The sequence below is a fragment of the Streptomyces niger genome (genome assembly GCF_000718305.1).
Taxonomy (GTDB): domain Bacteria; phylum Actinomycetota; class Actinomycetes; order Streptomycetales; family Streptomycetaceae; genus Streptomyces; species Streptomyces niger.
Map to the genome: position 1 here is coordinate 57,672 of NZ_JOFQ01000009.1, position 55,761 is coordinate 113,432.

54 protein-coding genes, 2 pseudogenes and 1 riboswitch (2 of these 57 running past the window's edge) are annotated in these 55,761 nt (G+C 72.3%); of the genes and pseudogenes, 30 read left to right on the forward strand and 26 right to left on the reverse strand.

Going from position 1 to position 55,761, the window contains the following annotated elements:
• A protein-coding gene (locus IF20_RS19520) for a LacI family DNA-binding transcriptional regulator (protein ID WP_052866643.1) crosses the window boundary here: on the reverse strand, positions 1 to 57 show its 5' portion. 930 nt of this gene lie to the left of the window's left edge; only the first 57 of its 987 coding nucleotides appear in the window; it begins with the start codon at positions 55 to 57; its stop codon lies beyond the left edge, outside the window.
• A gap of 180 nt (positions 58 to 237) precedes the next feature.
• On the opposite strand from IF20_RS19520, the gene IF20_RS19525 reads away from it, so the two are divergent.
• From IF20_RS19525 to hglS, 3 genes are all read left to right on the forward strand, one after another.
• Positions 238 to 1,668 (forward strand): sugar porter family MFS transporter, encoded by a 1,431-nt coding sequence (locus IF20_RS19525; RefSeq protein ID WP_052866533.1) that lies wholly within the window; start codon positions 238 to 240, stop codon positions 1,666 to 1,668.
• A 360-nt stretch (positions 1,669 to 2,028) separates the two neighbouring features.
• The gene (locus tag IF20_RS19530; RefSeq protein ID WP_110944343.1) at positions 2,029 to 3,201 is read left to right on the forward strand and encodes an NAD(P)/FAD-dependent oxidoreductase; all 1,173 of its coding nucleotides are present in this window, start codon (positions 2,029 to 2,031) and stop codon (positions 3,199 to 3,201) included.
• Positions 3,202 to 3,239: 38 nt separating this feature from the next.
• Entirely contained in the window at positions 3,240 to 4,646 is a 1,407-nt protein-coding gene (hglS, locus tag IF20_RS19535) for a 2-oxoadipate dioxygenase/decarboxylase (protein ID WP_052866534.1), read from the forward strand.
• Positions 4,647 to 4,806: 160 nt separating this feature from the next.
• On the opposite strand, the gene IF20_RS19540 is transcribed toward hglS, so the two are convergent.
• Entirely contained in the window at positions 4,807 to 5,958 is a 1,152-nt protein-coding gene (locus IF20_RS19540) for an FAD-dependent oxidoreductase (RefSeq protein ID WP_052866535.1), read from the reverse strand.
• Between the two features lie 143 nt (positions 5,959 to 6,101).
• Here IF20_RS19540 and IF20_RS19545 point away from each other — a divergent pair, with 143 nt between their 5' ends.
• Positions 6,102 to 6,824: a TetR/AcrR family transcriptional regulator gene (locus tag IF20_RS19545; RefSeq protein ID WP_052866536.1), complete on the forward strand. Its 723-nt coding sequence runs from the start codon at positions 6,102 to 6,104 to the stop codon at positions 6,822 to 6,824.
• Between the two features lie 111 nt (positions 6,825 to 6,935).
• Here the strand turns inward: IF20_RS19545 and IF20_RS39255 are convergent, their stop codons facing one another.
• Both IF20_RS39255 and IF20_RS19555 read right to left on the reverse strand, forming a co-directional pair.
• A complete protein-coding gene (locus IF20_RS39255) occupies positions 6,936 to 9,314 on the reverse strand; it encodes a hypothetical protein (protein ID WP_199896665.1) in 2,379 nt (792 codons plus the stop codon).
• 163 nt (positions 9,315 to 9,477) lie between these two features.
• Positions 9,478 to 10,194 (reverse strand): DUF6333 family protein, encoded by a 717-nt coding sequence (locus IF20_RS19555; RefSeq protein WP_052866538.1) that lies wholly within the window; start codon positions 10,192 to 10,194, stop codon positions 9,478 to 9,480.
• A gap of 255 nt (positions 10,195 to 10,449) precedes the next feature.
• Between IF20_RS19555 and IF20_RS19560 the strand changes: the two genes are divergently transcribed.
• The 6 genes from IF20_RS19560 to IF20_RS19585 all read left to right on the forward strand — a co-directional run bounded on the left by IF20_RS19560 (position 10,450) and on the right by IF20_RS19585 (position 18,716).
• On the forward strand, positions 10,450 to 10,887 hold the full coding sequence (locus IF20_RS19560; RefSeq protein ID WP_234426735.1) for a hypothetical protein: 438 nt from the start codon (positions 10,450 to 10,452) through the stop codon (positions 10,885 to 10,887).
• Entirely contained in the window at positions 10,884 to 11,465 is a 582-nt protein-coding gene (locus tag IF20_RS19565) for a hypothetical protein (RefSeq protein WP_234426736.1), read from the forward strand. The genes IF20_RS19560 and IF20_RS19565 overlap by 4 nt, the downstream gene beginning before the upstream one ends.
• Before the next feature lie 12 nt (positions 11,466 to 11,477).
• Positions 11,478 to 12,695, forward strand: coding sequence for an MAB_1171c family putative transporter (locus IF20_RS19570; protein ID WP_052866539.1), 1,218 nt, complete (start codon positions 11,478 to 11,480; stop codon positions 12,693 to 12,695).
• Positions 12,692 to 14,257, forward strand: a complete 1,566-nt coding sequence (locus IF20_RS19575; protein WP_052866540.1) for an amidase — start codon at positions 12,692 to 12,694, stop codon at positions 14,255 to 14,257. Before IF20_RS19570 ends, IF20_RS19575 begins: the two co-directional genes overlap by 4 nt.
• Before the next feature lie 622 nt (positions 14,258 to 14,879).
• A complete protein-coding gene (locus IF20_RS19580; protein ID WP_052866541.1) occupies positions 14,880 to 16,097 on the forward strand; it encodes a threonine synthase in 1,218 nt (405 codons plus the stop codon).
• Between the two features lie 249 nt (positions 16,098 to 16,346).
• A complete protein-coding gene (locus IF20_RS19585; protein ID WP_052866542.1) occupies positions 16,347 to 18,716 on the forward strand; it encodes a molybdopterin-dependent oxidoreductase in 2,370 nt (789 codons plus the stop codon).
• Between the two features lie 18 nt (positions 18,717 to 18,734).
• Here IF20_RS19585 and IF20_RS19590 read toward each other — a convergent pair whose 3' ends face one another.
• Positions 18,735 to 19,310, reverse strand: a complete 576-nt coding sequence (locus IF20_RS19590) for a TerD family protein (RefSeq protein ID WP_052866543.1) — start codon at positions 19,308 to 19,310, stop codon at positions 18,735 to 18,737.
• Positions 19,311 to 19,455: 145 nt separating this feature from the next.
• Here IF20_RS19590 and IF20_RS40555 point away from each other — a divergent pair.
• Positions 19,456 to 19,677: pseudogene (locus IF20_RS40555) on the forward strand (ArsR/SmtB family transcription factor); the annotation flags it as partial.
• Between the two features lie 192 nt (positions 19,678 to 19,869).
• Positions 19,870 to 20,283 carry a tellurite resistance TerB family protein gene (locus IF20_RS39265; RefSeq protein WP_052866647.1) on the forward strand — a complete coding sequence of 138 codons (414 nt, stop codon included), beginning with the start codon at positions 19,870 to 19,872 and terminating at the stop codon, positions 20,281 to 20,283.
• Positions 20,284 to 20,312: 29 nt separating this feature from the next.
• Here IF20_RS39265 and IF20_RS19600 read toward each other — a convergent pair whose 3' ends face one another.
• Both IF20_RS19600 and IF20_RS19605 read right to left on the reverse strand, forming a co-directional pair.
• Positions 20,313 to 20,576, reverse strand: coding sequence for a GlsB/YeaQ/YmgE family stress response membrane protein (locus IF20_RS19600; protein ID WP_052866544.1), 264 nt, complete (start codon positions 20,574 to 20,576; stop codon positions 20,313 to 20,315).
• Positions 20,577 to 20,760: 184 nt separating this feature from the next.
• Positions 20,761 to 20,961, reverse strand: a complete 201-nt coding sequence (locus IF20_RS19605) for a hypothetical protein (RefSeq protein ID WP_052866545.1) — start codon at positions 20,959 to 20,961, stop codon at positions 20,761 to 20,763.
• A gap of 410 nt (positions 20,962 to 21,371) precedes the next feature.
• Here IF20_RS19605 and IF20_RS19610 point away from each other — a divergent pair, with 410 nt between their 5' ends.
• On the forward strand, positions 21,372 to 21,629 hold the full coding sequence (locus IF20_RS19610; protein WP_052866648.1) for a hypothetical protein: 258 nt from the start codon (positions 21,372 to 21,374) through the stop codon (positions 21,627 to 21,629).
• Positions 21,626 to 22,006 carry a PIN domain-containing protein gene (locus tag IF20_RS19615; RefSeq protein ID WP_199896667.1) on the forward strand — a complete coding sequence of 127 codons (381 nt, stop codon included), beginning with the start codon at positions 21,626 to 21,628 and terminating at the stop codon, positions 22,004 to 22,006. The genes IF20_RS19610 and IF20_RS19615 overlap by 4 nt, the downstream gene beginning before the upstream one ends.
• Before the next feature lie 351 nt (positions 22,007 to 22,357).
• Here IF20_RS19615 and IF20_RS37970 read toward each other — a convergent pair.
• From IF20_RS37970 to IF20_RS19625, 3 genes and pseudogenes are all read right to left on the reverse strand, one after another.
• Positions 22,358 to 22,813 (reverse strand): annotated as a pseudogene (locus IF20_RS37970) (methyltransferase domain-containing protein); the annotation flags it as partial.
• Between the two features lie 237 nt (positions 22,814 to 23,050).
• Positions 23,051 to 23,620 carry a hypothetical protein gene (locus IF20_RS19620; RefSeq protein WP_199896668.1) on the reverse strand — a complete coding sequence of 190 codons (570 nt, stop codon included), beginning with the start codon at positions 23,618 to 23,620 and terminating at the stop codon, positions 23,051 to 23,053.
• A gap of 192 nt (positions 23,621 to 23,812) precedes the next feature.
• A complete protein-coding gene (locus IF20_RS19625; RefSeq protein WP_052866650.1) occupies positions 23,813 to 25,270 on the reverse strand; it encodes a peptide MFS transporter in 1,458 nt (485 codons plus the stop codon).
• 168 nt (positions 25,271 to 25,438) lie between these two features.
• On the opposite strand from IF20_RS19625, the gene IF20_RS19630 reads away from it, so the two are divergent.
• Entirely contained in the window at positions 25,439 to 25,729 is a 291-nt protein-coding gene (locus IF20_RS19630) for a DUF2087 domain-containing protein (RefSeq protein WP_052866547.1), read from the forward strand.
• Here IF20_RS19630 and IF20_RS19635 read toward each other — a convergent pair.
• Positions 25,711 to 26,685, reverse strand: coding sequence for a DMT family transporter (locus IF20_RS19635; RefSeq protein ID WP_052866548.1), 975 nt, complete (start codon positions 26,683 to 26,685; stop codon positions 25,711 to 25,713). The genes IF20_RS19630 and IF20_RS19635 overlap by 19 nt on opposite strands.
• Positions 26,686 to 26,788: 103 nt before the next feature.
• Here IF20_RS19635 and IF20_RS19640 point away from each other — a divergent pair, with 103 nt between their 5' ends.
• The 3 genes from IF20_RS19640 to IF20_RS19650 all read left to right on the forward strand — a co-directional run bounded on the left by IF20_RS19640 (position 26,789) and on the right by IF20_RS19650 (position 30,975).
• On the forward strand, positions 26,789 to 27,625 hold the full coding sequence (locus IF20_RS19640; RefSeq protein ID WP_052866549.1) for an AraC family ligand binding domain-containing protein: 837 nt from the start codon (positions 26,789 to 26,791) through the stop codon (positions 27,623 to 27,625).
• Positions 27,626 to 27,990: 365 nt separating this feature from the next.
• Entirely contained in the window at positions 27,991 to 29,517 is a 1,527-nt protein-coding gene (gene proP / locus IF20_RS19645) for a glycine betaine/L-proline transporter ProP (RefSeq protein WP_052866550.1), read from the forward strand.
• A 255-nt stretch (positions 29,518 to 29,772) separates the two neighbouring features.
• The gene (locus IF20_RS19650; RefSeq protein ID WP_234426737.1) at positions 29,773 to 30,975 is read left to right on the forward strand and encodes a hypothetical protein; all 1,203 of its coding nucleotides are present in this window, start codon (positions 29,773 to 29,775) and stop codon (positions 30,973 to 30,975) included.
• A 25-nt stretch (positions 30,976 to 31,000) separates the two neighbouring features.
• Here the strand turns inward: IF20_RS19650 and IF20_RS19655 are convergent, their stop codons facing one another.
• The 3 genes from IF20_RS19655 to IF20_RS19665 all read right to left on the reverse strand — a co-directional run bounded on the left by IF20_RS19655 (position 31,001) and on the right by IF20_RS19665 (position 32,451).
• Positions 31,001 to 31,357 (reverse strand): DUF397 domain-containing protein, encoded by a 357-nt coding sequence (locus tag IF20_RS19655; protein ID WP_052866551.1) that lies wholly within the window; start codon positions 31,355 to 31,357, stop codon positions 31,001 to 31,003.
• Positions 31,358 to 31,432: 75 nt separating this feature from the next.
• Positions 31,433 to 31,642 carry a DUF397 domain-containing protein gene (locus tag IF20_RS19660; protein ID WP_030620476.1) on the reverse strand — a complete coding sequence of 70 codons (210 nt, stop codon included), beginning with the start codon at positions 31,640 to 31,642 and terminating at the stop codon, positions 31,433 to 31,435.
• Entirely contained in the window at positions 31,639 to 32,451 is an 813-nt protein-coding gene (locus IF20_RS19665; RefSeq protein WP_052866652.1) for a helix-turn-helix domain-containing protein, read from the reverse strand. The genes IF20_RS19660 and IF20_RS19665 overlap by 4 nt, the downstream gene beginning before the upstream one ends.
• Positions 32,452 to 32,579: 128 nt before the next feature.
• On the opposite strand from IF20_RS19665, the gene IF20_RS19670 reads away from it, so the two are divergent.
• The gene (locus tag IF20_RS19670; RefSeq protein WP_324605582.1) at positions 32,580 to 33,059 is read left to right on the forward strand and encodes an ATP-binding protein; all 480 of its coding nucleotides are present in this window, start codon (positions 32,580 to 32,582) and stop codon (positions 33,057 to 33,059) included.
• Between the two features lie 72 nt (positions 33,060 to 33,131).
• On the opposite strand, the gene IF20_RS19675 is transcribed toward IF20_RS19670, so the two are convergent.
• Both IF20_RS19675 and IF20_RS19680 read right to left on the reverse strand, forming a co-directional pair.
• On the reverse strand, positions 33,132 to 33,908 hold the full coding sequence (locus tag IF20_RS19675) for a class I SAM-dependent methyltransferase (RefSeq protein WP_052866553.1): 777 nt from the start codon (positions 33,906 to 33,908) through the stop codon (positions 33,132 to 33,134).
• Between the two features lie 176 nt (positions 33,909 to 34,084).
• Positions 34,085 to 34,663, reverse strand: a complete 579-nt coding sequence (locus tag IF20_RS19680) for a TetR/AcrR family transcriptional regulator (protein WP_052866554.1) — start codon at positions 34,661 to 34,663, stop codon at positions 34,085 to 34,087.
• 91 nt (positions 34,664 to 34,754) lie between these two features.
• Between IF20_RS19680 and IF20_RS19685 the strand changes: the two genes are divergently transcribed.
• Positions 34,755 to 35,201: a DUF1772 domain-containing protein gene (locus tag IF20_RS19685; RefSeq protein WP_052866555.1), complete on the forward strand. Its 447-nt coding sequence runs from the start codon at positions 34,755 to 34,757 to the stop codon at positions 35,199 to 35,201.
• Between the two features lie 95 nt (positions 35,202 to 35,296).
• On the forward strand, positions 35,297 to 35,722 hold the full coding sequence (locus tag IF20_RS19690) for a DUF4267 domain-containing protein (RefSeq protein WP_052866556.1): 426 nt from the start codon (positions 35,297 to 35,299) through the stop codon (positions 35,720 to 35,722).
• A 55-nt stretch (positions 35,723 to 35,777) separates the two neighbouring features.
• Here IF20_RS19690 and IF20_RS19695 read toward each other — a convergent pair whose 3' ends face one another.
• Complete coding sequence (locus tag IF20_RS19695) at positions 35,778 to 36,359, reverse strand: TerD family protein (RefSeq protein ID WP_052866557.1); 582 nt, start codon at positions 36,357 to 36,359, stop codon at positions 35,778 to 35,780.
• A gap of 170 nt (positions 36,360 to 36,529) precedes the next feature.
• Between IF20_RS19695 and IF20_RS19700 the strand changes: the two genes are divergently transcribed.
• Together IF20_RS19700 and IF20_RS19705 are read left to right on the forward strand one after the other, a co-directional pair.
• Entirely contained in the window at positions 36,530 to 37,240 is a 711-nt protein-coding gene (locus tag IF20_RS19700; protein ID WP_052866558.1) for a ribonuclease H family protein, read from the forward strand.
• Positions 37,241 to 37,328: 88 nt separating this feature from the next.
• Positions 37,329 to 38,588, forward strand: a complete 1,260-nt coding sequence (locus IF20_RS19705; protein ID WP_110944346.1) for an amidase family protein — start codon at positions 37,329 to 37,331, stop codon at positions 38,586 to 38,588.
• Here IF20_RS19705 and IF20_RS19710 read toward each other — a convergent pair.
• Entirely contained in the window at positions 38,572 to 39,414 is an 843-nt protein-coding gene (locus tag IF20_RS19710; protein ID WP_052866559.1) for an alpha/beta fold hydrolase, read from the reverse strand. The genes IF20_RS19705 and IF20_RS19710 overlap by 17 nt on opposite strands.
• 232 nt (positions 39,415 to 39,646) lie before the next feature.
• Between IF20_RS19710 and IF20_RS19715 the strand changes: the two genes are divergently transcribed.
• Positions 39,647 to 40,468: an alpha/beta fold hydrolase gene (locus IF20_RS19715; RefSeq protein ID WP_052866560.1), complete on the forward strand. Its 822-nt coding sequence runs from the start codon at positions 39,647 to 39,649 to the stop codon at positions 40,466 to 40,468.
• Between the two features lie 79 nt (positions 40,469 to 40,547).
• Here the strand turns inward: IF20_RS19715 and IF20_RS19720 are convergent, their stop codons facing one another.
• A complete protein-coding gene (locus IF20_RS19720; protein ID WP_110944347.1) occupies positions 40,548 to 41,021 on the reverse strand; it encodes an STAS domain-containing protein in 474 nt (157 codons plus the stop codon).
• A 210-nt stretch (positions 41,022 to 41,231) separates the two neighbouring features.
• Between IF20_RS19720 and IF20_RS19725 the strand changes: the two genes are divergently transcribed.
• Both IF20_RS19725 and IF20_RS19730 read left to right on the forward strand, forming a co-directional pair.
• Complete coding sequence (locus IF20_RS19725) at positions 41,232 to 41,651, forward strand: DUF3662 domain-containing protein (RefSeq protein WP_052866561.1); 420 nt, start codon at positions 41,232 to 41,234, stop codon at positions 41,649 to 41,651.
• A gap of 27 nt (positions 41,652 to 41,678) precedes the next feature.
• Positions 41,679 to 42,446 (forward strand): dienelactone hydrolase family protein, encoded by a 768-nt coding sequence (locus tag IF20_RS19730; protein WP_052866562.1) that lies wholly within the window; start codon positions 41,679 to 41,681, stop codon positions 42,444 to 42,446.
• A 21-nt stretch (positions 42,447 to 42,467) separates the two neighbouring features.
• On the opposite strand, the gene IF20_RS19735 is transcribed toward IF20_RS19730, so the two are convergent.
• Positions 42,468 to 44,108, reverse strand: coding sequence for a penicillin-binding transpeptidase domain-containing protein (locus tag IF20_RS19735; RefSeq protein ID WP_052866563.1), 1,641 nt, complete (start codon positions 44,106 to 44,108; stop codon positions 42,468 to 42,470).
• A gap of 872 nt (positions 44,109 to 44,980) precedes the next feature.
• On the opposite strand from IF20_RS19735, the gene IF20_RS19740 reads away from it, so the two are divergent.
• Positions 44,981 to 45,817, forward strand: coding sequence for a GNAT family N-acetyltransferase (locus IF20_RS19740; protein ID WP_324605584.1), 837 nt, complete (start codon positions 44,981 to 44,983; stop codon positions 45,815 to 45,817).
• Positions 45,818 to 45,972: 155 nt separating this feature from the next.
• Complete coding sequence (locus tag IF20_RS19745; protein WP_110944348.1) at positions 45,973 to 46,677, forward strand: DedA family protein; 705 nt, start codon at positions 45,973 to 45,975, stop codon at positions 46,675 to 46,677.
• A gap of 55 nt (positions 46,678 to 46,732) precedes the next feature.
• Here IF20_RS19745 and thiE read toward each other — a convergent pair whose 3' ends face one another.
• A complete protein-coding gene (gene thiE, locus IF20_RS19750; RefSeq protein WP_234426738.1) occupies positions 46,733 to 47,407 on the reverse strand; it encodes a thiamine phosphate synthase in 675 nt (224 codons plus the stop codon).
• A complete protein-coding gene (gene thiM / locus IF20_RS19755) occupies positions 47,404 to 48,240 on the reverse strand; it encodes a hydroxyethylthiazole kinase (RefSeq protein WP_052866565.1) in 837 nt (278 codons plus the stop codon). The genes thiE and thiM overlap by 4 nt, the downstream gene beginning before the upstream one ends.
• A 3-nt stretch (positions 48,241 to 48,243) precedes the next feature.
• Positions 48,244 to 48,340: riboswitch (TPP riboswitch) on the reverse strand.
• Between the two features lie 59 nt (positions 48,341 to 48,399).
• Between thiM and IF20_RS19760 the strand changes: the two genes are divergently transcribed.
• A complete protein-coding gene (locus IF20_RS19760; protein ID WP_052866566.1) occupies positions 48,400 to 49,770 on the forward strand; it encodes a purine-cytosine permease family protein in 1,371 nt (456 codons plus the stop codon).
• A 31-nt stretch (positions 49,771 to 49,801) separates the two neighbouring features.
• Here the strand turns inward: IF20_RS19760 and IF20_RS19765 are convergent, their stop codons facing one another.
• From IF20_RS19765 to IF20_RS19780, 4 genes are read right to left on the reverse strand one after another with little or no spacing between them, the layout of a single operon-like run.
• On the reverse strand, positions 49,802 to 51,880 hold the full coding sequence (locus IF20_RS19765) for a CHAT domain-containing WD40 repeat protein (RefSeq protein WP_052866567.1): 2,079 nt from the start codon (positions 51,878 to 51,880) through the stop codon (positions 49,802 to 49,804).
• Between the two features lie 8 nt (positions 51,881 to 51,888).
• Complete coding sequence (locus IF20_RS19770; RefSeq protein WP_052866568.1) at positions 51,889 to 52,239, reverse strand: CU044_2847 family protein; 351 nt, start codon at positions 52,237 to 52,239, stop codon at positions 51,889 to 51,891.
• Between the two features lie 29 nt (positions 52,240 to 52,268).
• Positions 52,269 to 53,006: a hypothetical protein gene (locus IF20_RS19775; protein ID WP_199896669.1), complete on the reverse strand. Its 738-nt coding sequence runs from the start codon at positions 53,004 to 53,006 to the stop codon at positions 52,269 to 52,271.
• Between the two features lie 28 nt (positions 53,007 to 53,034).
• On the reverse strand, positions 53,035 to 53,862 hold the full coding sequence (locus IF20_RS19780) for a hypothetical protein (protein WP_052866570.1): 828 nt from the start codon (positions 53,860 to 53,862) through the stop codon (positions 53,035 to 53,037).
• 233 nt (positions 53,863 to 54,095) lie between these two features.
• Here IF20_RS19780 and IF20_RS19785 point away from each other — a divergent pair, with 233 nt between their 5' ends.
• Positions 54,096 to 55,761, forward strand: partial view of a helix-turn-helix transcriptional regulator gene (locus IF20_RS19785; RefSeq protein WP_234426739.1) — the 5' portion only. Its footprint extends 1,133 nt past the window's final position; the window shows 1,666 of its 2,799 coding nt (coding positions 1-1,666); the start codon lies at positions 54,096 to 54,098; the stop codon falls past the right edge of the window.

Below are 55,761 nucleotides of genomic sequence, written 5' to 3' on the forward strand. Positions count from 1 at the left end.
GAAGACGATCGAGACCAGCGCCCGGGAGACCCCGGCGCGGGCGGCGACGTCGGCCATGGTGGGGCGCCGATTGCCGTACGTGTCCACCTGCTGCCACCCCACCCTGAGCGGCGCCACGGAGGCAACGTCTCCGTGACAACCTATTGACATGACATTTGAACAACGTCATCGTACTGGCCAACTAGAGCGCGCTAGTAGCGTGCAACAGCATCGTTCCTCCCACGCAAGGAGACGTCAATGAACGTCACGGACGACGCATCCACCCGCGGCGTGCCGCCCGCCCTCGGCGAGGACGCGCCGCGGCCCGTGCGACGCCGCCTGCGTGTCATCACCGTCATCGCCACCTTCGGCGGGCTCCTCTTCGGTTACGACACCGGCGTGATCAACGGCGCCCTGCCGTACATGAAGGACGACCTCGGCCTCACGCCCCTCACCGAAGGCCTGGTCACCAGCTCGCTGCTGCTCGGCGCCGCGCTCGGCGCGGTCACCGGAGGCAAGCTCTCCGACGCCCGCGGCCGGCGCCGCAACATCCTCGTCCTCGCGGTGTTCTTCTTCTTCGGCGCGCTGGGTGCGACGCTCGCGCCCGGCACCGAGGTCATGATCCTGGCGCGCTTCGTCCTCGGCCTCGCGGTCGGTGGTGCCTCGGTGACCGTGCCCGTCTACCTCGCCGAGATCTCCCCGGCCGAGTGGCGCGGCGGGCTGGTCACCCGCAACGAACTGATGATCGTGAGCGGCCAGTTGCTCGCCTTCACCTCCAACGCGGTCATCGCCCGCCTCGGCGGCGAGTCCGGCGGCGTCTGGCGCTGGATGCTGGTCCTCGCCACCGTCCCCGCGGTCGTGCTGTGGCTGGGCATGCTCGTGATGCCCGAGAGCCCCCGCTGGCTGGCCGCGCAGGGCCGCTTCAACGACGCGTTCGAGGTGCTGAAGCAGGTCAGATCGCAGCAGCGGGCCGAGGCAGAGCTGAGCGAGGTCTCCGCGCTCGCCGTCAAGGACGAGCAGGAGAAAGTCGGCGGCTGGCGGGACCTGCGGGCCACCCCGTGGATCCGCCGCCTGATGTGGGTGGGCTTCGGCATCGCCGTCGTGCAGCAGATCACCGGCGTCAACACGATCATGTACTACGGCACCCAGATCCTCACCGACGCCGGCTTCGCCGCCGACTCCGCCCTGACCGCGAACATCGCCAACGGCGTGATCTCCGTACTGGCCACCTTCGTCGGCATCTGGCTGCTCGGCCGCGTCGACCGCCGCCCCATGCTGCTGGCAGGCCAGCTCGGCACCACCGCCGCGTTGCTGCTCATCGGCGTGTTCTCCATGGCGCTGCCCGCGGGCGACGGCCGGGCCTTCGCCGTCCTCGCCATGACCGTCACCTTCCTCGGCTTCCAGCAGGGCGCGATCTCCCCGGTCACCTGGCTGATGCTCGCCGAGCTCTTCCCGATGCGGATGCGCGGCTTCGGCATGGGCATCGCGGCGGTGGTCCTGTGGCTGACGAACTTCGCGATCGGCCTGGTCTTCCCCTCCATGGTCGCCGGCCTCGGCGTCTCCGGCACGTTCTTCGTCTTCGTGGTGCTCGGCGTCCTCGCCATCGCCTTCGTCAAGCGCTACGTCCCCGAGACCAAGGGCCGCTCCCTGGAGACCCTGGAGACGGAGCTGCGGGCGCGGTACTCGTAGCGCTGTCCCCAGCCGGCCCTCGGCAGGTCGGGTACGCAAGCCGGCCCTTGCCGCGCATCGCGGCGCGTACGCGCCGCTCGGCGAGACCGCGGCCTCCCTCGGGGCCTGTCCCGGCAGCGGGGGAACTCCGGACCCGGTACTGCGATTGAAGGCCATCGCCCGCTCCGTGGCAGGGCGATGGCACGGCAGGTCCGCCGGCGAGACGCGCGCAGAACTCATCGATGGACGTCAACGGACGGGCTGCTGCACGATGACGGGCAGCTAGCTGATCGACATCGCCCTGCACCGTCAGTCCGCGCCGCAGCCCGGACATCGAGGTAACGTCACTCGCCGGGGCGGCCCCTGGGAAGGGATCGGCCGTTGACCTCCTCCACCTTCCGTACCGTGCCGCCCACCGCCGACGTCGTGATCATCGGCGGTGGGGTGATGGGTGCCAGTACGGCGTTCCACCTCGCCGAGGCCGGGGTGCGCAACATCGTCGTCGTCGAACGCGGAGAACTGGGCTGCGGCAGCTCGGGCAAGCCGATCGGCGGGGTACGCGCGCAGTTCTCCGACCCGCTCAACATCGAACTGGGCCACCGCAGTCTGCACGCCTACCGGGACTTCCCGCACCGCCCGGGCGTCGACATCCGGCTGGACACCGTCGGCTACCTCTTCCTCCTCGACACCGAGCAGCAGGCGCGGGAGTTCGAGGTCGGTGTGGGCATCCAGAACGGCCTCGGCGTACCGAGCCGCATGATCGGCCCCGACGAGGCCCAACGCCTGTGCCCCTACGTCAGCACCGACGGACTGGCCGCCGCCGCGTACTCGCCCACCGACGGGCACGCCCGCCCCGGACTGGTCGTCCAGGGCTATGCCCGGGCCGCGGCCCGGGCCGGCGTCACCCTCGCCACGCACACCGCGGTCACCGGCATCGACACGGCAGGCGACCGCGTGACCGGCGTGCACACGACCCGGGGCCGGATCGCCTGCGCCACGGTCGTCTGCACGGCCGGCGCCTGGTCGGCCCGGATCGGCGACATGATCGGCGCCCACCTCCCGGTACGCCCGGTGCGCCGGCAACTGGCCTTCACCGAACCGCTGTCGCCGCCCGCGCCGCGCATCCCCTTCACCATCGACTTCACCTCCACCGGCTACTTCCACAACAGCGACGACGGGCTGCTCTTCGGGCTCGCCGACCCCGACGAGACCGAAGGGTTCGACACCACCTGGACCCCGGAGTGGCTGGAGCTGTTCCGCACCGCGGCGCGCCGCCGCGCCCCCGCGCTGGCGGACCTGCGGACGGTGGCCGGCTGGGCCGGCCTGTACGAGGTCACACCGGACCACAACGCGCTCATCGGCCGATCCGGCGAGTACGCCAACTTCCTGTACGCCGCCGGATTCTCCGGCCACGGCTTCCTCCAGGCGCCCGCGGTCGGCGAGATCATGCGCGACCTGTACCTGGAGCGCGAACCGTGCACCGACGTCACCCCGCTCAGCGCCGACCGGTTCCGGCTCGGCGCCGGAACCCGCCCCGAAGCCCACGTGGTGTGACCCGCCCACGCCGTGTGCACCCGACCGAAAGGCAGGCCATGACAGCGACCGGTCCGACCAGTCAGTGGCAGCTGCGCGCCGCGTTCGCGGCGCGGCTGTCGGAGATGTACGGCCGGGAGGTCCCCGCCTACACCACGCTCGTGGACGTCTCGCGGGAGGTCAACGAGGACGTGCTGCGCGCCCGCGGGGCCGACGCCGAACGGCTCGGCTCCATCGGCCGGGTGACCGCCGAACGGCACGGCGCCATCCGCGTCGGCACCCCGCGGGAGATGCGGCAGGTCGCCCGCGTCTTCGCGGCGCTGGGCATGCACCCGGTCGGCTTCTACGACCTGCGGGAGGCCGCCGCCAGCGCCGTACCCGTCGTCTCCACCGCCTTCCGGCCGGTCGACGGCGAGGAGCTGGCGCGCAACCCCTTCCGGGTGTTCACCTCCATGCTCACCCCGGCCGACCCGCGCTTCTTCGACGCCGACCTGCGGACCCGCCTGGAGACCTTCCTCGCCGGCCGCGAACTCTTCCCCCCGGAGCTGCTCACGCTGGCCGACCGTGCGGCCCAGGAGCGGGAGCTGCCCCAGGAGGACGCCGAACGGTTCCTCCACCTCGCCGTGCGGTCCTTCGAACTGTCCGCCGAGCCGGTCGATGCGGCCTGGTACCGAACGCTGGAGCGGATCTCCGCCGTCGCCGCGGACATCGGCGGCGTACGCAGCACCCACCTCAACCACCTCACCCCGCGCGTCCTGGACATCGACGAGCTGTACCGGCGGATGACCGAGCGCGGCATCGAGATGATCGACGCCATCCAGGGCCCGCCCGCCTGGCACGGCCCCGACGTCCTGCTCCGGCAGACCTCCTTCCGGGCGCTCGCCGAACCCCGCGCCCTGCGCGCCCCCGACGGCACCGTCCACACCGGCGCCCTCCGCGTACGCTTCGGCGAGGTCGAGGCCCGCGGCATCGCCCTCACCCCCGCCGGCCGGGCCCGCTACGACGAACTGCTCGACCTCGTCGACCAGCAGGCCGCGCAGGGCACGGGCGAGCCCCGTGCCGACATCGCCCGCGCCGTGTGGGAACGCCACCTGCCCGACAGCGAAGCACAGCTCGCCGCCGAAGGGCTGGGCTACTTCACCTACCACCCCGTGCCCGACCGGCCGCGGGACGGCAGCCGCCCGCCCGCGGACCTCGGCGAGCTCCTGCGCCAGGGCTGGGTCCACGCACGACCCGTCGTCTACGAGGACTTCCTGCCCCGCTCCGCCGCCGGCATCTTCCAGTCCAACCTCACCGGCGAGGGCACCCGCCACGCCGCGCACGAAGGCACCGCCTACGACGCCGCCTGGCTCTCCGGCGCCATCGAACGCGAGGTGCTCGACCCCTTCACGCTCTACGCCCGGCAGCAGGACGCCTCCCTCGTACAGGTCGCCCGCGCCCTCGAACTCGACGCCGTCCGCCGCTGATTCCCCCCTGTAAGGAGCACCATGCCCCGCACCGCCCACCACCTCGCCCAGAACGTCAGCTTCCTGAGCGAGACGTCTTGAGGGAGGAGTCGTGAGCGAGGCGCCTCAGCGGAGGCCGGGGGACCCCTTCACCACGTGACGGGGAGTTCGTGGCAGGCACCTACTGGGCCGGCTCGCCGGAGAAGAGGTCGACGAGGTCGGTGGCCGCGAAGTCCGCAGCGAAGAGCAGTTCCAGATTGGCTGCGGACTCGGCGGCCTTCTCGGCGCTGCGCGGGAAGAGCGCCTTCTCGTACGAGGCGAGGGCCTGCTCGATGTCGCCGGGGTGGGCGACTAGGGCCTGCGCGAGCTCGGCGCCGTCGAGCATGGCGAGATTCGCGCCCTCACCCGCGAACGGCGACATGAGATGTGCGGCGTCGCCCAGCAGCGTGACGCCCGGGACGCGCTCCCAGCGCTGACCGGTCGGCAGGGCATGGATCTTCCGCGGTACCAGCGGCCCCTCCGCGTCGGCCACCAGCGACCGCAGGCTCGCGTCCCACCCTTCGAACCGCTCCAGCACCGCGGCCTTCGCGCCCTCGGCGTCGGAGAAGTCGATCGAGTCGAGCCACTCCTCGCCGGTCCGTACGGCGACGTAGATGTGCAGGCTGCCGTCGGACTCGCGGTGGCCGAGGAAGCCCCTGCCGCCGCCGAGTGCGAAGAGGGAGCCGCCGCCCACGACGGCGGCGCTCTCGGGGTGCCGGACGTCTGCGGCCGGCAGGTCCACCTCGACGAAGGAGACGCCGGTGTACGACGGCCACGCGTCGCAGAGCAGCGGCCGGATGCGCGACCAGGCGCCGTCCGCACCGATCAGCAGGTCGGTGGTGACGGTCGAACCGTCGGCGAACGTGATCTCGTGCGCACCGCCGCCCAGCGGCCGGGCGCCGGTGACCTTGTGCCCCCACCGGACGGTGCCCTCGGGCAGCGAGTCGAGCAGCAGGTCGCGCAGCTGCCCCCGGTCGACCTCCGGGCGTTCGCCGGTCCCGTCGTCGGCCTCGTCCCAGTGCACGGTGGCGTGCTTGTCGAGGACCCGGGTGGCCTCGCCGCCGGGGTGCACGAGGGTACGGAAGGCGTCGAGCAGGCCGGCCGCGCGCAGGGCCGCCTGGCCGCTCTCCTCGTGGATGTCGAGCATGCCGCCCTGGGCCCGGGCGTGCCGGGATTCCTGCAGCTCGTAGACGGTGGCGTCGATGCCGTTGAGGTGCAGGACGCGGGCCAGGACGAGCCCGCCGAGGCCGGCTCCGGCGATGGCGACGGGGGAGTGGGAGGGCGTGGTGGTCATGGCCGTGCTCCTTCGGTGCGTGCGGGCGGGTTCCCGTCCACGGTAGACGAACGCGTTCGTTACGAACAAGTTCGTAACGAACGCGTTCGTCTTTTTTCTTTGGTTCTTTGGTTCCGGCGAACGTGTTCGCTAGCTTGGCTCCCATGCCAGCCGCCGACGCCCGCGCCCACTCCCGCAGCCGCCGGGAGCGCCCCGCCAAGCCCGCCCTCACCCGCGAGGGCATCATCGACACGGCGGTCCGGCTGCTCCGGGCCGAGGGGCTGCAACGCGTGACCATGCGCCGCCTGGCGCAGGAGCTCGACACCGGCCCCGCCTCGCTGTACGTGTACGTGGCCAACACGGCCGAGCTGCACGCGGCGGTCCTCGACGAACTGCTGGGCGACGTGGACCTGGCCCCCGTCCGCGACCCGGGCGACTGGCAGGAGCGGATCGAGGCGGTCCTCGTCTCCTACCTCCAGGTGCTCTTCGCGCACCCCAGCCTGGCCCGTACCGCGCTGGTCACCCGCCCGTCGGGCCCGCACTACCTCGCGCTGCTGGACGCGCTGCTCGCCCTGCTCAAGGAGGGCGGCGTCCCCGACGACCGGGCCGCCTGGGGCGTGGACGTACTGCTCCAGGTCGCCACCGCCGACGCCGCGGAGCACGCCACCCTCGACGAGTCGCCGCACGCGGAGACCGAGTGGAACGCACTGGCCGACGCGTTGCGGAACGCCGCGCCGGACGACCACCCGAACCTCGCGGGGCGCGCCCCCCAACTCCTGTCCGGCGCCCCCGAACAGCGTCGGAACTGGGCCGTTCGCATGCTCCTCGCCGGCATCCTGCACACCCCGCTGCCCGACGACGTGCGGCCCGCGCCGTCCGCCGAGTAGCCGAACCGGCAAGGGAGGCCGGCTGAGCGGTGCCGACGCACGACCGCCCGGTCACCGCGGAGGGCGGTGACCGGGCGGCGCGTCGCCGTGAGGTGCTGCGGGTCGGTACGACTAGCCGGCGGTCTCCCGCTTCCGGCGCCGCATCCACCAGGTGAGCACTCCGCCGGCCACCACGAGCGCGGCGGCGATGCCGGCGATCAGGGCCACCGGGGCGTGCGTTCCGGTGTCGGCGAGGTCACCGCTCGGGTCCTTCGCGGGCGGCGTCGGCTTGTCGTGGCCCCCGCCCGGCGCGGTCTGCGTGGGTGCCGGGGTGGTGGGCGTACCGGTCGGCTCGTCCGTGGGCGTGCCGGTCGGCTCGTCCGTGGGGGTCGGCGTGGGCGTGGGGTCGTCCCCGCCGCCCGCACCCGTCATCGGCTCGCCGCCGCCGAGGAAGACCTGCTCCGTGTCCCGGTAGGTCGTCTCGGCCTTCGTCGACGTTTTGGTGGTCCTGTCCAGGCCCTTGTGCTCGGTGTTGAAGCGGGCTCGGGAGACGTTGCGGCGGGGGGCCTTGGAGAAGTCCACGCCGCCCATGGACAGGATCCACACCTTGCCGTCGTAGGTGCGCTCGAACTTGTAGTCGCCGTGCTTGAAGGAGTCGACGTACTTGTCGTAGACGGTCTTCTTGTCCCAGTCCTTGTTCTCCCCGCGCAGCGGCCACCGCTTGACGTCGTTGCTGTTGATGATCTTGTGGTAATCGGTGGCCCGTGCGGCGTCGGTACGGCGGATGTACTCGGCCGCGACCCGGGAGGTGTAGACGCGGCGCAGGTCGGCGTAGGAGGCGTCCTCGTTGACGCGGCGCTCCAGCTCCGGCTGGATCATCGTCTTGATGAGCTGTTCGGCCTGCTTGGTCTGCGCCTCGCTGATCTTGCAGCTGCTCGCCGGGACGTCGGGTCCGGTGGGCACCTCCATGTTGACCTTCAGCGGGGCGTCGAGGATGTAGATCCCGCCGTCCTGCTCGCGCACCTGGGCGGTCTTGGGCGTGATCCACTGCCGGATGATCGGCAGGCAGGGCTGCCCCTCCGCCGTACGCGGCGCCGCCCGCCAGAAGCGTTCACCCCGCTCGTACTTGTCGGGGTTCATCGCGTCCGCGTAGTCGTGCTTGAGGGTCAGGTCCGACTCCAGCAGGACCCGGCCCGCGTCGGTCTTCGCGAACTCCTTGTCCATGATCAGGTCGGGCCGTACGGGGTTGAGGTTGACCCAGAACTTGTCGGGCGTCAGCGCGAGCCAGGTGAAGAAGGAGTCCGAGGCCAGCGTCAGCTTGGCCTCGCCGCCGAAGCCCGGTGCGGCGTCCGGGTCCGTCACGTAGTCGGCCTTCATCGAGTACTTGAGGGCCTTGCCCTTGACGGGCGTGCCGACGAAGTTCATCTCCAGGGTGGAGAAGTCGATGCCGCCGGGGCCCCGGTTGAAGTAGCCGCCGCTGTTGTTGCGGTTGTAGATCGCCTGGAGCTTGCGGGCCTCCTCGACGGTCTTCCCCGAGCGCAGCGCCTGGTCGACGATCGGGCTGCGGCCCGCCTTGCGCGGGTCGGCGTTGAACCGGGAGTCGTAACGGGTGTAGTTGTTCGGGCTCTGCGGCCGCTCGATGGCGTTGGACCGGCGCTCGACGATGCCTGCCTGGGTGCGGTTGGTGTTCCGCATCTTCTTCAGGTCGTCGTCGAACGCCTTGATCTTGTCCTTGGTGGAGTTCTCGGTCTTGGACCCGGTCAGGTACTGGTAGGTGGACCTGGGCCGCTCCTTGGCGAGCTGCCGGTCCGCCTTCATCTGGTCGCTCTCGACGCGCCCGTTGGACTTGATCTCCACGTTGCGGTCGGTGCGCCGGTCACGGGCGTCGACGACCCGGGTGCGCTTCTCGCCGGTCTCCGGGTCGGTGTACTCCAGCGGGTCCTCGCACCACCAGTCCGGCCCCACCATCTTGTACTTCTCGACCATGCGGGCCATGAAGGCCTCGCCCCGCCGGGGGTTGCCGTGGGCGCCGACGTAGCGCACGTCGAGCCAGCGGGCGAAGTCCTGGTACCCCTTGGGGCTGTCGTACTGCTTGTTGTAGCGGGCGTAGATCTCCATGACCCGGTCGGCCGGGTTCTTGGTCTTGTTGTACTTCCGCTGCCACTTCTTGTAGTTCTTCCCGGCCTTCTCGCGCTGCGCGTCGGTGGGCGGCAGTACCCCGTCGTAGTCCTTGGCCGGGTTGACGTAGGTGTAGTTCTCGTCGTTGGGCCACGCCTCGAAGTTGGCGTCGGCGGGCGGGCCGGAGTCGGCCGGGGTGTTCGGGAACTTGCGGCCGAGGTACTTCTCGTCGCACCGCATCGGCTTGACGTTCGGCTTCTTGGCCGCTTCCGCTTCGTCGTGCGGGAGGCCGGGGAGCCCGGTGAGACTCACGGCGGTCGCCGCCGTGACGGCGAGCGCGATACGCACCCACAGGCGCCGGTGGCGCGGGGATCCGGTCAGGCGATTGGACAACGTGTTTCCCCCGTGGAGCCCCGTGATGGTGTCCGGCGTCCGGGACTCCTGATCGGTCGTGATGGCTGCGCCGACAGCGTCCGCCCTCATGGACGGGTGGGGTTTATCTTTTCTTGACGCCACTGGTGCATGCTCACGTCAACTCGCCCCTGTAGCGGTATTGTTACGTTTCGAGCCAGTTTTCCTCCATGTCGCCGACGACCTCCTCGCTGCGGTGTACGCGGAAGACCGACATGGTGCGGGAGCGCCGGTCGATCGAGGTGACGCCCTTGAGGCAGGCGCGCGCGAGGCCGTTCCAGTCGAAGTCCGCCGGGTCGGCGTCGAGGTCCAGGTCCGCGTCCGAGGCGAACCCCAGCGCGCCGAAGGCCGCGAGTACGGCGCGCGCGTCCCCGTCCACGTCCCAGCCGTCCTCCCCGTGCCAGCCGGCGGCGAACAGGCGGGCACCGTTCGGGTGGTGGATGCTCCATGCGCCGTACGTCATGGCGTGGTCCAGGGTGGCGGACGCGACGATCGCGGCGTCGGGGAAGCGCCGTTCGAGGAGCTCCGCCTGCTCCAGGGTGGGGAACGTACCGTCGGAGTGCGGCGCCAGGGCCGGGTCCTTGATCTCGGTCACGCCGCCCCAGCAGCCCACTCGTACCAGGTCGAGGTCTGCGCGCGTCCCCAGCGGAACCGCGTCGGTGGCCGGCACGGGGGCCAGCTCCTCGACCACGCCCTCGATGGTTCCGAAGTCCCCGACGAACCGCCGGGCCTCCTCCGGATCGTGCGCGGGAGGCTGCACGCCGGGCCCCGGGAAGGGCGGCCGGACGAGGGTGAGGCTGAATTCGCCGTGTCGGGCGATCGGTTCGTCGGGCGGGAAATCCCAGCAGCTGTCGTAGGTCACTCCGCCACCCTGACATCCCGCCCCGCCGGAAGTACGGGAACCCGGCGGGACGGCGCCGGCCGGGGGCGGGAGCGGGCTCCTGCGCGGGGTGATCGGTGGCCTCCGCGGGGCCGCCGGGCCGCTCGATTCGCATCGAGCGGGAATTGGGGCTTCCGGAGTGGCGATCGTCAACTATAGTTTAGGGCGACCGAGGAGGAGCAGCACGTGGCCGCAGTGGATGACAGAGCCGATGCCGGGACGCCGGGGGAGGAACCCGTGGTTCCCGTGCCCGGTCCGGGGGCTCCGTTCGCCGTCCGGCTGAACTTCCTCTTCGACCGTGTGCGCCCGCCGGGCGCCAAGGAGTTCAGCAACGCGCACGTGGCGCGGACGATCTCCTCCTACGGCGACGACAGTTTCACCGGCGCCTACCTCGGCATGCTGCGCAAGGGGGAGCGCACCCCGACCATCACCCTCGTGCCGCTGCTGGCGCGGTTCTTCGGTGTGGAGGCCGGCTACTTCGTCGAGGACGAGATCACGCGGAAGGTCGCCGACCAGTTCGAGCTCCTGCGGAAGCTCAGCGAAGCAGGCGTGCGGGAGATCGCCCTCCGCGCGATGGGCCTGTCCGACAGCAGTCAGCGCAAGGTCCTGGAGGCGATCGACGCCGTGCGGGAGCTGGAAGGCCTGCCCGACGACCCCGAGAGGGGCTCGCCGTGACGGGCTCCAGGGTGTCGATGTGGAGGGGAGGCCGCGCGCGGCGCAGCCGTCGCGACCGCGCGGCCGACGAGGTGGAGCGCCGCAACCGGGAGTTCGTCGCGGAGCTGGACCTGCCGCCCGTGGACAGCGTCCTGGACCTGGTGCCGTTCATGGAGGACCGGTTCGGCCGGTCGATCCGGCTGATGCCCTTCACGCCGGACCCGTCCGACCCGGACGCCCTGGACTCCTCGGCCCCGTGCGGCATGTGGCTCGCCACCGGGACCACGGACTACGTCTTCTACGACACCGGCATCAGCCGCGCGCACGCCGAGGTCATCGTGGGGCACGAGTTCGCGCACATGCTCCGGCGGCACCGCGGCAAGTCGCCGGTCGACACCGGCAACCTGGGCGGCCTGATCACCGGCATCGACCCCGGCATCGTCCAGCTCGTCCTGGGCCGGACCCGCTACAACGAACCCGAGGAGTTCGAAGCAGAAATGCTCGGATCACTGCTGCAGGAGCACGTGAGCGTCTCCCGCGCCGCGGCCTCCCACACTCCCCGGGACGCCGACCCCATCGCCCGTACGCTGCTGCGCTGACCGGATCAGGCCGTGAAAGACATACTCCACCCCCTGTGCCTGGCGATCGCCGGTACCGGGTTCCTCTTCCTCCTGCGCGACCTCGGCAGGAGCCGTCGCGACCGCGCCCTGGTCGCCCTGGCGTTCACCTACGGGTTCTCCGCGATCAGCTACGCGGTCTCCCTCACCTGGGTGTGGGTGCGCATCGACGCGGTCCTCGGCATCACCAACTTCTCCGTGCCGCTCGCCCAGAGCTGCGTGACCCTCGTCTTCGCATTGCAGGCCACGGTCCTCGCGTACTGGTCGAAGCCGGCGGCGGAGGCTCGCCGCCGCGGCCGGGCCCTGCTCCTCGCGGCCGCCGCCGTCATCGCCGGCATGGCCGTACTGTTCGCGCTGCTCACCCCGGCGACGACGCGCCCCGCCGACTTCGCGACGTACTACGCGCACGACCCCTTCTACCAGGCGTACGTGCTGCTGTACTTCGGCACGTACACCGTCGCCGAGGTCTACCTGGCCCGCTCCTGCTGGAAGTACGCGCGCACCGCGAGCAGCCCGTCGATCGCGTGGGGCCTGCGGCTCATCACGGTCGGCGCGATCATCACCCTCGGGTACAGCACCATCCGCATCGGCGCCGTCGTCGGGGCCGAGGTGGGCTTCGGCGTCCGGGGCCTCGACCCGTTCGCCTGGGCGTGCGGTGACATCGGCGCCACGCTCACCCAGATCGGATACTTCCTGCCCACGCTGGCCCGCCGGTCCGCCGCGGCGCGCGACTGGACGACCGCGCATCTGCGCTACCGGCGCCTGCGCCACCTGTGGGCAGCGCTGGACCAGGCCGACCCCGGCATCACTTTGCGCCGCCCGGCCCCGCAGCGCGACGCCCTGCTGCGCGGCCGCAGCGCCCACTTCCCCCTGCTGCGCCGCCGCGTGGAGATCCGCCAGGGGCAGAAGCTGCTCCGCCGCTACCTCGACCCCGCCGTACGGGAGGAGGCCACGGCCCGGCACCGCGCCGCCGGCCTCACCGGCGCCGGCCTCGCCGCGGCCGTCACCGCCGACCAGATCCACGACGCCCTCCTGAGGCACCGTGCGGACGCACCGGTCGACACCCCGGCCGAGTACGCCGACGCGGATCTGCCCCTCGACACCACCGAGGACGAACTGACGCACCTTCAGCGCGTCGCCGCCTACTTCACCCCGCCCGCCGGGGGCTCCGCCACCGCCCAGCACAGCACCGCCCCGGGAGCCCGCCCGTGATCCGCCGCCGCACCCTCCTCGCCGCCTCCACGGCCGCCGCCGCGACGGCCTCCGTGGCGTCCCCCGCCGCCGCCCGCCCGCGCGCCGGCAGGGCGAAGGCCGCCCGGCGCGCCCTGCATCTGGCCCCCGCCCGCGAGCAGCTCGCCGCGCTGCGCCGGCGCAAGATCACCAGCCGGGATCTGCTGGAGCAGTACCTCCGGCACATCGCCGCGGCCGACCCGGGACTGAACGCCGTCGTCACGCTCGACGCCGACGCCGCCCGTGCGGCCGCCGACCGGGCCGACCGCCACCTGGCGCGTACCGGCAGGCCGCTCGGCCCGCTGCACGGCCTGCCGCTGACCGTGAAGGACGCGCTGGAGACCAAGGGGCTGCGCACCACCTGCGGTTCACCCGACCTCGCCGACCACGTGCCCGACCGGGACGCCGACGCCGTGGCCCGGCTCCGCGCGGCCGGTGCCGTCCTCGTCGGCAAGACGAACGTGCCGACGATGTGCCAGGACATCCAGACCTCGAACCCCGTCTTCGGCAAGACGAGAAACCCGCACGACGACAGCAGGACGGCGGGCGGTTCCTCCGGCGGCCCGGCCGCCGCCGTCGCCGCCGGCCTCACCGCCCTCGAAGTCGGCTCGGACCTCGCCGGCTCCCTCCGTCTCCCGGCCGCCTACTGCGGTGTGTACGCGCTGCGCACCAGCTTCGGCATCGTGCCCACCCGCGGCCACATCCCGCGCCCGCCGGGCTGGCTGACCAGCTCCGACATGAACACCCTCGGCCCCCTCGCCCGTACGCCCGAGGACCTCGACCTGCTGCTGGACGTGCTCGCCGCGCCGTCCCCGGCCGACGCCGTGGCGTGGCGGATCGACCTCCCGGCGGCGCGCCACCGCCGTCTCGCCGACTACCGGATCGGCATCTGGCGGGACGACCCGTACTGCCCCGTCGACAAGGACACCCGGGCGCTGCTGGACACGGTGGGGGAGCGCGTACGGACCGCCGGCGCCACGGTCGACGACGCCGCCCGCCCGGTGGACCTCGCCGACAGCGACGAGCTGTTCCAGCGCCTGATGTACGCCACGGCGAGCGCGACCGCCACCGACGAGGGGTTCGCCGACGACGTCGCGGCCGCGCGGAGGACCCCGGCCGACGACCCGAACGCCCTCTACCTGCGCTCGCGGACCATGCGGCACCGGGACTGGCTGCTCGCCGACGAGGCGCGCGAGAAGCTGCGCGCCCGCTGGGCCGACTACTTCACCCGCCACGACGTACTGATCACGCCCGCGGCGCCGACCGCGGCCGTCGCGGACCAGACCGCGGTGCCGGTCCCGCGGCGGTACATCACCGTGGACGGCGAGCGGCGGCCGTACTACGCGCAGACGACCTGGCTGAACCTGGCCGGCCACGTCAGGCTCCCGGCCGCCGTCGTGCCCGCCGGGAAGACCGCCGACGGGCTGCCGCTGGCGATCCAGATCATCGGCCCCTACCTGGCCGACCGCACGGTCCTCGACGTGGCCGGCCGCCTCGCGCGGCTGCTCCCCGACCCCGTACGGCCGCCCGCGTTCACCATGTGACCGGGCTCCACCGACCCGGGCTCGTCCCGCCTCCACGGGGGTGGGGCAGGACGAGCCCGTACAGCGGAGGGCCCCGGGCGAATGCGCCCGGGGCCCTCCGCGCCGTCCGCTCCGTACCGTCCGCCGGTACGGGGAGAAGCGCGTGGTGGCATGCGAAGGGCCCGGATACCGACGGGGGATGCGGCATCCGGGCCGGTGATCACCTTAGCCTGACGACCCCGGCCGTCGCCACCCGGTCGGTGTATCAGCCAAGAATCGGGCGTGCCGCGCGTCCGGCGCTACCGCGGCATCACATCTTCCCGTCGAAGTAGAACCGCCAGCTGTTGCAGCCCTGGTCCCGACCGGTGGCGCCGTCCCGGGTGCAGGCCTTCACCGTGAAGTAGCCGGCCCCGTCCATCCAGCCGAGGCTCGTACGCGGCGGCGAGCAGGACCCGGAGCCGCCGGTCGCCTGTTCCCGCGTCCGGCTACCTCACCGGCGTCACCTACGACATCAACGGCGGGTCGCACATCCACTGAACCGGGCCGGTGCCGGCCTACGCCGGAGGAAACGGCGCCGGGCCGACCGCCCCGTCGCCTCCCGCGCCCCGGCCGGGGAACGCCGGCCGACACCTACCATCACCCCATGACGACCACCTCTGCCGCCTCGTTGGCCACCGACCAGCGCTCGCTGGGTGATCCCGACGTCCGCTACCCCCTGTGGCCGCCGCTGACCAGCGGCTGCCCCAAGACCAGCACGGACGAGGTCGCCTACCCGGTCGAGGTGGACTACGCGTACGACCGCGTGCCCGCCGGGCTCTTCGACGGGCAGCCCCCGCGCACCGGCCTCGACCGCTGGGCCCCGCTCCTCCCACCGCTCGCCGCCCCCGGCCTCGGCGAGGGCGGCACCCCCTTGGTCGAGCTCTCGCCCGGCGTCTTCGTCAAGGACGAGTCACGCAACCCCACCTGGAGCCACAAGGACCGCCTCAACCGCTGCACGGTCGGCGCCGCCCTGGGCTCCGGCGCACCCGGCGTGGTCGTCGCGTCGTCCGGCAACCACGGCGCCTCCGCCGCGGCGTACGCGGCGCGCGCCGGACTGCGCTGCGTCGTCCTCACCGGCACCGACCTGCCGCCGGCGATGGACGCCTTCCTGCACGCGTACGGCGCCGTCGTGCTGCCCGTGCCGACGGCGGCGCGCTGGCCGCTCACCCGGCGGATCGCCGAACACTTCGGACTGCAGCCCGTCAGCAACCTGACCCGCACCCACACCGGCCATGCCTTCGGGCCCGAGGGCTACAAGACGGTCGCGTACGAGATCCACGCCGACCTCGGCGTGCCGGCCGCCGTCTTTCTCCCCACCGGCTACGGCGAGCTGCTCTTCGGCGTGTGGAAGGGCTTCAGCGAGCTGCGCCGCCTCGGGGTGACGGACCGCGTGCCCCGGCTGTTCGCCTGCGAACCCGCCACCGGCGCACCGCTGGCCGCCGCCCTGCGCCAGGGCCTGCCGGCCGCGCACGTGGCGGTCGGCCGCACCGACGCGTACGGCATCGACTGCCCGGTGAACAGCTACCGCGGGGTGCTCGCGGTGCGCGGCAGCGGGGGCCGTGCGGTGCCGCTCTCCGACGAGCAACTCCGCTCGGCGCAGGCCGAGTTGGCTCGGTCCGGCCTGTGGGTGGAGCTCTCGGCGGCGGCCGGCCTGGCGGGGCTGCGGGCCTGCGCGGACGAGGACTTCGATGGCCCGGTGGTCTGCGTGTCCACCTCCACCGGCTTCAAGGACCGGGGCGTCGGAGCGCACCGCAGCGAGCCGGCGGACCCCGAGTGGCCCGCGGTGCGGGCCAGGCTGCGGGCGGCGGGGCTGGCGGAGTGAACCCCACCGGCGGGCGCCGGGGCCGCAGCCGACCGGCGCGACCACCACCGCCGCCCGGCCCCCGTCCCCACACTCGTCACCCCACACTCGTCACCGCGCGTCACCCCACGTCATCACGTGCGTCGGCACCCGTTCGGGGGCTGTCCGCCCATCCGGCTGATACCGGTCGCCATTGGCGGGCACTCGGTCCACACCACCCCGACCTGCCGACCCACTACCCGCACCACCGCACAGACGTGAGGCGACACAATGACCTCGACCTCCCACACCGACGACGGAGCCCCCCGGCGCCTGCCCACCGCCACCCACTGGGGCAACTACGAGGTCGTCACGGACGGTGACGGTGGCATCGACAAGCTGGAGCCCGCTCCGGACGACCCCCACCCCTCGCCCATCGGACGCGGCGTCGCGGACGCCCACCACGCGCGCAACCGCATACTGCAGCCCATGGTGCGCCGGGGCTGGCTGGAGCACGGGCCGCGGTACGACGGCGGTGGCCGGGGCGCCGAGCCCTTCGTCCCCGTCTCCTGGGACGAGGCGGGCAGCCTGATCGCCGCCGAGCTGGACCGGGTACGCGAGACGTACGGCAACGAGGCGATCTACGGCGGGTCGTACGGCTGGGGGAGCGCCGGGCGGTTCCACCACGCGCAGAGCCAGGTGCACCGCTTCCTGAACGTGCTCGGCGGCTACACCTCCTCCGTCGGGTCGTACAGCGCCGCGGCCATGGAGGCGGTCATGCCGCACGTGATCGGCGGCGGGCCCTGGAACGCCGTCGCGCAGAACCCCCTGTGGCGGGAGATCGCCGACCACGGTGAGCTGGTCGTCTCCTTCGGCGGGCTGGCCGCCAAGAACGCCCAGGCGAACTCCGGCGGGGTCGGCCGCCACCAGTCGGTCGACCGGCAGCGGCAGTGCCGGGACAACGGCGTGGCGTTCGTGAATATCTCACCGTGGCGGTCGGACGCGCACGAGGCGCTCGACGCGGACTGGGTGCCGCTGCGGCCCAACACCGACGTCCCGCTGATGCTCGCGCTGGCCCACGTGCTGATCACGGAGGGGCTGCACGACGCGGACTTCATGGCGCGCTGCTGCACGGGCTTCGAGGTCTTCGAGCGGTACGTCCTGGGCCGCGGCGACGGCGTCGCGAAGGACCCGGCCTGGGCCGCGGCGCTCACCGGCGTCGACCCCGCGACCATCGTCGGCCTGGCCCGGCGGATCGCCCGCCACCGCACCGTCATCAACGTCAGCTTCTCGGTGCAGCGACAGGACCACGGCGAGCAGCCGTACTGGGCGGCCACCGTGCTGGCGGCCCTCTCCGGCTCGATGGGGCGGCCGGGCGGCGGCTTCGCGGCCGCGCTCGGCGTCTCGCAGACCGGCGTGGAGCGGGAGCGGCACGCCGTCGCGTCGCTGCCGCAGGGCCACAACGCCGTCGAGACGTTCATCCCGGTCGCGCGCCTCGCCGACATGCTGCTGCACCCGGGCGAGCCCTTCGACTACGACGGCCGCCGGCTGCGCTACCCGGACGTCCGGCTCGTCTACTGGGCCGGCGGGAACCCCTTCCACCACCACCAGGACCTGAACCGGCTGGTCCGCGCGTGGCAGCGGCCGGAGACCGTCATCTGCCACGAGCCCTGGTGGAATCCGCTCGCCCGGCACTGCGACATCGTGCTGCCCGCGGCGACCATGCTGGAGCGCAACGACTTCGCCGCCGGCAAGACCGACCTGACGCTCGCCCCGATGTACCGGGCCGCCGAGCCCCCGGGGCAGAGCCGCACCGACTACGACGCGTTCAGCGAGATCGCCCGGAAGCTGGGGGTGGAGAAGGAGTTCACCGAAGGGCGCACCGCCGACGAGTGGGTCGAGGAGCTCTACGAGCGCACTCGCGTCCGGCTGGCCGGGACGGGCGTGGACCTGCCGCCGTTCGCGGACTTCTGGGCGGCGGGCCGGGACCCGGAGCGCAGCCGGAGCCGGGGCCGCGAGGACGGCCATGTCCTCACCCCGCCGCTGCCCGACCGGCCGAACCGGTTCCAGCTGCTGCGCGAGGACCCGCACGCCCATCCGCTCGCCACGCCCTCGGGGCGCATCGAGGTGTTCTCCCGGACGGTCGCCGGCTTCGGCTACGCCGACTGCCCCGGCCACCCGGTGTGGCTGGAGCCCCGTGAGTGGCGGGGCGACGCCCGGCGGCGCCACCCGTTCGACCTCATCTCGCCGCAGCCCGCGAACCGGCTGCACAGCCAGTACGACCACGGCGCGCACAGCAGGTCCGGCAAGATCCACGAGCGCGAGCCCGTGACGATCAACCGGCAGGACGCCGCGGCGCGCGGGATCAGCGACGGTGACGTGGTGCGCGTCTTCAACGACCGGGGCGCGTGCCTGGCCGGCGCCGTGCTCTCCGACGACATCCACCGCGGCGTCCTCGCCCTGCCGACCGGCGCCTGGTACGACCCGGCCGACACCCGGGCCGCCGGCAGCCTGGACAAGCACGGCAACCCCAACGTGCTCACCCGCGACCTCGGCACCTCGCGCCTGGCCCAGGGCCCGACGTCCGGCACCACCCTCGTCGACATCGAGCGCTACGACGGCGACCCGCTCCCGGTGACGGCCTTCGACCCGCCCGCGTGACGAACTTCCCCCGGCGGGTCAGACGTTGACGCCGAAGTCGGTGGCGATGCCGGCGAGGCCGGAGGCGTAGCCCTGGCCGACGGCGCGGAACTTCCACTCCGCACCGTGCCGGTACAGCTCGCCGAAGACCATCGCCGTCTCCGTGGCGGCGTCCTCGCTCAGGTCGTACCGGGCGATCTCCTGCCCGTCGGCCTGGTTGACCACCCGGATGTAGGCGTTGCGCACCTGGCCGAAGTTCTGCGCGCGGGCCTCGGCGTCGTGGATGGAGACCGGGAAGACGACGCTCGCCACGTCCGCGGGCACGGCGGCGAGGTTCACCTTGATCTGCTCGTCGTCGCCCTCGCCCTCGCCGGTGAGGTTGTCGCCGGTGTGCTCGACCGAGCCGTCCGGGCTCTTGAGGTTGTTGTAGAAGACGAAGTGCTGGTCGGAGGCGACCTTGCCGGACGCACCGCACAACAGGGCGCTGGCGTCGAGATCGTGGTCGGTGCCGGTGGTGGTGCGCACGTCCCAGCCCAACCCGATGACGACCGCGGTCAGCCCCGGCGCTTCCTTGCTGAGTGAGACATTGCCGCCCTTGGCCAGGGAAATCGCCACGTCGTTCTCCTCCGCTGGTGGTGTGTGATGCTCAGCAAAATCTACATGACTGTAGAAGTTGCCGGCGTGGTCGCCCATGCGGGCCGGAGGCGGCGCCGGCCGCATGAGAAGGTGAACGTTGCCACGCGACCATGAGGAGGCGGCGATGGACGAGGCGACGGCGGTCTTCCTCAAGGCACTCGCGAGCGACACCCGGCAGCAGATGCTGGCGCAGTTCTCAGGCGTCGGCGAACTCACCGCGGGCGAGATCGCCGAACGCAGCGGACTGCGTCCCTCCACCGCCTCCGAGCACCTGCGGCTGCTGCACCGCGGCGGGCTGGTCGACGCCCGCAAAGAGGGCAAGCAGATCTACTACCGGATCGACAGCCCCGCGGTGGACCGGCGGCTGACGGTGCTGCGCGACTACCTCGACCACTGCCGGATACCGCCGGGGGAGGCGGGTGAGGCGAGTGGCACGGAGGACGGGCACGGGAGCACGCACGCGGACGCATCCGACCGCGGCCGTACGGCGGGCGGGCGCCACACCGTGTGGAACCGCCTCAAGGAATCCGTCGCGGCGATGCAGGCGCAGCTCGTCGCGCGCAAGAACGAGTTGCGCAGCGGCGCGTTCCGGGACGCCAGCATGGCGATGTGCGCACTGGTCGCCGCCGCCGACGGCATCATCGACCCGGCGGAACGGCGCCGGGTCGCGCAACTCATCGCCACCAACGAGGTGCTGCAGCACTTCGAGGCGGAGGACCTGCAACGCCTTTTCGAGGCGAACCTCGACCTGCTGACCCCCGACTTCGGCGCGGGCACGGCCGCCGTACTGCACGAGGTGGCGAAGGTGAGGAAGCCGGCCGAGGCCCGGGCCGTCGTACAGATCGGCATCGTCATCGGCGTGGCCGACGGCGAGTTCGTCGAGAGCGAGCAGGCCGTCGTGCGCGAGGCGTGCCGCGCATTGGGGCTGACGCCCCGGGAGTTCGGCCTGTGAGCCCCGGCCGGGGCTCACATCGGTAACGGTCAGCGGCGCGCCAGTGCGCGGTCCAGGGCGGTCACCCCGATGGCCGCCAGGGCGATCTGGATGATCCATTCGATCCAGTCCACGCCCCTGGTGGCGGCGACGCCCAGGCGCATCGCGACCCACGCGCCGACGAACGCGGCGACGATGCCGATCAGCATCGTCCACAGAATTCCGATGTGCTGGCGTCCCGGGACGACGAGCCTGCCCAGGGCACCGATGACAATGCCGATCACGATGGCGCCGATGATGCTCGAAGGTTCCATGCCCGTTCTCCCGTCACCCGGCGTGTGCCCTTACGTGTGCCCCCGGTCCCCGCCCCCACTCGCCCGAACCCACCCCGGGATCGGGCGCTTGCCCGCCCCTGGCCCCTCTTTCCGCCACTCCTGTGCCGTTCCGTTCGGCCTCAGTTTTCTGTGGTTGGCACCACTCCAGTGGGCGCCTGAACGGTCATGAACCCCCGCCCTCGCCCATCAGCGTCATGACGGTGTTCGTCGCGGTGCCGATCAGCGCCACTATGGCGCCGAGGCTGGCCAGACCGGTGAGGGTGTTGGGGAAAAGCTCACCGATTCGGCGGCGCACGCCCGGGTGGAGCAGGAGGTCGCGGCCTCGCTGCCACTTGTGTTGCTCCAGATGGCAGCCGACCGACACCTGGGATGCCCTACCGGCCAGCGAGCCGCTGAACCGACTGGCTCGCCTGACCGACCTGAAGTGCCTGGGGCTGGAGAGCTACGCCTCTGACCTGCAAAGATGACACGACATGTTCCCTCGGGGTGTACGGCAGTGAACTGTGGCGTAAGCGACCTGTGGCGTATCACGTCGGACGCTCCGGGAGGCTGCCGGTTGCCTCGCGCAGTTTCCCGACAGCACCTGGGCGTTTCCTGGGTGGAGAATTCAGCAGAACCGATCTCAGCAATTCACCCGTGGGGATATTGGGCCTCGCGGCCGCTCGCTTCGGGCGGGCTGTCCCGGTCCGGCGCCAACCGCGCCGATTGAGGGCGCGGGTCAGGGCCGATAGGGTGCGGGTACGTACCCGTACCCATCAGAGAGGCCGCGTGATCGTGTCCGACGCCAACGTCCGCATCCCCGAGAAAGCCAAGGAACGGCTTGCCGCCATCGCAGCGAGTGAGGGCCTTTCCTTGAGGGCCTACCTCGCTCGCCTCGCCGAGACCATGCTCACCCCGCAGGAGCGGGCGGAGCGCGCCGAGCAGGCCCGCATCGCGCTGCAGAAGTGGAACGGCTACAGCCCGACCACGGCGCAAGAGCAGCACCTGGACGATGAGCTGGACCGTCGCCTGGCGCAGGCGGCCGGCCGGTGAGTGAAGCGACGCACATCGTCTTCGACGACACGGCCATGGCAGCCGCCGGCCAGGGCAACCTGCTCGCCTCCCGGCTGATCCACCGGGCACACACGGAGCCGGGCTGGTTCCTGTACGCCCCGGCCTGCGCACTCGTCGAAGCCGACCGTGCCCGGCCGGGCACGGCTGAACATCTCGCCGCGCTGCCGGGCGTCACCGTGCTCGATCTCGATCTTCCCGCTGCCCTGGCAGTGGCCCGCCAGGACACCTGGGCGGCCGTTCACACCCATTACGCGGCGCAGCCCACCGCCGACCGGCCCGACGGAGCGATCGTTGCCACCACCGCCCCCGAGCGGTGGCACGGCCAGCCGGTACGCGTACTGGATCTCACCCCCTGAAGGAGGCGGAGACCCGGGGTCGGCGCGCAGGAAGTCACACCAGCCACTGATCCGCGAAGCTTTGAAAAAAGATGAGGGACGTGGAGCCGCGGCCGTAGCAACACCTTCGAGAAGGCGACGTTGTCGATGAACCGCGCGCCGGCAGTGAGCGGCGGCACGACCTCGAAGCGCGCAGGTTCGATGCGATTCGCGATGCTGCAGGACACCCGTGTGGCGCCGCCCGCCCCGGCGAGCGAGTAGCCGGCCGCCACGTGCAAACGGACCTCCGTGGTCCCCCTGGACATAGACCTTCATCGGGTGCCCGCCGTAGCCCTCAGTTTTCAACCGCGATTCATTGCCGACATGGAAGCTGAGCAGCAAGAGCCCACCGGGCCGAAGCACGCGACGGAAATGCGCGAGAACAGAGCTGATCTCGTCGTCAGGAATGTGGATCAGTGAGTACCAGGCGACCAGGCCACTCACCGAGGCATCGGCCAAGGTGAGGTCCGTCATGGAACCGAGAACGAACCGCACATCGGGGTGATCACGACGGGCCACATCGATCATTCCAGGTGACAGATCGATGCCGAACGCGTCCAGGTCCAGCTTCCGCAAGTGGCCTGTGATCCTGCCTGTCCCGCACCCCACGTCCACGACTGGCCCGTTGTCTTGGGCACGCACCAGGTCGGCAAACAGAGCCAGGACAGCGCGTTCTTCGGGCGTCTCGTCCAAGAGGTGCCGTGTCAGCTCCGCGTAACTTTCAGCGACGGTGTCATAAGACGTCCGCGTATCTGCCAGCCAGTCAGCCGAGTTCGGTCCGGTCTCCACCGACCGCAGGCTACCCAAGTCATCAAGCGGCGTGACGGATCAGTTCAGAGAACGCGCTCGGACGCATTCCTCGCCGGGTACTCGGTACGGCGCCGACGGGTCACTGGACCGCCACACATCGCCCGAGCACGAGCCCCGGGGTTGCAGCGGTCGGGAAGAGATCCGCCGTTGCCTGCGCCAGCAGTGACATCGCCACGCCCCACAGCCAGTAGGCGGCGAGCAGCGTGTGTGAGACGCCTAAGCGGTGTCCCCGTCGTACGCGTTGTCCCACCGATTCATCCGTACGCAGCCGCAGGTGCCCGTCGCGACGATCAGTGCGGCCAGGCCGGCGACGACCCCTCCGTACGAGCTGGACGGCATCTCGTCCGCCGGGCCGGCCGCTCCCTCGGGGTCGTACAGCACGGTCAGTTCGTCTCCGGGCCCGACCCGTTCCGCATCACAGCCGTCACCCTCTCCCAGCAGGGGAGAGATCTCCTGGCCGTCGCGGGTGCGCAGGGTGCACTTGTCGCTCTTGCGGTCCTCGACCTTGGCCACGACGGCCTTGGTCCAACGACCGCGCTCCTGCAGGGCGTGATCGTCGCCGGCCCCGTAGGCGAGGAACGCGATTCCGACTGCGGCGATGAGGGTGACGGTGAGCTCCCAGGCCACCTTCCGCTTCTTCCGAGGGACGCGGCGGAACCAGAAGACCGGTACCAGGATGAGCGCCAGGGGAATCAACAGTGCGGAGACGAGCATGCCCGTGCCGCGCAGGAGGGCCGGCAGGGGTACCACCGGCCCGAGCCACATCCAGGCAACCGATATGCCCACCAACGCACTGTTGAACACAAGCCAGTGAACGGGGCCGGTACGACGTCGTGGAGGATCCTGCTCGGTCGGCCGTGCCGCTCGGTCGGCTCCTGCCGCAAGCCCGCGCATGTTCGTGTCCCCCGCCATGTTCTTCCTCTGCGTCGCTGTTCGCCCGTGGACGGCTGAGCGTACGCGGTGGAAGGCCCACCCTGTTCAGGCCGGTCCTCGGGTTGCCGAGACGCGGCGGGTGAGTGCGGGGGACGTGGCCAGGAGGAGGAGGCCGAGGGCCGCGCTCACGCCGCCGATCGCGGCGAAGTACTGCGCGGCGTGCTGGCGGTCGTAGAGCCGTACGAGCTGGGCGGAGATGCCTTGGGCCGCGGCGTTGGAGGCGAGCCAGAGACCCATCGTGCGGCCGCCGAACGCGGCGGGTGCGAGGCTGGTCGTCACCGATAGGCCGATGGGGGAGAGCAGGATCTCGCCGACGGTGACGACGGTGAAGCTGGCGAAGAGCCAGAGCGGGTTGCTGGGGCCGGATTGCAGTGCCGGGTGAATGAGCAGCGCGTACGAGAGTCCGGCCAGTACGAGACCGAGGCCGAACTTCGTGGGGGCGCCGGGCTGCCGCGGGCCGAGGCGCATCCACAGCGCGGCGGCGAACGGGGTGAGGCAAATCAGCACGAAGGACCCGGTGGACTGGAACCAGGAGGAGGGGATCCGGAAGCCCAGCGCGTCCAGGTCCGTGCTCTGATCGGCGTACTGGGCCAGCACGCTCGCTCCCTGCTCCTGGATGAGCCAGAAGAACACCGCGGCGACGAAGAGCGGCAGGTAGGCCCGGACCCCGGCCCGCTCGCGGGCGGTCGTGCGCGGGCTGCGCAGCATGTGCGTGAACAGCACGACCGGCAGGGCGACGGCCAGCACGCTGATGAGGTCGACGATCAGGTCGGGGGTGAGCAGGTCGCGCGCGGTGAGGACCGCGATGGCGGCTGTCAGGGCGACGAGGGCCGCCGCCGCTCCCACGACCGGACCCCGGCGCAGGTCCGCGCGGCGGAGGGGGTTGGCCGGGCGGAGGTCCGCCACGCCGAGATGGCGCCGGCCGCGTACGTAGACCAGCAGGCCCACCGCCATCCCGACGGCGGCGACGCCGAACCCGAGGTGGTAGTCGTAGCGTTGGCCCAATGTGCCGACCACGAGCGGCGCGAGTACGGCACCGACGCTGATGCCCATGTAGTACAGGCTGAAGCCGGCGTCCCGGCGGGAGTCGTCCGGGCCGTAGAGGTTCCCCACGGACGTGGAGACGTTGGGCTTGAGCAGGCCCGTGCCGGCGACGATGCACACCATCGACGCGTACAGCGCGGGCGCCCCGGCCGGCACCGCCAGGCACAGGTGGCCGCACATGATCAGCACCCCGCCGTACAGCGTCCCGCGCCACGGGCCCAGCAGCCGGTCGCTCATCCAGCCGCCCGCGATCGCCGCCAGGTACACGGCCGCGCCGTACACGGCGATCAGCGAGGACGCGGTGGCGCGCGGGATGCCGAGACCGCCGTCGGCGACCCGCTCGTACATGTAATAGAGCAGGATGGCGCGCATCCCGTAGTACGAGAAGCGCTCCCAGGCCTCGGTGAAGAACAGCACCGCGAGCCCTTTGGGGTGTCCGAAGAATCCGGTGTCCGGCACGGACCGGCCCCCGGTCCCGTCCGCGGAACCGGGGGACGTCTTCCGTTGTGCCGCACGTGGATCCGTCATCTCGTCGCGCCTCCGTTCGCCCGGTGGCGTCTCTGGTGCCCGTTCGTCACCCGGATATTGCGTTGCCGGGGTGACATCCCGCGCGAGAGAGTCCCGGGCATGACCGAGACCACCGAGACCGACGACACGACCGGCAGCGCGCGGGACGTGGCCGCCCTCTTCTCGCACGGGCGCCTCACGGCGATCCCGCGGAAGACCGCCCGGCGGCGGCAACTGCTGGCGCACCTCGCGGAGACGCTGTTCGAGCCGGGCCGCGACTACACCGAGCGCGAGGTCAACGACGCGCTGCTGACGGTCCACGAGGACTGCTCGGCGCTGCGCCGGTACTTGGTCACGGACGGCCTGCTGACCCGTACCAGGGACGGCAGCAGTTACCGACGGGCCGGCTGACCGGCGGGGGCGGCCGCGGGCGCTGCGGGGGCGGCCGTGCGGCGCCACGGCAACCGGCCCTGCGTCGCGGCGAGGACGGCGCCGCACAGCAGGACCACCGCGCCCGCCGCCTGCACCGCGCCGAGGGACTCGCCGAGGAACAGCGTGCCGCAAAGGGTGTTGACGACCGGGACGGTGAACATCATCAGCGAGGCCGAGGCGGGGCCCACCGCGCCCACTCCGCGGTAGTACAGGAGGTTGGCGACGGCGGCGGCGCCCAGCGCGAGGAACGCGACGTTCAGCCAGACGCCCGAGGGCAGTTCATGCCAGCGCACGTCCGGTACGGCGGGCGCGGCGACGAACCCCAGCAGGACGGCGCCCGCGCAGGTGGCGTACGTCGTGGCGCGCAGCGGGTCGACGCCGGCGAGCACCCGCGGCCCGGCGAGCGTGTACGCGGCCCAGCACCCCGCGCTGAGCAGGAACAGCGCGTCCCCGGCGAGCCGCGAGGGGCTTCCCTGGGCGCTGCCGCCGGCCCCCAAGAAGAAGATCACCGCTCCGGTCAGCCCCAGCACCAGCCCCGCGAGCCGCGCCCACGAAGCCCGTTCGCGCTTCGTGACCAGCAGGAACAGGCTGGTGAGGACCGGGCTCAGCACCGGTATGAGGATGCCCGCGTCGAGCGAGGGCGCGAGCGAAAGCCCCCAGAAGAACGCGCTGTTGTACGCGAAGACGCCGAGGACGCCCGCCAGCGCCGCGCGCCGGCCCGCACCCCGCGGCGCCCGCGCCGCCTCCCGCCGGTCGCCCAAGAAGTACAGCGCCGCCAACAGGGCGAGCGCGGCGCCGCCGAAACGGAGCAACGCGGCGACCTCGTGCGGAAGGTATTCCACCACCGACTTGGAACTGGCGAAGGCGCTGCCCCACAGCACCATCGTCACCGACAACATCAGATACGGGCTGTGCACGCCCTTCTTCGCTGGCATGCCCCGACTCTGCCCGCCGGCCCCCGGCCCCGTCTTGAACGCTGGTGCGCACCCGGCGGTGACCTGTGACCTGGCCGGTCGGCGCCCGCGCGATAATGCGTCCATGGCGACGCAGGGCAGCTGGGTGCGGTACTGGCGGGACGGCACCCGCCCCGTGGAGGCCATGCACGCGCACTTCCGCGACCACGTCTACCCGCCGCACAGCCACGACACGTACTCCTTCGGCATCACCGACGCCGGCGCGCAGCGCTTCCGCTGCCGCGGCGGGGCCCACACCAGCGGCGCGGGCATGGTGATGGCGTTCAATCCGGAGGAGGTGCACGACGGGCGGGCCGCGGCGGAGCTGGGGTACCGGTACCGCATCGTGCACATCGGGCCGTCCGTGGTGAGCGACGTCCTCGCCGACGCCACCGACGGCCGGTCCGGCGCCCTGCCGTTGTTCCCGCTCCCCGTGCTGACGGACCCGCTGCTCGCGGACGCGCTCGCCCGGCTGCACGCCGCGCTGGCGGGCACCACCGATCCGCTGGTCCGCGACGAGCGCCTGACCGCCGCCGTCACCGCGATGACCCGCCGCGGCGCCATCGGGGCCCGGCCCGCCGCGTTCCCCGTCCGGACGCCGACCGACCGGGCGCGGCGCGAGGCGGCGCGGCGGGCGCGTGCGTTCCTGGACGAGCGGTACCTGGACCCCGTGCCCGCCGAGGAGCTGGCGGCGGCGGCCGGCTGCAGCCGGTTCGCGCTCTACCGCGCCTTCCGCGCCGAGTACGACCTCGCCCCCAGCGACTACCGGCGCCAACTGCGCCTGCGCCGGGCCCGCTCACTGCTGCGCGCCGGGGTGTCCCCGGCCGACGCCGCGGCCGCGGCCGGCTTCGCCGACCAGCCGCACTTCACCCGCTGGTTCCAGCGCGTGTACGGGGTGACCCCGGCGGTCTTCCGCGGCTGATCCCGGAGTGCGGCGGGGCGCGCCCGGCTTCCCGCGGCCGATCGGGTGACGGTACGCCGAATCGCTGCGGACCGAACCAAGGTCGTTTGCCTGCGGACACATGGGTAGACGGGGACCGGTGGGAGCTTACGGTATGCACGGCGCGCGAGCTGGCAAACTGTGCCCAGTGGGGCAAAACGGCAATAGGATGACGAAAGCGTGCCAGTCGTGGCGATCATCCGCGCTCCGGACGGCACCCGCCCATGCCACCCGACCGACGACGAGTACGCGGAGCCATGAAACACGGGCAGAACGAACGATCCAGGCAAGCGCGCAAGGGAACGCAGTCCGCCGGGTACGGATCGGGCAGCGTACGGACCGAGCGCATGGTGCGCACACTGCTCCGCCGACGCAAGCGCTCGGTGGACCCCGAGGACGTCACCGTCGTCGACAAACCCCAGGTCAGACGGGCGGTTTCGGCGGCGGCGCTGGGCAACACCATGGAGTGGTTCGACTTTGGTGTCTACGCCTATGTCGCCGCCACCCTCGGCAAGGTGTTCTTCCCCTCCAGTTCGCCCGGCGCGCAGGTCATCTCCACCTTCGCCACGTTCGCCGCGGCCTTCCTGGTGCGACCGCTCGGCGGCCTGGTCTTCGGGCCGCTGGGTGACCGCATCGGCCGGCAGCGGGTGCTCGCCGCCACCATGATCATGATGGCGATCAGTACCTTCGCGGTGGGCTTCCTGCCGAGCTACGACGCCATCGGCCTGGCAGCGCCGCTACTGCTTCTCCTCTGCCGGCTGGTCCAGGGCTTCTCGACCGGCGGCGAGTACGCGGGCGCCACGACGTACATCGCGGAGTACTCACCGGACCGCAAGCGCGGCTTCCTCGGCAGCTGGCTCGACTTCGGCACCTTCGTCGGCTACTCGCTCGGCTCCGGACTCGTCACCGTCCTGACCGCCGTACTGAGCGACGATCAGATGCTCACGTGGGGCTGGCGCATCCCGTTCTACGTCGCCGGGCCGCTGGGTCTGATCGGCCTCTACATGCGCATGAAGCTGGAGGAGACCCCGGCCTTCCAGGAGGTCGAGGCCAAGCACAAGGAGGCGCAGGACGGCGGCGGGGAGGTGGACCCGGTCGAGCAGGCCCGGATGTCGGGCAAGGGCCGGCTGAAGGAGCTGTTCACGCACCACTGGGAGGCCATCCTCATCTGCATGGGCCTGGTGCTGCTCTACAACGTGACCAACTACATGGTCACCTCCTACCTGCCCACCTACATGACCAGCACCCTGGGCGAACCGAGCCTGACCGCCCAGTTGCTCGTCCTCGGCACGATGGTCCTGGTCGTCCTGACGATCACCACCGTCGGACGGTACTCGGACCGCTTCGGCCGCCGCCCCATGTTCCTGTGGGCGGGCACGGCCATGATCGTCCTGGCCATCCCGGCGTTCCTGCTCATCAAGCAGGGCGGCATCCTGTTCCCCGCCATCGGCTGCATCATCCTCGGCCTGCTGCTCGTCTGCTTCGCGGGCACGAGCGCGTCCACCTTGCCCGCGCTCTTCCCCACGCACCTGCGGTACGGCGGCCTCTCCGTCGCCTTCAACGTCTCGGTCTCGCTCTTCGGCGGTACGACTCCGCTGGTGGCCTCGGCGCTGGTGGAGTCCACCGACGACAAGCTGGTGCCCGCGTACTACCTGATGGCGGCGGGCATCATCGGTGTCATCTCGGCATTCTTCCTGCACGAGACGGCCGGCAAGCCGCTCCGCGGCTCCTCGCACATGGTCGAGGACGAAGCACAGGCCCGCCAGCTGGTCGCGCACAGCCGCGTCCGCGCGTCCCGCCGCGCCCGTGAGGTGTGGATCGGCCTCCGCCACGGCCGCCTGCCCTGGCACCATGAGCGGAAGGGCGACGAATAGCCCCATAAGTTCTCCCACGCCTGTGCCCGCCGGTCCTGCCCGACCGGCGGGCACGGATGTACTTCAGGGCAGAGTGCGTACGGGTGACGCGGCAGGGCGGGGTCGGGGCCCGGTCCAGGGACTACGGTGACCGGTGGGACCGCGGCGGCCGAACGGCATGTCGCGGTCGAACGCATGCGCCAGCAGGAAAGTGAGTGGGACTTGGTTACGCGTCGGCGTCTACTGGCACTGTCGGGCGGGGCTCTGGGAGCTCTGGTGGCCGCGGGGTGCTCGACCGGTGAGAAACGCTCAGCGGGGCACGACGCCGGGCAGGAGACCGGTGGCGACACCGGTCATGACGTCACCGGGAGAAGCGCGGCCGCGGCGCCGAGCGGCGCGCTGGGGGCGAACTTCAACGAGGACCCCGACAGCGTGACGTTCGACGAGCTGGGCGACCTCACCACCGGCTGGCTCCGCGGGTTCGTGCCGATGCCCGAGGTCGAGGCCGACGCCACCCAGCAGCGGGCGGTCAAGAAGCTGCTGGACGCCCAGAAGCAGGGCTATCGCACGGTGCTGTCGCTGAAGTTCCCGTACAACGACCGGCCGCTGCCCCGGCCCGACAGCCCGGAGATGACCGACGAGCTGGAGCGGGTCGACCGCGTCCTGCACGCCGTCCTCGACACCGTCGACGTCCTGGCGATCGGCAACGAGCCGTTCATCGAGAGCGTGCAGCAGGACCGCGACTCGGGCGCGCTGAACGCGTTCTACGAGAAGGTCGCCGCACACGTCATCGCGTACCGCAAGAAGCACTTCCCCAAGGGCTGCCGCACCCACCTCTACATGGGCGCGCTCAACTTCCTCGACCAGCCGGACAAGCGCACGAAGGCCACCGACCGCTGGCTGGCCTACGCGCGCGCCACGCCGGAGATCGAGGGCGCGGACATCCACCCCCATGTGGACGGCCCCGAGAAGGTACAGGCCTACCTCGACTACACCTTGCCCCGGCTGCGCAAGGACCAGAAGTTCCTGGTCACGGAGTTCTCCCTGGTGCGGCTGTGGAAGCAGCACCTGACGGACACCGTCCCGGCCGAGTACGCGAGCCGCTACCACCTCGCGCCGGGCACCCCGGTGTGGCAGGTGATCAAGGATGCCCTCGCGGACCCCGTACCGGCGAAGCAGTGGCAGGACTTCCTCGCCATGAGCCCCTGGTTCGAGAACCACAAGCATTTCCTGCGGACCCAGGTGCAGAAGTTCCGGGACACCGGGCAGCTGGCCGTGGCGACGTACGGCGTGACCCAGGCCGCCGCGATGGCCCGGGACTTCGGGCCGAAGAAGGACCCCTGGCTGCTGAACAGCCTCTACGCCAACCGCACGGTGGAGCCGACCGGAAACGGCCTGCCGGCCCACAACTACGGCTTCTTCGACGACTTCCGCGCCCTTCAGCGGCCCCAGGACCGCCGCCCGGTCAAGAAGTCCTGACGCGCACGAAGGCGGCGCCGCGCGGTCACCCCCGCGCGGCGAACGCGACGAATGCCGCCCATCCGGCGGGGCCTATGGACAACACCGGCCCCGCCTTGTCCTTCGAATCACGGACGTGGACTTTGTCGGCGCTCTGTGCCATCTCTACGCATTCGCCGCCTTCACCACTGCTGTAGCTGCTCTTGAACCAGGCCTGTTCGGCGAATTCCACGAAGGCCGTCCATCCGGCAGGGGCTATGGACAACATCGGCCCCGCCTTGTCCTTCGAGTCACGGACGTGGACTTTGTCGGCGCTCTGTGCCACCTCTACGCATTCGCCGCCCGAGCCGGTGCTGTAGCTGCTCTTGAACCAGGCCTGCTCGACGCATTCGTTGACGCTCATCTCGCTCCCAGCAGCTTCTCGACGTGGGTCAGCGACTCTCGGGGGCGGGACGCCGCCCCCTGTTGCCGTGCGCGGTCACCCCCGCGCGGCGAACGCGACGAATGCCGCCCATCCGGCGGGGCCTATGGACAACACCGGCCCCGCCTTGTCCTTCGAGTCACGGATGTGAATCGCTTCCGCGCTCGCCACCATCTCGACACAGTCGCCGCCCTCAGCACCGCTGTAGCTGCTCTTGAACCAGGCCGACTCGGCAACGGTCGTCTGTCCGAGTTCTTCGACGTTCATACCTCTCCCAGCAACTTCTCGACGAAGGCCAGCGACTCACGCGGAGTGAGAGCCTGCGCACGGATGATCCCATAGCGCGCCGCAAGGGCATGGACCGCTTGTCGGTCGGTCACCAGTGTGCTCCGCCCTTGCGCCTCCATGTAAGCGACCTGCTCGCCTCCTCGCCGAGTCAGTACGGTGAAGGGTCCGTCCACCCCGGCGTTGTCCTCTTGGTCGAGTGGCATGACCTGGATCTCGAAGTTGCGCTTCTGGCCGGTGAGCAAGATCTGTTCCAGTTGCCCCCGCTGGACCAGCTTGCCGCCGAGAGGACGTCTCAGCACGGGCTCCTCCACCACGAAGCTCAGTAGAGGGGCAGGTTGCCTATGGAAGATGTCCTTGCGAGCCAAACGTGCGGCGACCCGTTGCTCGATCGTCTCCTCGTCCAGGAGCGGCCGCCGCATTGCCAGGAGGGCCCGTGTGTACTCCTCCGTCTGCAAGAGCCCTTTGACGACATGGGTGTCGTACGAATTCAGCTCAACCGCCTCCGCCTCCAACCGCGCCGCATCGCGGAAGAACGCCGGGTACTGCGCCCGGGCGACCTCCTCCTTGCCGGCCTTCAGGACGCCGCCCGCGTCCAGTACGTCGTCCACCGTGTCGATGAACTTCGGCGGCGGGATGCGGCGGCCCTGCTCGAACGAGGCGATCGTGGACGCGGAGTACCCCGTCAGCGCCCCGAGCCGGCACCGCTCCATCCCCGCGCGCAGGCGGCACAGTTTGAGCTGCTGCCCGAAGACGTGCAGCGTGCCTGAGCCGGGTTCGTACTCGTCCATGTGCCGGTACCTCTCCGCGTCGAGGCACGCGTCGTGCCGCGTACAAGACCTGCGCCGGCGCGTACAGCCCGTACCCGTCAGCGCGTCCCTGCTGGTCACCGTACGCACACGCCGGGAGGGTCTTCCGCATGAACGGAGCAATTCCTCCTTACGTGACAGCGGGACAGCAACCCGCAGCCGGTGAGCGTGACTTCGGTATGCGGTTCACCTCCACCCCTAGAGGCGCACGCCTCGCACGGCGGCTCGTCTCGCACCGGCTCGACGACTGGGGGCACCCGTACGACTCGACGGCCAACGAGGTGGTGACCCTCATCGCCGCCGAGCTGGCCGCGAACGCCGTGCGGCACGGACACGTACCGGGGAGGGACTTCCATCTCCGGCTCACCGAAGAGGGCGGCGACAGGCTGCGTGTCGAGGTGACCGATACCCGTGGTGAGCGGATGCCCGACCCGGTAGTCCCGGTCGCTGGCGGTGTGGCCGATACCCCCGCGGACGCCGAGTCCGGTCGGGGGCTGCTCCTGGTCGCGGCGCTGTCCGACGCCTGGGGGACGCGGCCGCGCGCCGGGGCCCCGGGGAAGACGGTGTGGGCGCAGTACCACGCCCGCTGACCGGTCGTGCGCCGGACTGGACAGCGCCCCGGGACCGCAGGCCGGTCATGAAGCCCTGACGCGCACTGCCGGTCAGGAAGCCGTGACGCGGATCTTGGACTGGCCGTGCCGGCGGGTCTCCCAGTCGTCCATGAAGCGGGCCCGGAGCCCGTGCCGGGCGGCCAGGTCGACGAGGGTCTCGGTGCGGTAGTAGAAGTCCTCGCGCAGGACGTGGTGTTCGCTCCCGGTGGTGCGGTCGAAGGTGAAGTCGAAGAAGCCGCCGGGCGCGAGCACCCGTCCGACGTGGGCCAGGCACTCGTCGATGACCTCGATCGGCGAGTGCGAGAAGACGCTGTGGGCGTGCACGACGTCGAAGTGGGCGTCGGGCAGGAAGTCCAGCGTCAGGTTCTGCGTGATCGTCAGGTGCGGGAGCTTGGCCTGGAGACCCTGGGTGGTCAGCGTCTGCTTGGCCGCGACGAGGATGTCGGGGGAGATGTCGATGCCGTAGTAGTTCCCGGCGTCGAGGTACTCGATGAAGCGCCAGCCCGCGCGGAGGTTGCCGCAGCCGATGTCGAGCATGCGGTACTCCGGCTTCAGGCCGTGCTCGCGGAGGTAGTCGAACTGCATCCGGCCGAGCGCGAGCCACCGGTCGTGCGTCTGGCTCCCGACGGCCGCCTCGGGGTTGCGCCGGGTGTCGGAGGCCATGACCGCCCGGTAGTAGCCGACGTGATCGGGGTGCTTGAAGGCCAGCCAGCGGTCCCGGGCCGCGCGCTTGACGTACGGGCCGATGCGGTGCGGGTGGCCGAGGGCGTACCGCACCTTGTGGGCGAGGGCGGCGCGGTTGGTGACCAGGTTCTTCTTCGAAGCCATGCGGATTTCTCCAACGTCGGGGCGGGGTTCGCCGGATGCCGGGGACTATACATGGCACGTATACATGCGGTGTATAGATGGGTGGGGCTCGCCGCTGGGGGCGGCGGAGCCCGGCCCGGGGCGCGGGGACAGCGGTTGGGAGGTTCTCCTGCCGCGCCGGTCGCCGGGGCGGTGTGTCAGGCCACGGCGAGCCGGTCCACCAGCAGCTCCACCCTCGTCTCGGCCTCCTCCGGCAGCAGCCGTCCCGCCCGGGTCAGGGTCGCAAGGCCGTGCAGGGACGCCCAGAACACCTCGGTGAACAGCCCCGGGTGGACGCCGTCCCCGGCGACCTCGCCCAGGCTCTCCAGTAGCGCGGCGAAGGCGTCCTTCAGCGGCTCCGGGGTGTCCTCCTGCGCGTACGCCAGGCCGCCGTCGAGCTGGAACAAGGCGTCGTAGACCGCCGGGTTGCGTGCGGCGAAGTCGAGGTAGGTGCGGGCGAGCGCGGCGACCCGCTCGCGCGGGCCGTCCGCGGCGGAGGTCGCGGCACGCACCGCCGCGGCCAGCTCGGCGGCGCCCTCCAGGGCGACGGCGCCGATGATCTCCCGCTTGCCGCGGAAGTGGCTGTAGAGGACGGGCTGGCTGTACTCGATGCGCTCGGCGAGCCGGCGGGTGGTGACCGCGTCCCAGCCCTGCTGCTCGGCGAGTTCGCGGGCTGTCGCCACGATGAGGCGCTCGCGCTCCGCCCGCTCGCGCTGCTTGCGTTCCTGTACCGACATGACATGAATCCTAGCATCGCTAGACAAGCAAGCGGCGGCAGCGCTAGCGTTGCATCGTCAGCTAGCAACGCTAGTTCTCGGGAGGGGCAACATGCTCAGCGCACTTGAGGTCGTCACCATCGTGGTCGTCGGCGTGATGGTGGGGGTGGAGTTCTCCGTCGCCTTTGTCATGATCCCGATCCTCAACGCACTGCCCGAGGACAGTGGCCAACTCGGCCACGCTCACGGGGGCCGGATGCTCGGCGCCGTGATGCCGTTCTGGTACATCGGCTCGCTCGTCCTCGTCGCGGCCTGGGCCGTCGCCGGATGGCACCACCGCGGTACCGGCCTCGTCGTCACCGCCGGCGCGCTGCTGATCCTCACCGTGATCATGTCGCTCCTGCTGCTCGTCCCGATCAACAACCGGAACAAGACGTGGACCCCCGACAACCGGCCCGCCGACTGGAAAGAGCAGACGAACCGCTGGAGCCGCTACCACTACGTCCGCGTCGCCGCCATCATCGCCGCCTTCGCCCTGCTCGTCGCCGCCCTCACCTGAGCCGGTGGGCCGACACCGCACCGGTGGCGCACCACTTCCCCTCCCCGGGCGACGGCCGGCCACCGACATTCCGACACCCCGCAAGGAGAAGAACCATGTCGCTGAAGAAGATCAACACCGTCCTGGCCGCCGTCATCGTCCTCTTCATCCTCTGGTTCGGGACGGAGTACATCCTGAGCCCGGAGACGACGGCGCCGGGCTACGGCCTGCCGAGATGGCCGTCCGGCGACGGCGACGGTTTCCTGGTCGTCAAGGGAATCCGCGACGTCGTCCTGGCCCTGGTCCTGGTCGTCCTGCTGGTGACGGGCCACCGCCGGGCGCTGGGCTGGGCGCTGCTGGTGGAGGCCCTCGCCGCTTACGGCGACATGGCCAACGTGCTGGCCCACCACGGCTCCGTGGCCACTGCGCTCGGCGTCCACTGCCTGACCGCGACGCTGATGGTGGTCAACGGTCTGCTGATGCTGCGCGAGACCCGCAAGGTCGCGGTCGCTCCGGTGAGACCCGCCCCGCAGCCCGCCTGACAGCTCGCTCGGCGAGCGGGTGGTGGGGGCCTCGCGGGGGCCCCCACCGGGACGGTCAGAGCAGGCGGCTGATGGCCGGCATCAGGTCCTGGAAGGTGCGGCCGGTGGCGGGCTCGCCGAGCGCGGTCATCTGCCAGGTGGTGCCGGAGCGGTACACCTTCGCCATGATCTGGGCGGTGTGCCGGCCGCCGCCGGTGAGCGTGTAGCGGGCCAGTTCCTCGCCGGTGGACTCGTCGATCAGACGGCAGTAGGCGTTCTGCACCTCTTCGAAGGTCTGGCCGGTGAAGGAGTTCACGGTGAAGAAGATCTGGTCGACATTGGCCGGAACCCGCCGCAGATCGACCGCGATGGACTCGTCGTCGCCCTCGCCGGTGCCCCCGACGAGGTTGTCCCCGCTGTGCTGGACCGAACCGTCGTTGCTGGTCAGGTGCTGGAAGAAGACGACGTCGACGCCCTGGCCCGCGGCGAAGAGCACCGCCGAGGCGTCCAGGTCGATCTCCCGGGTGCCGGCCAGTTTCGCGAAGAAGCCCTTGCGCTGGGCGGCCTGCCAGCCCAGCCCCATGCGTACCGTGCTGAGCGTGCCGCCGTCGGACTTGCTCAGGCTGATCTGCTGGCCCTTGTTCAGGTTCACGGACATTCGGAGAAGCCTCGCTCGTGTCGGGGTCCCGGCGATGGAGCCAGGTGCGAATCTACAGCAGTGTAGAGATCCGGGGGCGGCGCCCCGGTCGTTGTCGTACCCATGGTCCCCGATGCCGGCCGGGAGAGGCCCCGGCACACGGCACCTCGCCGGACTGGGATGATCGGTCCATGGCTGAACGTGTGATCGCCGCGTGTGACGGGGCGTCGAAAGGAAATCCCGGCCCGGCCGGCTGGGGCTGGGTCATCGCCGACGAGGCGGGCGACCCCGCCCGCTGGGAGGCGGGCCCGCTGGGCACGGCGACCAACAACGTCGCGGAACTGACCGCGCTGGAGCGGCTGTTGACGACGGTCGACGCCGACGTACCGCTGGAGATCCGGATGGACTCCCAGTACGCGATGAAGGCCGTCACCACCTGGCTGCCCGGCTGGAAGCGCAAGGGCTGGAAGACGGCCGCCGGCAAGCCGGTCGCCAACCAGGAGCTGGTGGTCCGCATCGACGCGCTGCTCGCCGGCCGCGACGTGCGGTTCGAGTACGTCCCCGCGCACCAGGTCGGCGGCGACGCGCTGAACGACTTCGCCGACCGGGCCGCCAGCCAGGCCGCCACCGAACAGCAGCCCGCCGGCAGCGAGCACGGCTCCCCGCACCCGCCGCCCTCCGCCGCCCCGAAGTCCGGTGGCGTGACGTCCGGTGGCGCGAAGTCGGGCGGTGCGAAGTCCGCCGTCGGCGCGTCGAAGCGGCGCGGCCCCAGCGCCCGTACGCTCAAGGCCAAGTTCCCCGGCCGCTGCCGCTGCGGCCGCGCCTACACCGCCGGCGAGCCCATCGCCAAGAACCCCGAGGGCTGGGGCCACCCGGCCTGCCGCACCGCGGCGGAGGGCTAGCGGCACCGGTCAGCCGGCGGCGGGACCGCGGGCGGCGCCCTCCCCAGGGGCGACCGCCCGGACAACTGCAGACACTCAGGGGGCGCCCATGTCGAACCAGCACGCCGGTGGACCGACCGCCGGGCCGCGACCCGGCCGGGCCGGTGCCGCGCCGCTCACCGCGACCGGGATCGCCGCGGCCGTACGGACCCGGGAGCTCAGCGCCGTCGAGGTCGTCTCGGCCGCGCTCGCCCGGACCGCGGAGATCGAGCCGGAGCTGCACGCCTTCCGCGAGGTGTGGGGCGAGGCGGCCCTGGAGCGGGCGGCGGAGGTCGACCGGCTGGTCGCCGCCGGAACGGAGCCGCCCCTCGCGGGGGTGCCGATCGGGGTCAAGGGCGCGCGCGGTGCCCGGTCGGCGGCGGCACGGGCGCTGGTCGCCGCCGGCTGCGTACCCCTCGGCGCGACGTCCGTACCGGGGCCCGGCACCCCGTGGCAGACCTGGGGGCTGGGCCGGGGCGGGCGGACGGTGAATCCGTGGCGCGCGGACCGCACGCCCGGCGGCTCGTCGGCCGGTTCCGCCGCGGCGGTCGCGGCCGGCCTCGTGCCGCTGGCGACGGGCAGCGACGGCGCGGGTTCGGTGCGCATCCCGGCCGCCTGGTGCGGGGTGTTCGGACTGAAGGTCACCAACGGCCTGCTGCCCTCGCCGGACCGTACGGGGCTCGCGGCGCCCGGTGTGCTCGCCCGGTGCGCGACCGACCTGGCGGCTTTCTGGCGGGTGGTGTGCGACGGCCCGGACGGCGCGGCACCGCGAACCGGTCCGGACGCGGCGCCCGGCGCGGGCGATGCGGCCTTGCCGCTCGCCGCCGTTTGGTCGGACGATCTCGGGTTCGCCGAGCCGGACCGGGAGCCCGCCGCCCTCGCCCGCCGCGCGGCCGAGCGGCTCGCCGAGGCGGGCGTCGTCCGCTTCGTGCCGGCCGGGCCGGTCCGGCTGGCCGACCCCGCGGCGGCCTGGCAGGCGTTGCGTACCCCGGGCGCCGACCGGGCCGCGGCGGAGCGGGTGCGCGCGGACAACGACCGGCGGCTCGCCGCGCTGTTCGCCCGCGCACCGCTGCTGCTCACGCCGGCCACCCCGAATCCGCCGCACGGGCACGAGGGGCCGGGCGAGCGCTACAGCACCGCGCTGACGTGGGCGTTCAACCTCAGTGGGCATCCGGCCGCGAGCATTCCCGCGGGGTTCGGCGCGGACGGCTGCCCGGTGGGGTTGCAGGTCGTGGCCCTGCACGGTGCCGAGCCGCTGCTGCTGGCCGTCGCCGAGGCCGCCGAACGGGCCGCGGGGCTGGCTGCCCGGAGCGTCACTCCGGCGCGGTGAGGAAGTCGAGCAGCGCGGAGTAGAGCCGTACGGGGGCGTCGAGGGGCACCAGGTGGCCGGCGTCCGGGATCAGTTCGAGCCGGGCTCCGGGGATCGCCGCCGTCAGTTCGTGTGCCCTGTCCACCGGGATCCAGGTGTCCTCGGCGCCCCAGCAGACGGTGACGGGCAGGTCGATGCCGGGGTACCGGTCCTGGATCTCGTCGGTGTAGCGCTGGTCCGCCTGGGCGATCTGCCGGTAGAAGGCCGCCTGGCCCGCCTCGTCGGACCACGGCCGCACCAACTCCTCGGCCACGTCGTCGGGCAGTCCCCGGTGGCTCGCCGAGCGGATGTACTCCCGTACGAGTCCGAGGTGGAGAGCGGGCGGCAACTGCTCCAAGACCGGGGCGTGTTCGCCGACCAGCCGGAAGAACGGCGTGCCCCAGGGCGCGAGCGCCACCGGGTCGACCAGCGCCAGCCGGCGGTAGGGCACGCCGTGCAGCAGGTGGGCCCGGAGGGACACGGCCCCGCCGAAGTCGTGCGCGACGACGGCGGGCCGGGCCAGCTCCCAGTGCGTCAGCAGTTCGGTGAAGACCCTGCCCTGGGCCGCCAGCGAGACGTCCTGCCCGTGCCGCTTCTCGGACGCGCCGTAGCCGGGCATGTCCCACACGAACACCTGGTACCGCCGGGCCAGCGCGGGCGCGATCTCCCGCCAGACGTACGAGGAGAAGGGCGTGCCGTGCAGGAGGACCACCGGCTCGGCGTCCGCCGGGCCGAGCCGTTCCCAGCGCACCGTGCCGGCGCTGCTCCGGAAGGTCCTGCTCAACTGCCAGGTGCGGGTGTCGGTCAACGGGCCGTTCCTTTCGCGAGGTGGGGACGGACCCTCGGGTCGCCGGGACACTGCTAAGGAGTGTAAAGCATTTCAAGCCTTACGGGTGGTGGTGTGCCGGTAGCGGCGCGGGCCGGCGGCGTAGGCAAAGTACGCCGCGCGTTCGGCTGCCGGGCGGTGTGCGGCGGGCGCCCGGCCGTCTAGGTTCGGTCCTGCCGCGGAACGGCAGCGGACCGGACAACAGGAGGTCGCCATGGGGACGTTCACGACGACGGACGGCACGGAGATCTTCTACAAGGACTGGGGCGGCGGGCGCCCGGTCGTCTTCAGTCACGGCTGGCCGCTCAACGCGGATGTCTGGGACCCGCAGTTGCGTCTGGTGGCCGAGTACGGCTTCCGCGCCATCGCGCACGACCGCCGCGGGCACGGGCGCTCCGGGCAGCCGTGGCAGGGCAACGACATGGACACCTACGCGGACGATCTCGCCCGGCTGATGGAGCTGCTCAACCTGCGCGACGCGGTCCTGGTCGGGCACTCGACGGGCGGCGGCGAAGTGGTGCGCTACATCGGGCGGCACGGTACGGCGCGGGTCGGCAAGGTCGTCCTGCTCGGGGCCGTACCGCCGCTGATGCTGCGGACGGAGACCAACCCCGAAGGCGCGCCCATCGAGGTGTTCAACGCCATCCGCGACGGGGTGCGGAACAACCGGTCGCAGTACTACCAGGACCTGAGCGCGGCCTTCTACGGTGCGAACCGGCCGGGCGCGGACGTCCCGCAGGGCACGCGGGACGCGTTCTGGCTGATGAGCATGCAGGTCGGAATGAAGGCCGCGTACGACTGCATCGAGCAGTTCTCCGAGACGGACTTCACGGAGGATCTGCGCCGTATCGACGTGCCCACCCTCATCGCGCACGGGGAAGACGACCAGATCGTGCCCATCGGGGCCGCGGCACACAAGTCGGCCCCGATGGTCAAGGACGCGGTGCTGAAGGTCTACCCCGGAGCGCCGCACGGCCTGACCGGGGACTACGAGCAGACCTTCGACCAGGACCTGATCGCCTTCCTCAAGGACTGAGGCCCGGACGCCGAGGCCCGGCGGCCTCAGCCGGGGAGCGCGCCGAGGCGGCCGACTCCCGCGGTCCTCGTGAGCCGCCTCAGCCCGCCTCCACGCCGGCCCCGCGGCACGTCGCCGGAGCCCCGCTCACGGGAGCTTCCATGCGGCCGACCAGGTGGTGCCGGGCCGCCGGTGGTGGCCAGGCGGGGCGCTGCTCCGGAGGCAGCGCCGCCAGGGCCCGCCGGACGGTGGGGTAGGCGCGCAGCAGGGTGCCGGTGCCGGTCAGGTGCAGGACGCGGGCGACGTTGGGGCGCACTCCCGCCAGCAGCAGCCTGCCCCGCCGGCGTTCCAGCAGCCACTCCACGCTCAGCAGGCAGTTCAGGCCGCGCGAGTCGCAGAAGGTGAGGCCGGAGCAGTCCAGGACGGCGTGGCGGTGGCCGCGGTCCAGGAAGGTGCCCACGGACGCGCGGAAGGGCTGCTCGGTAAAGTGATCGAGCTCGCCGCTGATCTGCAGGACGACGCAGGCGTCGCAGGAGGCGAGCGCGGTCATCTCCAAGCCGTCGGGGAGCGGCATCGTGGCTACCTCATCGTGCGGGGGAGATGTGAGCAACTCTCACGTTGCTGACAGTAGCGGGTCTTGTTCTTGGAAAGCGTGTGATTTTCTGCCAAGCGTGGTAATGGCCTGAATGATGCGAACGGTGATCACCCCGTGACTCCGTGGTCACCGCCCGGCAGTGCCGTTTCCCACCCGCATGAGGTATTTCATCCCGGGCACCCGACGCCCATGGGATTGCTCACGCAGTGGGAAGACGCCGTGGAACTGTGGGAACACACGCTGGTCAACCGGGTGTTCCGCAGCGATCCGGTCCAGCTGATCGACGCGCTGCGGCGGGAGTGCGACGATCACGCCGTCGTCTGCAGCGAGAACCGGATACTGGTGCCCAACGCCTACGACGTCGAACTCGCCCCCTACGTCCACGAAAGACTGGGCCAACCGGACGAGGTCGTCGCGCAGGCGCTGACCGACACGCTGGCCCGGCACGCCGCGGAGAAGGGCTACGAGTGGGGCGGTCCGCTCACCGTCCACGTCGCCGAATCCCGGCACTCGCTGCCCAACGGACGCTACCGGATAACCAGCCAAGCCTTGCCGAACATCCCCCCGGATGCGTTCCACGGCCCGGTACAGGTGCATGATGCACCTTGAAGATGCAGGTACCGGTGAGGAGAGAACGTGGCAGCGAAGACGGAATCCCGGACGGTGACGATCGGCACGCCGGACGGTTCGTGCGACGCCTTTGTCGCGCACCCGGCGGGGGACGGGCCGTACCCCGCCGTGTTGTTCTACATGGACGCCATCGGCCTGCGTCCGGTGCTGGAGGACATGGCCCGCGAGCTGGCCTCGCACGGGTACTACGTCCTCGTGCCCAACCTCTTCTACCGCACCGGGCCGGCGCCCGTGGTGGAGGTGACCGACCTGTCGACCCCGGAGGCCCGGGAGGCCTTCTTCGGGAAGATCATGCCGCTGGTCCACGCGCTGACGCCCGACATGGCGCTGCGTGACGCCGGCAGCTACCTCGACTTCCTGGCCGCCCAGGACCAGGTCGCCCCCGGCCCCGTGGGGCTGACGGGCTACTGCATGGGCGGCGCGCTCGCCGTGCGCACCGCCGCCCGCTTCCCGGACCGGGTGGCCGCCGCGGCCGGCTTCCACGCGGGCCACCTCGCCACGGACGCGCCGGACAGCCCGCACCGGCTGGCCGGTGACGTCCGCGCCGAGCTGTACTTCGGGCACGCCTCCCAGGACGACTCCATGAACGCCGAGCACATCTCCCGGCTGGAGAGCGCGCTCGACGAGGCGGGCGTGACGTACCGCTCCGAGGTGTACCCGGACACCGTTCACGGCTACACCATGGTCGACACCGCCGCGTACAGCGAGTCGGGCCTGGCCCGGCACTGGGAAGCGCTGCTGGACCTCTTCGCCCGTACGCTGAAGCAGGCCTGACGGCGCGTCGGCGACGCGGCGCTACCCGGCGCGCAGCACCTGCGCGACGACCGGGCCCGCCGCGTCGCCGCCGTGGCCGCCGGACTGGACGAGCGCGGCGGCCGCGAGGTCGTCGCTGTAGCCGGTGAACCAGCTGTTGGACTGCGCCTGCCCGTCCTTCTCTGCCGAGCCGGTCTTCGCGCCCTTGTTCCCGCCGACGCCCGCCATGGCGGTCACGGCCGTGCCGTGTCCGACGGTCGCCGCGCGCATCATCTGCCGCAGCTGCCGGGCGACGGACGGGGACAGCGGGCGGGCGGTCGCCAGCGTGCGGCCGTCGAGGGACTGCGGTACCAAAACGGGCTGCCGGAAGCCGCCGTTGACGACGGTCGCGGTCACCGACGCCATCGCCAGCGGCGACATCTGCACCTTGCCCTGGCCGATGTAGGAGGCGGCGGACTCCACCCCGGACGACTCCGGGACGCTGCCGTCGAAGGACGGCAGGCCGGTCTGCCAGTCGTCCCCGCCGAGCCCGAAGGAATCGTGTGCCGTCCGGCCCAGCGCGGTACCCGCGAGGCCCCGGTCGTTGAGCGGCTTGAACGCCTTGATGAACGCGGTGTTGCAGGACCGCGCGAACGCGTCGCTGAGGGTGCCGTCCGGGATCGAGAAGTCCGCCAGGTTGTGGAAGGTGTAGCCCTCCCAGCTCACGGTGGACGGGCAGGCGACCTTGGCGTTCGCGTCGGCCACCCCGTTCTCGATCATCATCGCGGCGGTCACGATCTTCATGGTGGAGCCGGGCGCCACCTTGCCCAGCATCGCCGCGTTGTAGCCGTCCGTACGGTGGTTGGCCACCGCCCGGATCTCGCCCGTGCTCGGCCGGACCGCGACCACCGACGACTCCGGGTAGGCCCGCACCGCCCGCTCCGCCGCCGCCTGCACGTCCGCGTCCAGCGTCGTGCGCAGCGTCCCGGCCCGGCCCTTGCGGAGGGTGAGCAGGGTATGGGCGGGCTCGCCCGACTCGTTCTCGATGTGCAGGTCGATGCCGCGCGTGCCGCCGGCCTTCGTGCCGTACTTCTCCCGCAGGCCGTCCAGCAGCGGTCCGAGCGAGGGGTACCGCTCCTTGGTCAGCGTCCGGCCCCGGTGGTCGACGGCCCGGATCTCCGGGGCCTCGGCCGCCCCCGTCACCAGGTACTCGCCGTCCTTCAACTGCGGGTGCAGCACCGAGGGCCGCCAGTCCACCAGCGGCTCGTGCGTGGTCCGGCCCCGCACGATCCGCAGTTCCGAGGCGTACGACAGGGGCGCGGTCCGGCCGTCGTACGACACCTCGGCCTCGACCGTGTACGGCACTCTCGTGCCGCGCCGCTCGCCCGGCTTGATCACCACGTGCGTGAGGTGCGCCTGGTCATGGAAGCCGGCCAGCTGGGTCCGGGCGACCGCCTGGTTGTCCGTGAGCGCGGCGGCCCTGGTGCTGTCGCCCTTGGCCCACGCGGCGAGGAAGGCGGTGGCGGTGTCCGTCGTCTCGTCGGCGCTCGGTGGGCCGGTGCGTACGGGCGCCCCCTGGGTGGTGGGGTCCGAACCGCCGTACCCCATGATGCCGTTGACCAGGTTGTAGCCGCAGTACAGCACGCCCCCGCCGACGACCGTCAGCACCCCGCCGACAATGATGATCTTCACCCCGCTGCGCATTCGCGCTCCCTCCCCTGAGAGCCCCTTGAACAAGTTCAAGAAGGCAACCAGAGGCACAGTACGGGGCAGACGGGGCGACCGGGGCATTCGAACGGAAGTCCGTTATGGGATAGCGATCTTCGGGAAGCGTTCCGGAGCGCGGCGGTCCGTTCGGCAGCCCGGTGCGTCTGCTCGACGCCGAACCGGCGACGGCCTCCGGCGCCCGGTGCGCCGCCGGTGCCGGTGCCGGCGCGGGCTCGTACTCGACGGAGCACTCCACCTCGTGGTGGGCGCAGAGGACTTCGGCCAGCCGTACGAGCGCGGCGGTGTCGCCGCTCCGGCCCACCCGGTGCAGATCGACGACGACCGTGCCGCTGCCGGGACGGATGACGGCGTTGAGCAGCCGCCCCAGGTGGGGTTCGGCCGCCGGGCGGATCGGGCGGTGCACCTCGATGACGGTGCGGTCGGCGTACCGGCGTACCGCGACCGGGGACGGCCCGGTCGCCGCGGCCGCGGGGGCGGGCAGCGCGGCACCGTCCTCCCCGGCGGCCCGGGCGGAAACCGGCACGGGCGATGTGCGGAGCCGGTGGCGAACAGCGGCCCACCACGGTTGCAGGGAAGGAGCGGTCCACGTCATCGCGGTCTCCCTCAACATCAGGACCTGCTGGGACAAGCCGTCGCCACCCGCCGTGGCGCGACGCGGGTGCGACGCGGGAGCGAGGGGGATTCTGCCACCGCGGGGTGGCCGGCGGGCAGGGCCTGTCGGCCTCTGGACAGGGACCGGTGGGCCTGTCGGGCGCGTCGCCGGGGTACTCCGACAGCCCCTGCCGGAAGCCGGGTACGGGCGGTGGCTTTCGGCCGATGCCGGGCCACGGGGACCGCACGTGGCTTTCATGGTCCAGCGGCGCACCGACCGGCCCGACGCGGGACTCCGCCGGGCGCTCCTGGTCGGCGCCGGTCTTCTCCAGGAAGGGAGAACGTTGCACATGCTCTCGGGATCCACCACTGTCGCGGCCACCGGTTCGTACGTCATCTCGGTCGCCGACACGGCCGGGGAGATACGGGCCGCCCAGCGGCTGCGCCGCAGGGTCCGCGCCGGGGAGGAGGGAGCCGCACCGCGCACGCCGCGCGCGGGCCGCGACGCCGACGGGTTCGACGCGCACGCCGACCACCTGATCGTGACGGACACGACGAGCCGCGAGGTGGTCGGCACCTACCGGCTGCTGCCGTCCGGCCGCACCGAAACCCTCCGCGCGGAAGCGGAGTTCGATCTCCGCGCCCTCCAGCCACTGCGCGGCCGCATGGTGGAGGCAGGCCCCTCGTGCGTGCACCCCGACCACCGGACCGGCGCGGTCATCGACCTGATGTGGGCCGGACTCACGCGGTACGTCCTGCTGTCCGGCGCCCGTCACCTGGCGGGGTGCGCGTCCGTCCCACTGGACGACGGCGGCCAGGCCGCCTCCAGCGCCTGGCTGCTCGGCAACGCGAAACACTGCGCCCCGGTCGAGCTGCGGGTCCACCCGTACCGCCCCTGGACGCCGCGGGGGGTGAGCGAGAACGAGCCGAGTTACACACTGCTGCCGCCGCTGCTCCGCGGCTGCCTGCGGGCCGGCGCGTGGCTGTGCGGAGCGCCGGCCCACGACCCGGACTCCGGCGTCGCGGACTTCTTTCTCCTGCTGGACACGGAGCGGACGGACGACCGCCACCGAAGCCACTTCCCAGCGGAGTAAGGGTTTCCCCGGAGGCGTGAGGGATCGCCCTGACACCCGCGGGAACTCAGCGAATCGGAGACGCGACACCATGCCGACGACGCCACCCGTCACCACGGAGACCAGTACTTACGTCACCTGGCTATCGGCGATCCGCGGCAGCCGGCCGCCGGTCCATGTCTGAGCTGCTCGACCGGTTCGCCGAGCTGGTCACGACGCAGCTGGACTCGCCCTGGCTCTGGCTGATCGTGCTGCTGGTGGCCGGCCTGGACGCACTGTTGCCGTTCATGCCGAGCGAGACGACGGTGGTGACGGTGGCCGTGCTGACCGGTCCCGACCTCCCGCAGCTCGCGCTGCTGGCGGTGGTCGCCGCGCTCGGCGCGCTGGGTGGCGACTGCCTCGGGCACGGCATCGGCCGCTGGGCCGGGCCGAAGGCGATCGGCCGGCTGCTACGCGGCGAGAAGGGCCGGCAACGGTACGCGTGGGGGCGCGCCATGGTCGCGCGGCACGCCACGACGCTGGTGGTCGCGGGCCGCTTCCTGCCCGGTGGGCGGGTGGCGTCCGCCCTGTCCACCGGCAGCCTGCGGTTCCCGTTCCGCCGTTTCGTGCTGCTGGACGCGGCCGGCGCCGCGCTGTGGGCGGTCACCAGCACGGCCATCGGGTACCTCGGCGGCGCGGCCTTCGCCGAGGATCCCGTCAAGGGGCTGCTGCTCGCCTTCGCGCTGGCCCTGGTGATCGTCGGACTGCTGGAGGCCGCCCGCCGGCTGGTCGCCCGGCGCCGGGGCGCGGCGTCCGGCCGCACGACCGTCGTCGCCGCCGGCACCGTCACCGGCAACGCCACCACCGCCGAGGGCCCGCTCCCGGCGGACGGCCACGGCTGACGCGTGGCACACGGGTACGCGCGGGGGAGCCCCCGCGTCCGTCCTCGGGTGTGTCTCAGGCCTTTCCGGCCCATGCCTCCGCGTACGCGCGCGCCGCGGCGCGTGGGTCGGATGCGGCGCAGATGCCCGAGACGATCGCGCCGCCCGCCGCGCCCGCGGCCCGTAGGAGCGGCATGTCCGGCACGGTCACCCCGCCGATCGCCACCGCCGGCAGCGGCGTGGGCAGCGCCAGCCGGCCGAAGCCCTCGACGCCCAGCTCCGGCGGCGCGTCCGCCTTGGTGCGGGTGGCGTGCAGTGCGCCGATGCCGACGTAGTCGACCCGGGCCGGCTCCTTGGCGGCGGCCCGCAGCTCCTCCTCCGTGGCGGCGCTCAGCCCGATCACCGCGTCCGGCCCGACGAGCCCGCGGACGGCGGCCACCGGCAGGTCGGACTGGCCGACGTGCACCCCGGTCACCCGTGCCCCGGCCGCACGGGCCGCTAGGAACACGTCCACCCGGTCGTTGACGAACAGCGCGACCCGCTCCGGCAGGACCGCGGCGAGCCGCACCACCGTCGCCAGGAAGTCCCGCGCATCGCCGTCCTTCTCCCGCACCTGGACGGCGGTGACGCCACCCGCCACGGCCGCCGCGACCGTGCCCGGCACGTCCCGGCCGCACGCCGCGGCCTGCGCCGCATCCGTGACCAGGTACACCGAGAGGTCCGGTCGTCCGTTCACGGTCGTGCCGGTCACGCCCACGAGATCGCCGCCCGCTTGCCGAGCGTCTCCTCGTCCAGGGCGTACAGCGCGTCCAGGAAGGCGGCCGCGAAACCGCCGGGCCCGGCGCTGCGCTCCGCCGCGATCTCGGCGGCCACGGTGTAGACCGCCACGGCGGCGGCCGCCGCGGCGAGCCGGTCGGCCCGCGCCGCGGCGTCCGGCGTGGTCGGTGGTGCGAACGCCGCGAGCACCGCGCCCAGCGCGCAGCCCCCGCCGGTCACCCGCGTCAGCAGCGGGTCACCGTTGGCGACGCGTACGGTCCGCTCGCCGTCGGTGAGCAGGTCCACGGGGCCGGAGACCGCGACCACGGCACCGGTCGACCGGGCCAGCTCACCCGCGGCTGCGGCCGCCGACTCGACCTCGTCGGTGGCGTCCACGCCGCGCCCGCCGCCCCCGGTCCCGGCGAGCGCGATGATCTCCGAGGCGTTGCCGCGGACGACGGCCGGGCCCTGGGGGAGGAGCCGGCGCGCCAGTGCGGTCCGTACGGGCAGCGAGCCGACCGCCACCGGGTCCAGCACCCAGGGCGTGCCCGCGGCGGCGGCCGAAGCGACCGCCTCGGTCATGGCGGCGCGCTGCTCGGCGTGCGGGGTGCCCAGGTTGACCAGCACTCCGGAGGCGGCCCCGGCGAACGGCCCGGCCTCCTCGGGGATGTCCACCATCGCCGGGGCCGCGCCCACCGCGAGCAGGACGTTCGCGGTGAAGTTGGCGACCACCTGGTTGGTGAGGCACTGCACCAGTGGTGTTTCATGGCGTACGCGGTTGAGAGCCTGCCGGGTGAAGGCGAGCAGGTCGTCGGCCGGACGCGTCATAGGGGCATTCCTCCGTGACATTCCCTTCGCTGGTGCGATCCAGATCAGGTTCGACGGGTGTGATCTCAGCCCTTGAGATGGGGCACCCCGTGTCTCGTGTGCCTCACCATGTTACCCGCACCCCGTTCCCGAACCGGAACCCCGACCTCTGGAATCCCCATGACCATCGAGAGGCCCGTCTTCGACGGGCGCATGCCCGCCGGCGCCGGCGACCTGTCCGTCGAACGGCACGGCATCGGCCCGGTGCCCGAGAACAACCGCTACGGCCGGCCCGGTCGCCTCTTCACCGTGTGGTTCGCGCCCAACCTGACCATGACCGGCGTGTTCACCGGCACCGTCGGCATCGGGCTCGGGCTCGACTTCTGGACGGCGTTCGCCGCGATGGCGCTCGGCACGCTGCTCGGCGCGGCGCCGTCCGCCTATCTCGGCACGTGGGGGAGCCTCACCGGGGCCGGTCAACTCCCGCTCTCCCGGCTGGCGTTCGGCCGCGGCGTCGTGCTGCCCGGCATCCTGCAGTGGCTCTCCTCCATCGCCTGGGACGCGCTGATCGGACTGTTCGGCGGGGACGCGCTGGCCCGGCTCGTGGGCTGGCCGTTCTGGCTGGGCGCGCTGACGGTGCTGGTCCTCCAGGGCGCCGTCGGCGTCCTCGGGTACGAGGCCATCCACCGCCTCCAGACCGTGATGACCTTCGTGCTCGGCGCGGCCTTCCTCGCGCTGAGCGTGAAGCTCCTGGACGGGGTCCCGCTGCCGTCGGCCGCCAGCGCGCACGGCGCGGACCGGGCCGGCGCGTTCCTGCTGACCACCACGGTCGCGCTGAGCCTGGCGATCTCCTGGGCCCCGTACGCCTCGGACTTCAGCCGCTACCTGCCGCGCTCGGCGTCCCGGCCGCGGATGTTCTGGTACACGCTGCTCGGCATGGCCGCCGCGTACCTCTGGGTGCAGACGCTCGGCCTGTGGGCCGCCGGCCTGTTCACCGACCAGACCGCGGCGGGCGTGCACGCACTGCTCGGCGGCGGGGCGCTGGGCGCCTTCGGGCTGCTGGCCATCGCCGCGTCCGCGGTGTGCAGCAACGCCATGAACGACTACAGCGGTTCGCTGGCCCTCCAGACGGCCGGGGTCCGCATCCCCCGTCCGCTCGCCGCCGCCGTGGCCGCCGTGCTCGGGTTCCTGCTCGTGCTGTGGATGCACGCCGCCGACACCACGGCCCGCTTCCAGAACGTGCTGCTCTTCGTCGGCTACTGGATCCCCGGCTTCATCGGCGTCGTCGCCGTCGACTGGCTCGCCCGTGCCCGGGCGCGCGGCGGCCGGCCGGTCGAGGTGCACGAGGAGTTCGCCCGGCCGCAGCCGTGGTGGCCCGCGGTCCTCGCCTTCGTCGTCGCCTTCGCCGCTGCCGTGCCCTTCATGGACACGACGCTGTACGTCGGCCCGGTCGCCGAGGCGCTGCACGGCGCGGACCTCGCGTACTTCGTGGCCTTCGTGGTCTCGGTGGCCGTCTACGCACCGCTGCGGCTGCGGACCCGCAACGGCTGAGCGGGAACGGGCGGTACTCGACCCGGAGCGCTCAGCCCGGCGGGGGAGCGGCCGGCGGGCCGTGCGGCGGTACCGGCGTCAGCTTGATCGTCTTGTCCTCGCCGGCGCTGGCCAGCCACCTGCTGTCCGGGCTGAAGGCGACGCCGAAGACGAAGTGGCCGTGGCGGACGCGCAGCACGCGTTCGCCGCCGGCCGCGTCCCAGACCTCCGCCGTCCGGTCCGTGCTCGCGGTGGCGATCCACCGGCCGTCCGGACTGAACGCGACGTCCTTCACCTGCCCGCCGTGGCGCACCAGCAGCAGCTGATGACCGTGGCGCGCGTCCCACACGCGCGCGGTGCCGTCGTCCCCGCAGGCGGCCAGGCGGTGGCCGTCGGCGGCGAAGCAGACCGCCTTGACGGGGTGCTGGTGGCGCAGCCGCAGCAGGGGATCGCCGCTCGCCGTCCACACCCGTACCGACCGGTCGGCGCAGGCGGTGGCCAGCAGCTGCCCGTCCGGGCTGTACGCCACGTCGGACACCACCTGGTCGTGCGGGAGGCGCAGCAGCGGCTCCCCGGTGGCCGCGTCCCAGACCCGGACGGTGCGGTCGGCGGACGCGGTGGCGAGCCGGTGGCCGTCGGGGCTGAACGCGACCCCGAAGACGATGTGGTCGTGGCGTACGCACAGCAGCTCCTCGCCGTCCGCCGTGGCCCACACCCGCGCGGTGTTGTCGGCGCTGCCGGTGGCCAGCCGCCGGCCGTCCGGGCCGAACTCCGCGGCGAAGACGGTGGAGAGCCAGCTGACGGCCTGCTCCCAGACCCGGTTGCCGGTCTGCGCGTCCCAGACCCGCACCCACTTCCGCGACCCCGCGGCGAGCCGTCTGCCGTCGGGGTGGAAGGCGACGCACTGCACCCACTGCCCGGTGTTGAGCACCCGCGCCCGCATGGGGGCTGCGGTCGGCGGCGCGGGGCCCGGCGGTGGTCCGTCGGGCGCGCGGGGCGGCGCTCCACCGCCGTCGTCCTCCACGTCGTCCTCCTCCGTCGCCGGCACCTCGAAGAGGCCGGCGTCACCACTGCGGAGGTAGAGCACGGGCGTGGCCCATTCGAGGCTGTCGTCCTTGCCCGCGATGAGCGCGACGCGCCCGACCCGTACCGCCTCGTCGACCGCACGCCCGAAGGCCAGCGCCTGGTAGAAGGCGGCGGCGAAGCGGGTGGCGGCCTTGTCGGTGACGGCGAACTGCATGGCGACGACGGCGGGGACGGTGCGGACCAGCGTCGCCGCCGTGCTGGAGAACAGGTCGTGGGAATTGCCCATGCCGCTCTGGCAGCTGTTCAACACCACCAGCTGGGGCCTGGGATGCGCCACACTGATCAGTGGGGCGAGTGCGCTCGCGTGCAGCAGGTGTTCCCTGCCGTCCTCGTCGGCCAGCGCGATCATGCCTTCCTGCCGGTGCGGGTCGTACGCGCCGTGCCCGATGAAGTGCAGGATGTCGCAGCCCCGCAGCAGTCGCCGGCGCAGGTCGTCGGTGGTCTGCCCGGCCACCCAGTCCAGCCGTACCCGGCCCTGCTCGATCAGCGACCGCAGCGCCACCTCCAGCCCGGCCCGCTCGCTGTCGGCGTCCAGCGGCGCCTGCGTGCCGGGCAGCGACGTCATCCCGAGGATGCGCAACGGCAACCCGGCACGCAGCGGGGCCGTGGGCTCGGGCATGTCGACGTACCGGACCACGGGCTCGCGCATGCTCAGATAGCCGCCGAGCTCCTTGTCGTACAGCAACTCCCAAGGCAGTGCGGCCAGTTCGGGGGCGCGGATGCGCAGGACCAGGCGCAGCGTCTCGTTGAGCGCGCCGGCCCGCTGGCGGCTGGAGAGGAACAGGCCGCGGAGCTGACCGCCGAAGACGGTACGGAAGAGGTGTTCGCCCAGGTCCCGTACGGGACGTTCCAGGCCGAGGGCCGCTGCGCGCGGCGTCGCGGAGGAGGCGAGCACGACCGCCTGCAGTTCCGCCAGCCCGGCGCTGATCTGCTCGGCGTCGAGCGTGACGTGCACGCTGTCCTCGCCGGCGGGGGAGGCGACGTCCACGGCGTACCGGCCGGCCGAGTTGCTGATCTCCACGACGAAGTCGCAGCTTCCCGGCATGGCGTGGCTCACCGGGTGCCCGCGTCGGTCGCCGCGGGCTGCGATCCGGCCTGCCAGGTCAGGCAGACCTGGAGGTGCGCGTCGGCGCCGGCGGTGACCACGGCGCCGACCCGGGCGGCCAGCGCCACACCGAACTCGACGGTGACGGTCTCCGGGCGGGCGCGGAGCCCGTCGAGCTGGGCGAGCACGGTCTCCGCCACGGTGCGCACCGTGCCGAGCGAGGCCTCGAAGGTCTGCTCCGCACGCTCGGCGGCCGCCTGCACCGACATCCCGCGCGTCACCATGTCCGCCGGCGGCCCGCCGGTCCACTCGACCGCGACGGTCCCGCCGTTCTCCAGCGGCAGCTCGACGATGTTCACGGACGTACGCTCCTTGCGTCGGGCCGGATTCAGGTGGCCGAGCTCGCGACGGGGCCGGCGGACGTGTGCCACCAGTCGAAGAGGTCGCCGTAGTACTCGGGGCTGGTGGAGGCCATGCTGAGGATGTCCAGCTCCTCGTCGGTCCAGGCGAGATAGACCTTGCCGGTCGCCAGGTAGCACTCCAGGCGCCCCGACTCGTAGGCCATCTCGCCGTTGAGGCTGTCCGCCGATTCGCAGGTGTCACTGGCGAAGGAGTGCGTGGCGACGTTGTCCTCGTAGGCCTGCTTCATCGTCCCCGTGTCCGAGAACTGCATGTAGACGACGCCTATCGGGGCGCCGCCCGACGGCGTGCAGGACACGTACGCGCTGACCCCGGGCGGGGTGCTCTCACCGCCGGACTCGCAGGTGCTTCGCAGGTCGGCCGGCACATGGCTCTTCAGCTCGGCGACGTCGGTGTCCTCCGTCTCCGGCGGCCCGGCCGGGCGTGTGGTGTGCGGTGTCGCCGGGGTGGAACCCGGCGGGGACGTCACGGGCGGCGAGCTGCCGGCCGCGGGGGGCGGGGGCTTGGGCGGGGTGGGTTTCTCCGCGGTCAGCAGCACGATGCTCGTGACCATCAGGCCCGCGCCCAGCAGGACGGTCGTCGTCCGGATGACGGGACTGATCCGCGGGAACGAGATCTCACGGATGGCGAATCCGCTGCCCAGGAGGGCGGCCAGGACCATGAGTCCGCCGAAGCCCAGGAGGATGATTTTCACAGAGGTCGGCATGTTTCCCTCCGGAGCGGTCTCGCGCGCCTCAGGTGGCAGGCCGCGCGCGCAGCAGCGTTTCCAGGACCCGGCGGGTCTTCGTCTCCTGCTTGAGGTCGGGCTCCAGGCCGAGGCCCCGCACGAGGGCCTGCAGCGAGGCCTGGACCACCTCGGCCCCGTCCGGGGCGACCCGCTCGGAGATCTCCAGCCAGTCCAGCGGTTCCTCCCCCGGGCCCGGACCGGCCGATTCGGCAGCGGAGGCGGCGAACGACCAGCGCTCCAGGGTCAGTTCGTGGTGGTTCAGGCGTACGCCGTGCCAGCGCACCGCACGGACGGGACCGAGGACACGCAGCGTCCGGAAGTCGACCCGCACGTCCGCGCACTCGGCGAGGAACGCCCGCTGCCGCCGGGAGAACACCGTACGCAGCGGGTTGGCGCCCGAGGTGACGGCATCGACGGCCGGCCGGCCGCAGTCGGACGTCAACGAGGCGGCGAGCACCCTGTTCTCGGCGTGCCCGGCGTTCCCGGCGGACCAGTCCTCCTCCAGGCGCAGGGTGTCCCCGTCCTCCTCCCGGAAGCGCAGCCACCGCCGGCTGAGCCGGGCCCGCCGGCAGGGGCGGAGCTTCACGGTGGCGTCCCCGTCGCCGCGGCCGTGCCCGGCGTCCGCGCGCAACCGCAGGATCACGCCGCCGTCCAGCAGCGCCGGCGTCCCCGGCCCGCGCCCCCGCGGCGGCGCCTCGCAGAAGTGGACGTGGCGCCGGATTCCCCCATCACCCGGCGCCAACGCCTCGGCGGCCGCTGCCGCCTGCGCGGCGGAGAACGTCATCTTGATCTCGACCGAGTCGAGCCGTGGTCCGGCCCCGTGCGACTCCGGCATCGGATGATCCCCCTTCGCCCTGCCGCCTGCGCGAGACCCCAGTGAAGCGGTGTGTCGCGGCGGGGCGCTTCCGGGAACTCCCCCGTATCTCGCGGCTTTCGACGGCAACGCCGGGAGGAGCATCATGAGGGCAGCGGCACGGAGCCGGGCGCCGCGGCGCCCCGGCCACGGTGCGTGGGGACGTCCAGGGGGCGGACATGAGTGGGGGACCTCCGCAACAGACCGATCGACGCGTGGCGTACGGGAGTTCCCGTGGGCTGGTGGGGCGGGGCCGCGAGCGCCGGCTGATCGACGACCTGCTCCTCGCGGGCGCGGACGGCGGCGCCGCCCTGCTGCTCTGGGGCGAACCGGGCATTGGCAAGACGGCGCTGCTCGACTACGCGGCGGAGCGCGCCCGGGCGATGGGCGGCGACGGCGCGGCAGGCCACGGCCGCCCTGCCCCGTACGTCCTGCACGCCCGCGGCATCGAAACGGAGACCGTCCTGCCGTTCGCCACACTGGCCGACCTGCTGGTGCCGTTTTCGGCGCGTTTCAGGGACCTCCCGGGGGTGCAGCGGGCGGCGCTGGAGGCCTGTCTGGCACTGTCCGGCGAGCCCCTGGACAACCCCTACGCGGCCTGCATGGGAGCGCTGAACGTGCTGGTCGCGATGGGGGAGGAGCGTCCGGTCGTGGTCCTCGTCGACGACCTGCACTGGGCGGACCCCTCCTCGCAGCGCACCCTGCTCTTCATCGCCCGACGGCTGACCTGTACCCGCGTCGCGCTCGCCGCCACCTCGCGGGAGGACCACGGCGAGTCGACCGTCCGCAGCGTGCCCGCAGTGGAGCTCACCGGGCTGGCCGCCACCGACTGCGCCGCGCTGGTGCGCGACGCCGGGCTGCACATGGTGCCGGCCGTGCTGGACGAGCTGGTGGCCATCAGTGACGGCAATCCGCTGGCACTGCTGGAACTCGCCGGCGGCCTGACGCCACGTCAGGCCCGGGGTGAGTCGCCGCTCGCCGATCCGCCCTCGTTCGGGCGCCACCTGGAGCGGGCCTGGGCGGCGCGGATGGACGGCCTCCCGGTCGCGTCACGCAAGGCCCTGGTCGTGCTCGCCGCCAGCCGGTCCACCGCGTCGGACACCCTGAGCGACGCGCTGACCGCCGACGGCCTGGCCTTGGCGGACCTGTCCCCGGCCGAGGAGCACGGCCTGGTCGTGGCGACCGCCGGTGGCCTGGACTTCCGGCACCCCATCCTGCGCCCGCTGGTGCTCGCACGGGCACCGCTGGCCCACCGGCTGGCCGCCTTCCAGGCGCTCGCCGAGGTGACCACCGGGCCGTTGCGTGCCTGGTACCGGGCGGCCGCGAGCCCCGGCCCCGACGAGACGGCCGCGGCCGCCCTGGCCGAGGCCGCGCAGGAGGCCCGGCGGCGCAGCGCGTTCGAGGAATCGGCGCTGGCCTGGCGGCGTGCCGCGGCGCTGACCCCGGAGCGCGCCACCCGCGCCGAGCGGCTGCGGCGAGCCGCGGGGGACGCCTTCATCGGGGGCTCCCCGTCCGGACCCCAGTGGTGCGAGGAGGCGCTGCGGATCACCACCGACCCGGCCGTACGGGCCGACATCGAGCTGCTGCTCGGCCGGATGTACACCTGGAACGGCGATCCGGCCCGTGCGTACGGCCTGCTGGTCGAGGCCGCCGACGCGATCCGCCCCACCGACCCGGCGCGGGCCTGCATCCTGTACGCCGACGCGGTGGTGCCCGCCCGCATGGACGGCCACGTCATGGACGCGGTACGGATCGCCGAGGTCTCCCTCGGGCTGGCCTCGGAGACCGGGCCCGAACGGTGGCTCAGCCTGACGATGCTGGGCGCCGCGCTGGTCCTGGCCGGACAGGTGGAGCGGGGCGCGGCGATGCTGGACGCGGCCG

Excerpts from the sequence above, each read along its gene's own strand:
- IF20_RS19585 (WP_052866542.1), top strand. The coding sequence starts at position 16,347 with ATGACCTCGACCTCCCACACCGACGACGGAGCCCCCCGGCGCCTGCCC.
- IF20_RS39265 (WP_052866647.1), top strand. The coding sequence starts at position 19,870 with ATGCAGGCGCAGCTCGTCGCGCGCAAGAACGAGTTGCGCAGCGGCGCG.
- proP (WP_052866550.1), top strand. The coding sequence starts at position 27,991 with ATGGTGCGCACACTGCTCCGCCGACGCAAGCGCTCGGTGGACCCCGAG.
- IF20_RS19715 (WP_052866560.1), top strand. The coding sequence starts at position 39,647 with ATGGGGACGTTCACGACGACGGACGGCACGGAGATCTTCTACAAGGAC.
- IF20_RS19735 (WP_052866563.1), bottom strand. The coding sequence starts at position 44,108 with ATGCGCAGCGGGGTGAAGATCATCATTGTCGGCGGGGTGCTGACGGTC.
- IF20_RS19695 (WP_052866557.1), bottom strand. The coding sequence starts at position 36,359 with ATGTCCGTGAACCTGAACAAGGGCCAGCAGATCAGCCTGAGCAAGTCC.
- IF20_RS19660 (WP_030620476.1), bottom strand. The coding sequence starts at position 31,642 with ATGAACGTCGAAGAACTCGGACAGACGACCGTTGCCGAGTCGGCCTGG.
- IF20_RS19745 (WP_110944348.1), top strand. The coding sequence starts at position 45,973 with ATGTCTGAGCTGCTCGACCGGTTCGCCGAGCTGGTCACGACGCAGCTG.
- hglS (WP_052866534.1), top strand. The coding sequence starts at position 3,240 with ATGACAGCGACCGGTCCGACCAGTCAGTGGCAGCTGCGCGCCGCGTTC.
- IF20_RS19680 (WP_052866554.1), bottom strand. The coding sequence starts at position 34,663 with ATGTCGGTACAGGAACGCAAGCAGCGCGAGCGGGCGGAGCGCGAGCGC.
- IF20_RS19760 (WP_052866566.1), top strand. The coding sequence starts at position 48,400 with ATGACCATCGAGAGGCCCGTCTTCGACGGGCGCATGCCCGCCGGCGCC.
- IF20_RS19540 (WP_052866535.1), bottom strand. The coding sequence starts at position 5,958 with ATGACCACCACGCCCTCCCACTCCCCCGTCGCCATCGCCGGAGCCGGC.
- IF20_RS19675 (WP_052866553.1), bottom strand. The coding sequence starts at position 33,908 with ATGGCTTCGAAGAAGAACCTGGTCACCAACCGCGCCGCCCTCGCCCAC.
- IF20_RS19665 (WP_052866652.1), bottom strand. The coding sequence starts at position 32,451 with ATGGACGAGTACGAACCCGGCTCAGGCACGCTGCACGTCTTCGGGCAG.
- IF20_RS19580 (WP_052866541.1), top strand. The coding sequence starts at position 14,880 with ATGACGACCACCTCTGCCGCCTCGTTGGCCACCGACCAGCGCTCGCTG.
- thiM (WP_052866565.1), bottom strand. The coding sequence starts at position 48,240 with ATGACGCGTCCGGCCGACGACCTGCTCGCCTTCACCCGGCAGGCTCTC.
- IF20_RS19655 (WP_052866551.1), bottom strand. The coding sequence starts at position 31,357 with ATGAGCGTCAACGAATGCGTCGAGCAGGCCTGGTTCAAGAGCAGCTAC.
- IF20_RS19525 (WP_052866533.1), top strand. The coding sequence starts at position 238 with ATGAACGTCACGGACGACGCATCCACCCGCGGCGTGCCGCCCGCCCTC.
- IF20_RS19740 (WP_324605584.1), top strand. The coding sequence starts at position 44,981 with ATGGTCCAGCGGCGCACCGACCGGCCCGACGCGGGACTCCGCCGGGCG.
- IF20_RS19685 (WP_052866555.1), top strand. The coding sequence starts at position 34,755 with ATGCTCAGCGCACTTGAGGTCGTCACCATCGTGGTCGTCGGCGTGATG.
- IF20_RS19775 (WP_199896669.1), bottom strand. The coding sequence starts at position 53,006 with ATGCCGACCTCTGTGAAAATCATCCTCCTGGGCTTCGGCGGACTCATG.
- IF20_RS19780 (WP_052866570.1), bottom strand. The coding sequence starts at position 53,862 with ATGCCGGAGTCGCACGGGGCCGGACCACGGCTCGACTCGGTCGAGATC.
- IF20_RS19705 (WP_110944346.1), top strand. The coding sequence starts at position 37,329 with ATGTCGAACCAGCACGCCGGTGGACCGACCGCCGGGCCGCGACCCGGC.
- IF20_RS19700 (WP_052866558.1), top strand. The coding sequence starts at position 36,530 with ATGGCTGAACGTGTGATCGCCGCGTGTGACGGGGCGTCGAAAGGAAAT.
- IF20_RS19670 (WP_324605582.1), top strand. The coding sequence starts at position 32,580 with ATGAACGGAGCAATTCCTCCTTACGTGACAGCGGGACAGCAACCCGCA.
- IF20_RS19725 (WP_052866561.1), top strand. The coding sequence starts at position 41,232 with ATGGGATTGCTCACGCAGTGGGAAGACGCCGTGGAACTGTGGGAACAC.
- IF20_RS19690 (WP_052866556.1), top strand. The coding sequence starts at position 35,297 with ATGTCGCTGAAGAAGATCAACACCGTCCTGGCCGCCGTCATCGTCCTC.
- IF20_RS19640 (WP_052866549.1), top strand. The coding sequence starts at position 26,789 with ATGGCGACGCAGGGCAGCTGGGTGCGGTACTGGCGGGACGGCACCCGC.
- IF20_RS19600 (WP_052866544.1), bottom strand. The coding sequence starts at position 20,576 with ATGGAACCTTCGAGCATCATCGGCGCCATCGTGATCGGCATTGTCATC.
- IF20_RS19630 (WP_052866547.1), top strand. The coding sequence starts at position 25,439 with ATGACCGAGACCACCGAGACCGACGACACGACCGGCAGCGCGCGGGAC.
- IF20_RS19720 (WP_110944347.1), bottom strand. The coding sequence starts at position 41,021 with ATGCCGCTCCCCGACGGCTTGGAGATGACCGCGCTCGCCTCCTGCGAC.
- IF20_RS19545 (WP_052866536.1), top strand. The coding sequence starts at position 6,102 with ATGCCAGCCGCCGACGCCCGCGCCCACTCCCGCAGCCGCCGGGAGCGC.
- IF20_RS19635 (WP_052866548.1), bottom strand. The coding sequence starts at position 26,685 with ATGCCAGCGAAGAAGGGCGTGCACAGCCCGTATCTGATGTTGTCGGTG.
- IF20_RS19765 (WP_052866567.1), bottom strand. The coding sequence starts at position 51,880 with ATGCCGGGAAGCTGCGACTTCGTCGTGGAGATCAGCAACTCGGCCGGC.